Below are 56,766 nucleotides of genomic sequence, written 5' to 3'. Positions count from 1 at the left end.
GTTAAAGCTCGCCATACCGTCCGCCAGCAGACGCACCGACTGCAGGAAGTTGTGGATGACCATCGGGCGATAGACGTTAAGCTCAAAGTTGCCGGAAGCACCGCCGATATTCACTGCCACGTCGTTGCCCATCACCTGGCAGCAGACCATGGTCAGAGCTTCGCACTGGGTTGGGTTAACCTTGCCCGGCATAATCGATGACCCTGGCTCGTTTTCCGGGATGGCGATTTCACCAATGCCGCAGCGGGGGCCGGAGGCCAGCCAGCGGACATCGTTAGCGATTTTCATCAGCGAGGCCGCCAGGCCTTTCAGCGCGCCGTGGGCATGGACCAGGGCATCCACAGTGGCCAGCGCTTCGAATTTGTTCGGCGCGGTGACAAATGGCTGTCCGCTGAGCGAAGCCAGCTCGGCCGCCACCCGTACGGCATATTCCGGATGGGTATTCAGCCCGGTTCCTACCGCCGTCCCGCCCAGCGCCAGCTCGGCAAGATGCGGCTGACTGGCTTCAATGTGCTTCAGGCTATGGTCCAGCATCGCCACCCAGCCGGAGATCTCCTGGCCTAAGGTGAGCGGCGTGGCGTCCTGCAGATGGGTGCGGCCGATCTTGACGATATCCCTGAAGGCCACCGCTTTTTCATTGAGCGTCGCCCGCAGCGCCTGCAGCGACGGGATCACTTTTTCCCGCAGGGCAATCAGCGCCGCGACGTGCATGGCGGTGGGGAATACATCATTTGAGCTCTGGCTCTTATTCACATCGTCATTGGGATGAATTTTTCGCGCCATCCCCCGTTCTCCGCCGAGCAGTTCACTGGCGCGGTTGGCCAGCACCTCGTTCATATTCATATTGCTTTGGGTGCCGGAGCCGGTCTGCCAGATAGCCAGGGGGAACTCCTGCGCGTGCTTTCCGGCCAGCACTTCGTCAGCGGCGGCGACGATCGCCCCGGCTTTCTCCGCCGTCAACAGTCCGAGATCCTGGTTAACCTTCGCCGCCGCCCGCTTGGTCAGCGCCAGGGCGTATATCAGCTCCCCGGGCATTTTTTCGGTCGAGATGCGGAAATGCTCCAGCGAGCGCTGGGTCTGGGCGCCCCAGAGTTTATCGGCCGGGACCTCGATGGCGCCCATCGAGTCTTTTTCACTGCGATGCGTTGTCATTACTTTCTCCTTGGATGAAAAGTGCGTCATAGCGACAAAGCTCACCTGCTTAAAAGACTAAGTATTGGCCAGATTGATAAGTTGTTTTGGTGGTTCGTGCCGCGAAGCGACATAAAAAAAGCCGCCCCGAGGGGCGGCCCAGACCGCTGACAAAATGCAATCGTCGGGCTTGCCCGGCGGCGCTGCGCTTGCGCGGGCCTACAGAGAACTGCATAACTTATTGATATTGCTGTTTTTCGTAGGCCGGGTAAGGCGAAAGCCGCCGCCCGGCAGAAAGGCGCTCACCCTAACGAAAACAGGTTTGTCATCGACCAGCGCCGCCCCGAAGGGCGGCGTGGGTTACTTCACGCAGCGGGCGCACTGCGAGGTCTGGATCTGCTGGAAGAAGTCATTGCCTTTATCATCAACGAGGATAAAGGCCGGGAAATCCTCCACTTCAATTTTCCAGATAGCCTCCATACCCAGCTCCGGATAGGCCACGCACTCGAGGCTCTTGATGCTCTGCTGGGCCAGCACTGCCGCCGGGCCGCCGATGCTGCCGAGGTAGAAGCCGCCGTGTTTGTGGCAGGCGTCGGTGACCTGCTGGCTGCGGTTGCCTTTCGCCAGCATGATCTTGCTCGCCCCATGGGACTGCAGCAGATCAACGTAAGAGTCCATGCGGCCTGCGGTGGTCGGCCCCAGAGAGCCGGAGGCGTAACCATCCGGCGTCTTGGCCGGACCTGCGTAGTAGATCGGGTGATCTTTGACGTACTGCGGCAGCGCCTCGCCGTTGTCGATAAGCTCCTTCAGCTTAGCGTGGGCGATATCGCGGGCGACGATGATAGTCCCGCTCAGCGACAGGCGGGTGGACACCGGATACTGCGACAGCTGAGCCAGGATCTCGCTCATCGGCTGGTTAAGATTTACCTTCACCGCTTCGCCTTCCCCGGCCTGGCGCAGATGCTCAGGGATATATTTCCCCGGGTTGCTCTCCAGCTTCTCGATCCAGATGCCGTCGCGGTTAATCTTGGCTTTGATGTTGCGGTCGGCGGAACAGGAAACCCCCATCCCTACCGGGCAGGAAGCGCCGTGACGCGGCAGACGGATCACGCGGATATCGTGGGCAAAGTATTTGCCGCCGAACTGCGCGCCGAGACCAAGGTTCTGCGCCTCCAGCAGCAGCTCCTGCTCCAGCTGCACGTCGCGGAACGCCTGGCCGTGCTCGTTACCTTCGGTCGGCAGGCCATCGTAGTATTTGGTGGACGCCAGCTTCACGGTCTTCAGCGTCGCTTCCGCCGAGGTACCGCCGATCACGAAGGCGATATGGTACGGTGGACAGGCGGCAGTACCGAGGGTGCGCATCTTCTCGACGAGGTAATTTTTCAGCTTCGCCGGGGTGATCAGCGCTTTGGTTTCCTGGTACAGGTAGGTTTTGTTCGCCGAGCCGCCGCCCTTGGCGATGCAGAGGAATTTGTACTCATCGCCATCGGTAGCATAGAGATCGATCTGTGCCGGCAGGTTGGTGCCAGTGTTAACCTCTTTATACATATCCAGCGGCGCGTTCTGCGAGTAGCGCAGGTTGTCCTGGATATAGGTGTTGTACACCCCCTGCGCCAGGGCGGCTTCATCGCCGCCGCCGGTCCACACGCGCTGGCCTTTTTTACCCATGATGATCGCGGTGCCGGTGTCCTGGCAGGTAGGCAGAATACCTTTGGCGGCGATATCCGAGTTGCGCAGGAACTGCAGCGCGACGTATTTATCGTTTTCGCTGGCTTCCGGATCGTTAAGGATATCCGCCACCTGCTGCTGATGAGCAGGGCGAAGCATAAAGGAGGCGTCGTGGAAAGCATGCTGCGCCAGAAGGGTCAGCGCCTGAGGGTCAACTTTTAGCACTTCCTGGCCGGCGAATTCGGCGACGGAGACGTAATCACTGCTGAGGAGATAATACTCGGTGTCATCCTTTTTGAGCGGAAAAGGATCCTGGTAAACAAACGGTTTATTCGACATTGTACTCTCACTTACTGCTTTGGCTGATTATGTTTCAGGCAGGGACTCCATGTGCCTGTAGAAAAGCGAGTCGAACAATCTTACACAATTTTTTAACAAAAACTGAGACAAGGACGACTTTTTCTTTCAGCAGTTGCTTCTCCACCGTTTGCTGGTTTAATAGGGCGATAAAATTTACTTTGTTTGAAACAGGGATTGAGAATGCAAAAGCTGATTAACGCCGTGCAGAACTATGCATGGGGAAGCCACACCGCCTTAACTGAACTGTATGGCATCGCCAACCCGGACAATCTGCCGATGGCAGAGCTGTGGATGGGGGCGCATCCGAAGAGCAGCTCGCAGATCCTGGCGGCCGACGGCCAGCCGCGTTCACTGCGCGAGGTGATTGACGCGGATAAAGCCGCTCTGCTCGGCGACAAGGTTGCCGCCCGCTTTGGTGAACTGCCGTTCCTGTTTAAGGTACTGTGCGCCGCTCAGCCGCTCTCAATTCAGGTGCATCCCAACAAGCAGGCCTCGGAAGAAGGTTTCGCCCGCGAGAACGCCGCCGGTATCCCGCTCTCCGCCGCCGAGCGTAACTACAAAGATCCGAACCACAAACCGGAGCTGGTTTTTGCCCTGACGCCGTTCCTGGCGATGAATGCATTTCGCGAGTTCAGCGAGATTGTCACCCTGCTGCAGCCGGTGGCTAGCGCGCATCCGGCAATCGGCGCCTTCCTGCAGCAGCCGGACGCGACTCACCTGAGCCAGCTGTTTGCCAGCCTGCTAAATATGCAGGGTGAGGAAAAGGCCAAGGCGCTGCAGGTGCTGCGCGACGTACTGGCCCGCGAACAAGGCGAACCGTGGCAGACTATCCGCCTGATCGCGGAATTCTATCCGGACGACAGCGGCCTCTTCTCCCCGCTGCTGCTGAACGTGGTGAAGCTGAACCCAGGCGAAGCGATGTTCCTGTTTGCTGAAACGCCGCACGCCTATCTGCAGGGGGTGGCGCTGGAGGTGATGGCCAACTCGGATAACGTACTGCGCGCCGGCCTGACGCCGAAATACATTGATATTCCTGAGCTGGTTGCTAACGTCAAGTTCGAGGCTAAACCGGCGGGTGAGCTGTTGACCCAGCCGCAGCGTCACGGCGCGGAACTCGACTTCCCGATCCCGGTGGAAGATTTTGCCTTCTCCCTGCATGACCTCTCCGCCGAGGCCAGCGATCTGGCCCAGGCAAGCGCGGCGATCGTGTTCTGCGTCGACGGTGAAGCCGTACTGCGCAAAGGCGACCAGAGCCTGACCCTCAAGCCGGGCGAGTCGGCATTCGTGGCCGCCAGTGAATCGCCGGTGCAGATCAGCGGCCGCGGCCGCGTGGCGCGCGTTTTCAATAAGCTCCAGTAAGCGACTGACCCTTAAGGTCGCGCTTACTGTTGGTGATAACTCAGCCAGGCGGTCTCTCCGCCTGGCTTCATTTATGGATAAATGCTATGAAAAAATCGCTGGTCGCAGCAGGAGTCATCGTGGCGCTGGGCGTGGTATGGACAGGCGGCGCCTGGTTCACTGGTAAACAGCTGGAAGGCCGGATCGCCGATATGGTGCAGCAGGCAAACGCCCAGCTGCGCAGCAGCGCGCCGGAGTCAGGTCTGGAGCTGAGCTATCAGGACTACCAGCGCGGGCTGTTCAGCAGCCATCTGCAGCTGGTGGTGAAGCCGATCGCTGGTCAGGCTAACGGCTGGCTGGCCGCCGGGCAGAGCGTGGTGCTTGACGAAGTGGTCGATCATGGCCCCTTCCCGCTGGCCTCGTTAAAAGCCTTTAATCTGGCGCCGGCAATGGCTTCCGTCCACACCACGCTGGTGAAAAACGACGCCAGCCAGGCGCTGTTCGAGATAGCCAAAGGCGACACCCCCTTTACCGTCGATACGCGCATTGCCTACAGCGGCGACAGCCAGTCGGCTATCGTCCTTAACGCCCTCGACTACGCTAAAGGCGATGAGAAAGTCACCTTCAGCGGCGGTCAGTTCCAGCTCGACGCCGACCGCGACGGCAAAAACATCAGCCTGAAGGGCCAGGCCGGCAGCGGGCAGATCGATGCGCTCAACGAATATAATCAGAAGGTACAGCTGCGCTTCGTCAACCTGACCACCGACGGCGCCACCGAGCTGGCTAGCTTCAACGAACGTATCGGCCAGCAAAAAATGACCCTCGATAAACTGGCCATCAGCGTCGAAGGCAAAGAGCTGGCGCTGATCGACGGCATGGCGCTGGACGGCGGCTCGACGCTGACCCAGGACGGCAAAGGCGTGAACAGCCAGGTGAACTACACCGTCAACAGCCTCAAGCTGCAGGGGCAGGATATGGGCAGCGGCAAACTCACGCTGAAAGTGGATAACGTCGACGGTCAGGCGTGGCACCAGTTCAGTCAGCAGTACAGCGCGCAGTCTCAGGCGCTGCTGGCGAAACCGGAGCTGGCGCAGAATCCGGAGCTGTATCAGCAGGCCCTCACCGAAACGCTGTTCAATGCGCTGCCGATCCTGCTCAAAGGCAACCCGTCGGTGACCATCTCTCCGCTGAGCTGGCGCAATGCCAAAGGCGAAAGCACCCTCAACCTCTCGGTTCTGCTGAAAGATCCGGCCCAGGTGACCGCTCCGCCGCAGACCCTGGCGGACAGCCTGGATCGCGTGGTGCAGTCCCTGGACGGCAAAGTGGTGATCCCGGTGGATATGGCGACGGAGTTTATGACTAAGATCGCCGGTCTGGAAGGCTATCAGCCGGCCGATGCCGCCAAGCTTGCCGATCAGCAGGTCAAAGGCCTGGCGGCGATGGGCCAGATGTTCCGCATTACCACCATGGAAGATAACGCCATCAGCAGCAGTCTGCAGTACGCGAACGGCCAGGTGACGCTGAACGGACAGAAAATGCCGCTGCAAGATTTTGCCGCGATGTTTGGTCTGGAAGCGCCTTCGCTGCCGGACAGCGCGCCGCAGGAAGGCCAGCCGCAGCAGGATGACGCCGCTCCTCAGCAGGACGACGCCCCCCCGCAGCCGTAACTTATCGGTACAGGAGACGGCCAGCGCGCGCCGTCTCCCTCATTTTCGCGTCACCAGCCGCGGGGGCATAATCTGGTTTCGCGTCTCGCCAGTCCCCTCTTCCAGCCGCCGCAGCATCGAATCCGCCAGGCTTTTCCCCATCTCCCGCGCCGGGGTGGTCACCCAGGTGAGGGGCAGGTCGTCGAGGGCGGCCTCCGGCACGTCGGCAAACGCCGCCAGCGCCACCCGCTGCTCAAAGTAGCTCTCGACGCCATCTTCCCCGCTCTGTCTTCCAGCCCGTAACAGACCGAACCACGCGCCGGTGGCTACCACGTTGTTGTAGCACAGCACCGCGGTAATGGTCGGATTCTGGCGCAGCAGGCCGGTCATCGCCTCCGCCGCCTGCTTCTGGCTGGACTCGCACTCCAGCACCCATTCGCTGTGAAACGGCAGGCCGTATTTCAGCAAGGTGGCGCAATAGCCGCCGACCCGCTCGGCGCGCGTCAGCGAAGCACTCTGCCCGCCGAGCCAGGCGATCCGCTGATGGCCGCGGCGGATAAGATGCTCCGTCACCAGCTGCGCCGCCTGCATGTTGTCCGGGCGGATCAGGTCGACATCGTCAAGATAGCTGGCGCGGGAAGCAAACACCAGCGGCACCCCCGCCTCCGCCGCACGCTCGCGCAGCTCGCTCCCGCGGTCGATCGCCCCGGCGATAATCACCCCGTCCACCCCCTGCGCCGCCAGCGTATCAAACCGCTGGGCCATCTTCTCGCCGCTGCGGCCTCCCTGGGTGAGAAATACCATTTTCCCCTGCCTCTCCAGGGCATCGGTGAGGCCGGCGGTTAATTCAGCATAAAACGGTTTTGACAGGTCGCTGACGATAAGGCCAATCACCCCGCTCTGCCCACCGCGCAGCGAGGCCGCCTGACGATTGCGCACAAATCCCAGCTGTTCGATAGCCTGATTAACCCGCTCGCCGGTGGCGCTGGAGATGCGCCCTTTGCCGCTCAGTACCAGTGAAACGGTACTCACGGAGACGCCGGCAGCCAGCGCCACATCATTGATGGTGATCTTTTTTGCGATTGCCATAACCTGCTGGCTGACTCCCTTGCCTGTCGATAAATCGTTTTATCATTGTGCGATCTTTATAAACCTTATTATCGCTTGAATATGTGATTTTTATCGCACTAAAAAGTGGTAAAACGTTTTATCTTGCCGTGGCGTTAGTTCTCCCGACCACTTATGAATCAGGAACCGTGCTATGACGGCGAAAACAGCACCAAAAATCACCTTATGGGAATTTTTCCAGCAGCTGGGAAAAACCTTCATGCTGCCCGTAGCGTTGCTCTCGTTTTGCGGGATCATGCTGGGGATCGGCAGCTCGCTAAGCAGTCACGATGTTTTGACTCTGCTGCCGTGGCTGGATATGCCGCTGCTGCAGGCCATCTTTATCTGGATGAGCAAGGTCGGCTCCTTTGCCTTCAGCTTCCTGCCGGTCATGTTTTGTATCGCCATCCCGCTGGGTCTGGCGCGAGAGAACAAAGGCGTCGCCGCCTTCGCCGGCTTCGTTGGCTACGCGGTCATGAACCTGGCGGTCAACTTCTGGCTGACCGCGAAGGGTATTCTGCCCACCACCGACGCCGCGATCCTGAAGGCCAACAATATCCAGAACATTATCGGCATTCCGTCAATCGATACCGGGATCCTCGGGGCGGTGATCGCCGGAATTATCGTCTGGCTGCTGCATGAACGCTTCCATAACATTCGCCTGCCGGACGCCCTGGCCTTCTTCGGCGGCACCCGCTTCGTGCCGATCGTCACCACCGTGGTGCTGGGGCTGGTTGGGCTGGCGATCCCGCTGGTGTGGCCAGTCTTCGCTATGGGGATCAACGCCCTCGGGAAGATGATCAACAGCGCCGGGGATTTTGGGCCGATGATCTTTGGCACCGGCGAGCGACTGCTGCTACCGTTTGGCCTGCACCATATTCTGGTGGCGCTGATCCGCTTTACCGAAGCCGGCGGCACCCTCGACGTCTGCGGCCACAGCGTCAGCGGCGCGCTGACCATCTTTCAGGCGCAGCTGAGCTGTCCGACGACCCACGGGTTCGCCGAAAGCGCCACCCGTTTCCTGTCGCAGGGTAAAATGCCGGCATTCCTCGGCGGCCTGCCGGGAGCCGCGCTGGCGATGTACCACTGCGCCCGTCCGGAAAACCGACATAAAATTAAAGGCCTGCTGATCTCCGGGGTCATCGCCTGCGTGGTCGGCGGCACCACCGAGCCGCTGGAGTTCTTGTTCTTGTTTGTCGCGCCGGTCCTGTATGTCATCCACGCGCTGCTGACCGGTCTCGGCTTTACCATCATGGCGGTGCTCGGGGTAACCATCGGCAACACCGACGGCAATATCATCGACTTCGTGGTGTTTGGCATTCTGCATGGCCTGGCGACCAAGTGGTATCTGGTGCCGGTAGTGGCGGCTATCTGGTTCGCGGTCTACTATGCCATCTTCCGCTTCGCCATCACCCGCTTCAATCTGAAAACGCCGGGCCGCGACGTCGACACTGCCGCCAGCGTGGAGAAAGCCGTCGCCGGTACCATCGGCAAATCCGGGTATAACGTACCGGCGATTCTGGCGGCGCTCGGCGGCGCAGAGAACATTGTTTCGCTGGATAACTGCATTACCCGTCTGCGCCTGTCGGTGCACGATATGAGCAAAGTGGACGCCGCCGCGCTGAAAGCCCATCGCGCCATCGGGGTGGTACAGCTCAACCAGCATAATTTGCAGGTGGTTATTGGCCCGCAGGTACAGTCGGTAAAAGATGAGATGGCCACGCTGATGAATACCGTGCAGGCCTGATCCCACTAGTCCCCCTCCGCTACGGAGGGGGCGCTCGCTAAGGAAGCTCCAATGTTTGATTTTGCCACCCCTATCGATCGCCACGGCACCTGGTGCACGCAATGGGACTATGTCGCCGACCGGTTTGGCGCCGCCGATCTGCTGCCGTTCACTATTTCCGATATGGATTTCGCCACCGCGCCCTGTATTCTCGACGCCGTCAGCCAGCGGCTGGCCCACGGGGTGTTCGGCTACAGCCGCTGGCGCAACGAGGCGTTTCTCGGGGCGATTGCCCACTGGTACGCCAGCCGCTTTAACAGCGACATCGATCCGCAATCTGTGGTCTACGGACCGTCGGTTATCTACATGGTGGCGGAAACCATCCGCCAGTGGTCGAAAGAAGGCGACGGCGTCGTGGTCCACACCCCTGCCTACGATGCGTTCTATAACACCATCACCGCTAACCGGCGGCGGATTGCCCCGGTGCCATTGATCCTGAAGGATAATCGGTGGCGCTGCGATATGGACCGCCTGGAGGCGGCGCTGGCGGAGCCAAAGAATACCCTGCTGCTGCTGTGCAGCCCGCACAACCCAACGGGGAAAGTCTGGCGTCGCGAGGAGCTGGAGACCATGGCGGCCCTGTGTCAAAAACATGGCGTCAGGGTGATTAGCGACGAAATTCATATGGACATGACCTGGAGCGAACACCGCCATATCCCGTGGAGCGAGGTCGCTCAGGGACCATGGGCGCTGTTCACCTCCGGTTCGAAGAGCTTCAATATTCCGGCCTTTACCGGGGCCTACGGCTTTATCCCCGAAGAGAACGAGCGCGACAGCTACCTGCAGGCGCTAAAGGGTCGCGACGGGCTCTCTTCCCCTTCCGTGCCGGCGCTGGTCGCCCATATCGCCGCCTACCGCGACGGGGCTCCCTGGCTCGATGCCCTGCGCGACTACCTGCAGGCGAATATGCGCTATGTCGCCGACACGCTCAACAACGCCTTCCCCGCGCTCTGCTGGCAGCCGCCGGAGGCCACCTACCTGGCATGGATCGACCTGCGCCCGCTCAACGTTGACGATCGCGCGCTACAGCAGGCGCTGATCGCCGAACAGAAGGTGGCGATTATGCCGGGTTATACCTATGGTCCTGAGGGCAACGGCTTTCTGCGACTCAACGTCGGCTGCCCACGCGAGAAGCTGGAACGCGGTGTCGAAGGACTGATTGCCGCCCTGCGCAGCCTCAGCTGATTCGACGCGCAATCTACAGGTCATCGCGCCGGCGAAACGCCAGGTAACCGGCGCCGAGGGTAAAGACAGCGACAATCACCACCAGCAGGATAAACCCGTGGTGGTTGCTTGCCAGCGGGATCCCACCGACGTTCATGCCGAAGAAACCGGCGACGATGTTAATCGGCAGCGCGAGGACGGTGATCACCGTCAGGGTATAGAGGGTGCGATTGCTCTGCTCCAGCTGGCGGGCGCCAATCTCCTCCTGCAGCAGACTGATGCGCTCGATCAGGCCCGACAGATCGTTAAGCACCACGCTAAACTCTTCGGTGAACTGACGAAACGCCTGCACCACCGCGCGATCCATCCACGCCGGCGGCCGGTTAAGCAGCCGGAACATCGCCGCCGGCTCCGGCGCCAGCAGCCGCTGGAAGCGTAAAAGCATCCGCCGTAGCCGCGCCAGATCGGCCCGGTTGCGCTGCACGTGATTGCTCAGAAGACGCTCTTCAATAAGGTCAACATGGCGGCTGGCCTGGCGGACGACCTGCTCCAGCACCTCCTCCTGCTCCTCCAGCAGAAAGGCCAGCAGCTCAGTAGACGTGTTCACCCTGAGCGTCTGCAAGCGCGGCAGCATCCATTCGATAAACCGCAACGGTTTGAAGCGCGCCGTCACCACCAGCCTGGGGCTACAGTAGAGCCACAGCGTGGCGGTTTCCGCGCTGGTATCCTGCGGACGAAACAGCACATCGTTAAGCACAGCGAACAGATTTTCCCCCTGTCGCTCAATGCGGGTGGTGTGCGAGCCGCTGCGGATCTCCTCGAAGAAAAAATCGGCCACCGGAAAGTGGCTGGTTAACCATTTCTCGGCGGTGGCATGATTAAGATTCAGGTGTAACCAGATAAACGCCTTGTCATCGGCGAGCGCCTGATAGCGGGCGCAGACCTCGCCAGAGGCGATCGGCTGCGGGGGGCGCTGTTCATGAAACAAATAGCCATGCACCAGGCCGGAAACTTCACTATCAAAATCGGGCTTTAACATCTTCGCGGTGACGTCTTGACTCATGGCTCCCTCAGGACAGGCACTGGCACCGTTGATGCCCGAATAGTGCCATCTTTCGCTATTTTCCGCGGGCTGGCAAGGTTAATAATCTGGTCATAAAACAGTAACCTGGCTGACATATGACGGCCAGTATCACGCTTCATCCCCTCGCCGCGCAGGCGATGCGATGGAGGCGAACGGAAGGTCTTCTTGCCTTTATGCTCAGGTGGTTATTAAAATAAATTTGATTATCCTCAAAACTTTTTTAGGCAGAAAGCGGTATTAATTTGCGCGCTTAATCATTGCTTTCACCCAGGTTTATTGAGGAGGAGACCATGAAAACCTATGACCGTAATCGTAACGCTATTGCTACCGGCAGCATGGTAATGATCGCCGGTAACGGGACGACGGGCGTGATTAAAGCTATCCATGGCGAGGGGAAAACCGCTGAGCAGCTGCGCCGGGCGGACTGCGTTGAAATCGACGGCTGCGAGGGCCGCTTCTGCCCGTTGGATCTGATCCGTCTCGGCTTCCATTAATTCCTGCCGCCAGGTCGTTAGTATCAGGCCACCTGTGGTGGCCTGCTCTTTTCCCGGGAAATAAAGCGTCTAGCGAAAGCTCCACTGAACACTCATCACAAAGATCGCCGGCACAATAATGCCGCCTTCCACACCGAAATAATCGGTGAAATTATATTGCAGGCCATGATAGAGGTAGGGCGAAAAACCGATGCCGGTGATTTTTTTGGCGGTGCGGTAGGTGCCGGAATCCCCACAGTGGCTGAAGGCATCAAAGAAAAATTCCCCGGTATAGGCATACACCCCTTTCAGTACCCAGCCGGTATCGTTTTTCAGCCAGTCGCGGCGCACGCCGAGGGTCAGGCAACGATCGTCAAAGCTGTTTTTCATCGTTCCGACCAGCACGCTGTATTTTGAATCCTGAGAAAACTTGCGCTCCACCGAGAAAAAGTTGTTATTGAAATGTTCGTTATATTGTCCGTGGTTACCCGTCATATGATAGACATAGGAACCGGTATTCATCGAATAGAGGTTTAATTCCCCGGCCTGCGCCGACGGCATGGCAACCATTAGTAGCGCTGATAACAAAATCCATAATTTATTTACCATTCAGTAACCTATGCCATACCCGTAAAAAGAACCCGGCATGCTAGCACCGCTTAGCTAAACCAAAGGGCAATCAGATAAACCGACGCTCTTCGCGGCGGGAAAATATGACGCTATCTGCACTATAGCAGTCGCCCTCTCGCCTGGTGAGCGCCTGCGGTTATACTGGAGAAACATTCCCCTGATCGTTAAGGACCGCTGTGTTAGCCACTCTCCTCGTTGCGCTGGTCGCTATTATTCATCTCGCCATCCTGGTGCTGGAGATGTTTCTCTGGGAAGCCCCCGCCGGGCGCCGGGCCTTTAACCTCAGCGCCGATTTCGCCCGGCAGACCCGGGTGCTGGCGGCCAACCAGGGCTTGTATAACGGCTTTCTGGCCGCCGGCCTGGCATGGGGGCTGTGGCTGGGGGCGCCGGGGGTGCAGGTGGTTATCTTTTTCCTGGCCTGCGTGCTGGCCGCCGGGATTTTCGGCGCGCTGACCGCCAGCCGCAAAATTCTCTATATTCAGGCGCTGCCCGCGCTGCTGGCGCTGGTTGCCGTGCTGACGCAAGCGTAGGGCCTTGATCCAAAACAGAGAAAGCAGGCGCTAAGGCGGGTACTATTTGCCCCCTTTGGTCGGTCATCGACCGTTAATACCTTCTGAGTTCAGAGGCATTTTTATGACATGGCAATCCTTCAAACAGGCCTGGCTTATCCGGTTCTGGTCTCCTGTCCCGGCGGTCATTGCCGCGGGCATTCTCTCTACCTACTATTTTGGCATCACCGGCACCTTCTGGGCGGTGACCGGCGAATTCACCCGCTGGGGTGGTCAGCTGCTGCAGTTGCTGGGCGTCCACAGCGAACAGTGGGGCTATTACCAGCTGATACATCTCGAAGGGTCGCCGCTGACCCGCATCGATGGCAGGATGATCATCGGCATGTTCGGCGGCTGCCTGGCCGCCGCGCTGTGGGCGAATAACGTCAAACTGCGCCTGCCACGCAGCCGGATCCGCATTGCGCAGGCCGTGGCGGGCGGCATCATCGCCGGGTTCGGCGCACGGCTGGCGATGGGCTGCAACCTGGCGGCCTTCTTCACCGGCATTCCGCAGTTCTCCCTGCACGCCTGGCTGTTTGCCATCGCCACCGCCATCGGCTCCTGGTTTGGCGCCCGCTTCACGCTGCTGCCCCTTTTTCGCATCCCGGTAAAAATACAAAAGGTGTCCACCGCCTCGCCGTTAACCCAAAAACCGCAGCAGGCGCGCCGCCGTTTCCGCCTGGGGATGGTGGTCTTTTTCGCCATGATCGGCTGGGGCCTGCTTACCGCCGCAGACCACCCGGCGCTGGGCCTGGCGATGCTGTTCGGTATTGGCTTTGGTCTGCTTATCGAGCGCGCGCAGATCTGCTTTACCTCCGCCTTTCGCGATATGTGGATCACCGGCCGGACGGTGATGGCGAAGGCGATTATCTTCGGCATGGCGGCGAGCGCCATCGGTATCTTCAGCTATGTGCAATTGGGGATGGCGCCGAAAATTATGTGGGCCGGTCCTAATGCGGCGATTGGCGGGCTACTATTTGGCTTTGGCATCGTGCTGGCCGGCGGCTGTGAGACCGGCTGGATGTACCGGGCGGTGGAGGGCCAGGTTCACTACTGGTGGGTTGGGCTGGGCAACGTCATCGGCTCAACGCTGCTCGCCTGGTGCTGGGACGATATCGCCGCCCCCCTCGCCACCCACTGGCAGAAAGTCAACCTGCTGAACGCCTTCGGTCCCTTTGGCGGACTACTGGCCACCTATCTGCTGCTGCTGATCGCCCTGCTGCTGGTGATCGCCTGGGAGAGACATTTTTTCCGCCGCCAGGCGGCGGTCCGGACCGTGAAGGAGAGCGCATGAAAAACATCATCCCTGATTATCGCCTGGATATGGTCGGCGAACCCTGCCCGTATCCGGCGGTCGCTACCCTGGAGGCAATGCCTTCCCTGCAAAAAGGCGAGATCCTCGAAGTGGTCAGCGACTGTCCGCAGTCGATCAATAACATTCCGCTTGATGCAAGGAACCACGGCTACGCGGTGCTGGATATTCAACAGGATGGCCCAACCATTCGCTATTTGATTCAGAAGTAGCGCCGTTTTCCCGCCGGCGGCCTTCCCCGCCGGCGCTTGTCTCCTCGTTCCCGCCTCGCCGTTCGCTTACGCATCGCTGACCAGGTAGCCAAACGATTGCAATAGATTGTAACACTTGAAACCGTGTTCCAGTTACGCAATAACCATTAATATAACGCGCCTATATTATTAAAATGCGAATAAGTTATTTAGTGAATGGTTTCTGCCGCTATCGGCCAAAGCCGCACACAGCGACACGATAAGGATCGAAATGGAACTGCTGGTCAGGCTGGGTCATTTTTTTGAGCAAGCGCGTTCTGACGCCGACTATGCCACCTTCGCCAATGAACTGCGTCGGCATCAGGTCTCCTACTACATCTATTTTGTTTCCACCGGCAATATGAATTTCGTAATGGCAAACGACGAGGTGGTCTCGGTAAAAAGCGCCCGCGGGCTGCTGCGCGTTCGCGCTGAGGCCAGCCATTGTCTGACCAGGGCCGCCGTTATCCGCCACTTTGCCCGGGCCATTAACTTTGAACAGTACTGCCGGGATCTCGCCAGCGCCGGGGTGTTTAAGTGGATCGTCGATCTGGAAGAGGAGACCCGGCACTACTGGTCGAAGGATAATACGCTGTTATATAAAGAGTGCCTGATGCCCCCCTGAACCGGTCTCAGGGGGAGGCGGCGAGGGTCAGCCTTTAATCGCGGGTCTGCACCCAAAAGGCGTGGATCAGGCCAGGAATATAGCCCAGCAGGGTCAAAATGATATTGAGAATAAACGCCCAGCCGAAGCCTTTTCCCAGCAGCACACCCAGCGGCGGCAGAATGATAGTGAAAACGATTCTCCAGAATCCCATAACCTCTCCCTTCGTCTAACGTCAATTTTTTACTAAGCTATTCAATAGTTAAGCATAGACGCTTTTCGTCGTTTCGCCAGCAGGCAGCCCCCTCATCTCTGGTAACAAAAATCATTCCCTGCCGTCACGGGCAAAAAAGACCGGGAAAACATTCACTTTTCCCCTCTCCGGCCCGCAGGCCCTGGCATAGCGCACAGATTGTCAGTTGACCAATCAGGGGGACAGGGCTAAGCCTGGAGGAGTTTCATCACATCGAGTCGTTTTACCAACCGGAGAATATCCATGAGTAAACTTGGGATTAATGGATTTGGTCGTATCGGACGTCTGGTGTTACGTCGTTTATTAGAAGTCGACAGCAGCCTGGAAGTGGTGGCTATCAACGACCTCACTTCGCCAAAGGTGCTGGCCTACCTGTTGAAGCATGATTCAAACTACGGCCCCTTCCCGTGGAGCGTCGACTTTACCGAAGATGCGCTGATCGTCAACGGCAAAACCATTACGGTGTATGCCGAAAAAGAGGCGCAGCATATTCCATGGCAGGCGGCAGGCGCCGAGGTGATTGTGGAGTGTACCGGGTTCTACACCTCGGCCGAGAAATCGCAAGCCCATCTCCAGGCCGGCGCGCGCAAAGTGCTGATTTCCGCCCCCGCCGGCGAGATGAAAACCATCGTCTACAACGTCAACGATGACACCCTGACCCCGGATGACACCATCATCTCCGTGGCCTCCTGCACCACCAACTGCCTGGCGCCGATGGCCAAAGTTCTGCAGGATGCCTTCGGCATCACCGTAGGCACCATGACCACCATCCACGCCTATACCGGCACCCAGTCGCTGGTGGACGGGCCGCGCGGAAAAGATCTGCGCGCCTCCAGGGCGGCGGCGGAAAACGTTATCCCGCACACTACCGGCGCGGCAAAAGCCATTGGCCTGGTGATCCCTGCCCTGAGCGGTAAGCTGAAAGGCCATGCCCAGCGCGTACCGACCAAAACCGGCTCAGTGACGGAGCTGGTATCGGTGCTGGAGAAAAAGGTGACTGCGGATGAGGTCAATCAGGCGATGAGGCAGGCGGCTGAGGGCAATGAATCCTTTGGTTACACCGAAGAGGAGATCGTCTCTTCCGATATCATCGGCAGCCATTTCGGTTCGATCTACGATGCAACCCAGCTGGAGATTGTGGAGGCCGGCGGCGTACAGCTGGTGAAAACCGTCGCCTGGTACGATAACGAATACGGCTTTGTCACCCAACTGATCCGCGTGCTGGAGAAATTTGCCCGCTAAGTGAACGGCGGACAGCCTGCGCTGTCCGCCGGTTCTGTGTGGAGTGCCTCAGGCCTGCAGATAGACCACCTGGGTCTGCAGGTACTCATTCAGGCCGTGGCGGCCATCTGCGCCGCCGATCCCCGACTTACGCCAGCCGGCGTGGAACCCCTGCATCGCCTCAAAGTTCTCACGGTTGATATAGGTTTCGCCAAACTTCAGTCCCTTAATCGCTTTCATCGCCACGTTCAGATCGCGGGTATAGATTGAGGAGGTCAGGCCATAGTCGCTGTCATTGGCCATCGCCAGCGCCTCATCAAGGGTCGAAAACGCCACCACCGGCAGCACCGGCCCGAAGGTTTCCTCGTGGATAATGTCCATCTCCTGACGCACATCCAGCAGCAGGGTCGGCGGATAAAAATAGCCTTTGCCCTCCAGCGGCTGGCCGCCCAGCGCCACCCGCGCCCCCTGCGCCACCGCCTTCGCCACTTTGCCCGCCACCTGGTCCCGCGCCGCCGCGTTGATCAGCGGCCCCATCGCGATGTCATCCCGCGTCGCCGGGTCGCCAAACTGCACGGCCTTCATCGCCTCGCCGAGGCGGTTGACGAAGCGGTCGTAAATGCCCTGCTGAACATAGACCCGCTCGACGAAGTTACACACCTGCCCGGTGTTAATCACCCGCGAGTCCACCACCGCTTTCACCGCCAGCTCCAGATCCGCATCGTCCATCACAATGGCAGGCGCTTTGCCGCCGAGCTCGAGGCACACTTTGGTGATATTTTTCGCCGCAGCGGCCATAATTTTCTCTCCCGCCGCCACGCTACCGGTCATGCTAACCATCGCCACCTTCGGATTGCCGGCCAGCTCCTGACCAACGGTTTCTCCGCGGCCAAGCACCAGGTTAAAGACCCCTTTCGGCAACCCAACCTGATGGACGATCTCGGCAAAGGCGATGGCATTATTGGGCGTAAATTCGCTGGGCTTAATGACGATGGTATTCCCGGTGATCAGGGCCGGCGCCAGCTTGCGGGCGATAAGAAAGAACGGGAAGTTCCACGGCAGGATCCCGGTGGTCACCCCCAGCGCGCGTTTAAAGACGAGGATATTCTCTCCCGGGCGATCGCTCTGCACGATCTCGCCTTCGTAACGGCGCGCCCATTCGGCCATATAGTCGAGATAGTCAGCGGTGAATGCGACTTCCACCGCCGCCAGCTGCTGGATCTTGCCGCCTTCAGCCACGATCAGCCCGGCAATCTCTTCAGCACGCTGGCGGATACCCGCGGCAATCTTGCGCAGCCAGCCCGCGCGCTCAATCGCCGGCAGTGCTTCCCAGGCGGGCTGGGCGCGCTCAGCCGCGTCAATCGCCAGCCGCGCCTCTTCGGCAGTCCCGTCCGGGATCCGCGACAGCAGCGCTTCGGTCGCCGGGTTAAGCACGTCGATCCAGCCGTCGCCGCGACCGGAAACGAACTGGCCATCAATATACATCGGGTGTTGAACGGGTGCTGTCATGGCTGCTCCTGTAGTGCGTTTGTATTTAACAAGTGATTTTTTTGTTAAATATCGGGCGGATAAGCCGTGGCTTCGCAGCACGTTGGCGCTGTTCTGTGAGCTGATTCATAAAACCGGGCCAAAAATGCCCGCTTGAGGTTACATTCCAATAACACAAATTGCCCGTTTGCGATAAATCTGCCGCAAACGGGCAGTTTTCAGCCGAGGGTGCGGGCCTGCAGCGCCCCGGCAAGCTGGGCGTCCTCCCGCAGCTGTCGCCAGGCATCGATGATCTCCGGCGGGAAGGTGACGTGGCTGATGAAGTCTTTCCCCCGCGGACCGTATCCTTCAGGCGTATCCTGCAGGCGCGGCAGCTCGCCCAGCAGCAGCGCCAGGTAGCGGGCGACCGGCCACAGCCCCGCCCCGCCGCCCGCGAACCCCAGTTGACCATCGGTCTGCTCCAGCACCGGCGAGCAGCCGGGAAAGCTCAGCCACTGTGGCGGCGTCGTCACCCCCTGCCAGACGCGGGCGAAGGTGGCCATGGTTCGCCGCTGCATGGTGGGGTCCTGAATGACGATCCCGCGACGATGAGGGATCCCCCCGTTCTCCAGCGTGGTCCGGGTAAAACGGGCGTTCTCGCCGCAGTTGGTCGACTGGTCCTCCACCACCAGCCGCGAATGGGGGATGTGCCAGTAGTCATGAGCAATGTCGGCCAGAATATGCGCTTCCGGGCGGCCATCCACCGGCAACGTACGGTAACGGGGATCCTGGCGCACCGCCTCGTAGAGATAGCCCGTAGAATGTCCCACGCCGCCGCTGATCAGCAGCGGGACCGCCTGCGCCGCCGCCAGACGGCAGGCGGCGTCGATGGTTGGGATCACGGCGTTGCCGGCCAGCACTACCACGTCCACCTGCGGCAGCGCGGGCAGCGTCGCCAGATCGTCCTGCGCCAGCCAGGCGCCGACCTGGTTAGCCGCCGCCAGCGTCGCTGCCGACAGCGGAGGAAATTGTTCTGCCATTCTGTCTCCTTAATCCTCTCTCAGCCGAGCGGAGAGAATGCTTTCGCTATCATAAACGCCGCCTGCCGGAAGGCATAGCGGCGTCGATTTGTAACCATTTTGAAATAACAAGAAACATCTAAAAACAGGCGGGTTGCACCTGAACAACTCACTATGAAAATAACAAAAAACAGCAAAATCAGGTGGAAAATAAAAAATAGCGTCGCGGTTATACCAGTTCAAAGCGCGCCATAACGCCCAGTTTGCCAGCCATAAACTTGCCAATTGTAACCTTCAACCCTAAGTTGCTTAACAATTACACAACCTTTTCACATCAGGTTGCACCCTGCTCGTACAGAGTGACACCTGACCTATCTACCGTGGCGGGAGAACGTTTCGTAATGAGCAATCCACAAGACAACACTGCATCCATTCTGCAGAAAAACAAGAAGGTACTGATCGCGAGCCTGACAGGCAGCGCCATCGAATGGTTCGATTATTTTCTCTATGGCACCGCCGCCGCGCTGGTGTTCAACAAAATCTTCTTTCCGATGGTCGACCCGGTTATCGGCCTGATCCTCTCCTGGCTCTCCTTCTCGCTGACGTTTTTTATCCGCCCCATCGGCGGCGTGATTTTCGCCCATATCGGCGATCGCATCGGCCGCAAGAAGACGCTGGTGCTGACCCTGTCGCTGATGGGCAGCGCCACGGTGGCGATCGGCCTGCTGCCCACCTACGAGATGGTGGGCCTCTGGGCGCCGGCCCTGCTGATTATCCTGCGCATTATTCAGGGCATGGGTATCGGCGGCGAATGGGGCGGCGCGCTGCTGCTGGCCTATGAATACGCGCCGGAAAAGCGGAAAGGCTTTTTCGGCAGCATTCCCCAGGCCGGGGTGACCATCGGCATGTTGATGGCGACATTTATCGTCTCGCTGATGACGCTGTTCGATGAGGCGCAGTTTCTCGCCTGGGGCTGGCGCATACCGTTCCTGCTCATCTCCGTCCTCGTTTTTCTCGGCCTGTGGATCCGCAAAGATATCGACGAAACGCCCGCCTTTAAGCAGGTGAAAAAATCCGGCCAGGTGGCGAAGGCCCCGCTGCGCGATACGCTCAAGCACCACTGGCGGGAAGTGCTGATCGCCGCCGGCCTGAAAGTGGTGGAGACCGCCCCCTTCTATATCTTCTCCACCTTTGTGGTCAGCTACGCCACCACCACCCTGAGCTATCAGAAGTCGCAGGCGCTGGAATCCGTGACCCTGGGCGCGCTGGTGGCCACCGTGATGATCCCGCTGATGGGGCTGCTGTCAGACAAGGTGGGTCGGCAAAAGATGTACACCCTGAGCGTGGTGCTGCTGGGGCTGTTTATCGTCCCGTGGTTCCTGCTGCTCGACACCGGCACCGGCTGGGGCATCATGCTGGCGACGATCGTTGCCTTCGGCATCCTGTGGGCGCCGGTAACCGCGGTGCTCGGCACCCTGTGCTCTGAGATTTTCAGCGCCAATGTGCGCTATACCGGGATCACCCTCGGCTACCAGCTGGGCGCCGCGCTGGCCGGGGGAACCGCGCCGCTTATCGCCACCGGTCTGCTGGCAAAATATGACGGTGACTGGCGGCCGGTGGCCATTTATCTGGGCGTTACGGTGGCGATTTCGCTCCTGGCGATATTCTGCGCCAGCCGGATGAAGTCCGCGCTGGGCACGGCCCCCTCCCGGGCGGAAAGCGCCTGACCGCAGCCCGCCAGGGCTACTACGGAGTCGACTATCCCGCCCGGCGGCGCTGCGCGTGCGCGGGCCTGGGGGGATCGCGCCGCGGGGGAAACCGCTTATCCCAGGTCCGGTAAGCATGTAGGCCCGGTAAGGCGCCAGCCGCCACCGGGCACAAACAGGCGTCAAGTCTTCCCCCCTGCTTAGCCGGCCGCCAGGGCCGGCGGGTGTCAGGCGCTCTGGTTGTCCAGCTGAAGCTGCCCCTCGCGCCGCTGCTTCAGCTTCCAGAAGCCCCACAGCGCGATAAACCACAGCGGAGAAGCCAACAGCGCCAGCAGCGTGTCCGGGTCAAAGATCATGATGAAGATAGCGAACGCGAAGAACAGCAGGCTCACCCAGCTCATCACTACCCCGGCGGGCATCTTAAAGATCGACCCGGCGTGCAGGTCCGGACGCTGACGGCGGTAAACCAGATAGGCCACGAGGATCATCCCCCAGCTGAACACCACCATAATCGCCGCCAGGGTCGAGACGATGGTGAACAGGGTCATCACGTTCGGCACCAGAAACAGCAACAGCGTGCCGATCAGCATGCAGAAGCAGGAGAACAGCAGGCTGCGCACCGGAATGCGGGTACTGCGCGACAGGATACGAAACTGCCAGTGCGCATGCTTCTCCACCGACAGGCCGTACAGCATGCGGGTGCTGGAGAAGACCCCGCTGTTGGCCGAGGACATCGCCGAGGTCAGCGCCACAAAGTTAATCACCGCCGCGGCGGCAGGCAGCCCGGCCTTGGCGAACAGCGTCACGAAGGGGCTGGTCTCCGCCGACACCCCCGGCCACGAGGCGACAGCGATGATCACCACCATCGACAGCAGATAGAAGATGATAATCCGCAGCGGCAGAGCATTGATCGCCTTGGGCAAAATGCGCTGCGGATCGCGGGTCTCCGCCGTCATGGTGCCCAGCAGCTCAATGCCGGTAAAGGAGAAGATCGCTATCTGGAAGCCGGCGAAAAAGCCGGTGATGCCGTGGGGCATAAAGGCCGTCGGGTCGGTGAGATGGCTGAGGGAGGCCGTCACGCCGTCCGGGGAGGTCCAGCCGGTGGCAATCATCCAGCCGCCGGTGCCGATCAGGGCGATAATGGTGATCACCTTGATCAGGGCGAACCAGAACTCCGCCTCGCCAAACATTTTCACCGACAGCAGGTTAAGCAGGAACAGGATCGCCAGCATGCTGAGGGCCGGCATCCACGCCGAGAGTTCCGGGAACCAGTACTGCATATAGCTCCCGCAGACCACCACGTCGGCGATACAGGTCACCACCCAGCTTAGCCAGTAGGTCCAGCCGAGGTAAAAGCTGGCCTGCGGCCCGAGATACTCGCCGACAAAGTCGGCAAACGAGCGGTAGTCATGGCGGGTGAGCAGCAGCTCGCCCATCGCCCGCATCACCATATAGGTAAAGAACCCGACCAGCACATAGATAACCAGGATCGAGGTGCCGGCGACGGCGATGTTGCGCCCCGCCCCCATAAACAGCCCGGTGCCGATGGCGCCGCCGAGGGCAATCATCTGGATATGGCGGGCGCTGAGCCCGCGCTTAAGCTGTGACGCGCCTTCACCTCCGGCGGCAGGTGACGCCTGATGTTGATGTTCAGTCATGGTGTTTCCTCAGGCTGGTTGCGGGAGACGAAGGGCAGCGGCGCGGAGCAACAGCCCGGCGCGCTGGCCGGTGGCGACCCCGGCGTTGGGAAAGAGGATATAGGGGGCCCGGGCCTGCACCACCCAACGTTTCTCTGCCTGGCGGGCGATCTCATACCCTGCCGGGAGCGCGGTGAAGTTTTCAACGTCTGCCGCGAGATTAAGCGTAAATTCCCCCTCGCGCTTGATGATGCTCTCCTCGACCAGGAAGTAGTCCACCGGCGCTTTGTCGCGCGGCGGCAGCGGCGCGTCAGCGATCCAGGCCCGGATCGCCGCGTCGGCGGCGGCGAACAGGCTGAGATCGTTGGCGCCGAACGGCATCACTTTCCCCAGCTCCAGGGTGGCGCTTTGCGCGGCGAACTTTTCGCAGGTGAAATGGGTGAAGGTGCCGCCCGCTTCGGTATGGCGCACGACGGCGTCCATCCCGCTGGCCTGCAGCAGCTGATAGAAATCGGGCGAAAAATCCCCGGCGTGGGCCGGGAGCAGCGCAAACTGGCGATACAGCGATCCGCGAATGGCGGTGTGCATATCGAGATGACCACGGTTGACCGGCCCCGCCGCATCGGCGGCGCGATAAAAAGCCTGCACCGCCTGCTCCAGCGCAAAAGCCCGCCGCGACTCATTTCCCGGGGTGACCGCCAGATGGCGGCCGCCGAACAGGCGATTCAGGTCGTTATGCAGATAGCGGCGCGCGGCGCGGATCGCCGGCAGATTACCAAAGACGATCAGCAGCGCCTGCGTGAGCGGCTGCCGCCCCTGGCTCAGATCGTGGGTTAGCTGCAGCAGCAGTTCAATCGGCGCGGTCTCATTGCCATGCACGCCGGCGGAGAGGATCGTCGCCCGGCGCCACGGCGCCGTCGGCAGCAGCTGTAAAATGCCCTCGCCCAGCCAGCGGGCCTCGATGCCCGCCGGAAAGGTCCACGCCTGCAGGCGGCAGTGCAGTAAATCGTTAACCAGGTGCTCCATCTGCCGCTCCTTAACGCTGAAAATCATAGACCGCGCCGAGGCGCAGGATCTGCGTCAGCTCATCCAGCGCCTGATAAACCTCGCGCAGCAGCTGCGGGTCCGCCAGATCGCGGGCATGCAGCCGGTCGCGATAGTGTTTTTCCACCCATGCCGTCAGCTGCTGATAACGTTCGTCGTTCATCAGGCTATGGGCGTTGACCGCCTGGCGCTCCGCCTCGTTGAGCACCACTCGCAGCCGCAGACAGGCCGGGCCGCCGCCGTTGCGCATGCTTTCCCGCAGGTCAAAGACCGCCACTTCATCGATCGGCGATGCGCTATCGGCGGCGAGATCGCTGAGATAGCGCCAGACGTTTTCCCGCTGGCGGCACTCCTCCGGCACCACGATCAGCATCTTGCCGTCTGGTTTGCTCAGCAGCTGGCTGTTGAACAGGTATGAGGCCACGGCGTCGTCGAGCGAAACCCGCTCGTCCGGCACTTCCACGCTGGTGAACGGGATATCCAGACTGTCGCTTTTAGCCCGCAGCGTGGCCAGCACTGTAGCCTGATCGACAAACGCCTGCTGATGGTGGAACAGCACATGGCGATTGCTGACCGCGATGACGTCGTTATGAAACACGCCGCGATCGATAGCCTGCGGCGCCTGCTGGGCAAACACCGTGTAGCGCGGATCCAGCTGATGCAGGCGGGCCACCGCTTCGCTGGCCTCGAGGGTCTGCCGCGCCGGATACTTCACCGGGGCGATACCGCCGCTGGCGCGTCGACCATAGACGAAAAACTGCACCCCCTGCCGGTCATATTCCCGGCAGAAGCGGTTATGGTTGGCCGCCCCTTCATCGCCGAGGTCGCCATGCTGCGGCAGCGCCGCATGGTGGGCAAAGTAGCGCGGATCGGCGAACGTGGCGCCAAGGATCGCCGAGGTGGTGGGCGCCTCCTGCATACGGTGCAGCTTATTGTTCAGGTTGGCGACGGTGAAATGGACTTTGCCATCGGCGCTGTCCGCCGACGGTGAGACGGTCGCCGCGTTGGCGGTCCACATCGACGAGGCGGAGCTGAAGGCGGAGAGCAGCTGCGGCGCCGCGTGGGCCGCCTGCCGGATAACCTGCTCATCGCTGCCCTGGAAACCCACTTCGCGCAGCAGACGCAGATTCGGCCGCGGCTGCGGCGGCAGAATGCCCTGTACGAAGCCGCGGTCGGCCAGGGCTTTCATTTTATACAGCCCCTGCAGCGCCGCCTTTTTAGGGTTAGAGAGACCATCGCGGTTATTTTGCGAGGCTTCATTGCCGACGGAGAGTCCGGCGTAGTGGTGCGTCGGGCCGACCAGGCCATCAAAGTTTGCTTCAAAACCAGACATATGTCCTCACAGGATCCGTTATCAGAATGGCAGGCCCGGCGATACCGTCGCCGGAAGCGTCAGCGTATCGCTGACCAGAGAGGCCATCGGCCAGGCACAGTAATCGGCGGCATACCACGCTGCCGCGCGATGGTTGCCGGAGGCGCCCACCCCGCCAAACGGCGCTTTACTCGATGCGCCGGTCAGCGGCTTGTTCCAGTTGACGATCCCGGCTCGCGCCTCGTCCGCCAGCTGATCAAACTGCGCCGCATCACTGGAGATCAGCCCGACGGCCAGGCCATAGCGGGTCTGATTGGCGAGGCGAATCGCCTCCGGGAAGCCGTCGTAACGGATAATCGTCAGCAGCGGGCCAAAGTACTCTTCATCCGGCACCTCAATACCGGTGACGTCGACGATCCCCGGGGTCAGCACCGTGGAGCGCGGGTCAGGCTGGCGCATGCGCAGCAGCACCTTGCCGCCGAGCCCCTCCAGTTTTTGCTGCGCCGCCAGCATGTTCTGCGCAGCGTCGAGAGAGATCACCCCGCCCATAAACGGCGCCGGCTGATCATCCCACTTGCCGGCGCGGATCTGCGCGCTGGCCTCTACCAGCCGCTGCAGCAGCGCATCCCCCTGCTCGCCGCGCGGCACGATCAGCCGGCGCGCGCAGGTGCAGCGCTGCCCGGCAGAGATAAACGCCGACTGGATAATCACATGCAGCGCCGCATCGATATCGGCCACGTCGGCGACGATCAGTGCGTTGTTGCCGCCCATCTCGAGGGCCAGCATCTTCTCCGGCTGGCCGCCGAAGTAGCGATGGAAGTGGAAACCGGCCGCCGCGCTGCCGGTGAACAGCACGCCGTCGATATCACGATTTTCCAGCAGCGCCTGGCCGGTGGCTTTTCCGCCCTGCAGCAGGTTGATCGCCCCGTCGGGGATGCCCGCCTGCTGCCACAGCTGGACGGTCATTTCAGCGGTAGCCGGCGTCAGCTCGCTGGGTTTAAACACAATGGTGTTCCCGGCGATCAGCGCCGGAATGATATGTCCGTTGGGCAGGTGGCCCGGGAAGTTGTAGGGGCCAAAGACCGCCATCACGCCGTGCGGTTTGTGGCGCAGCAGCGCTTTACCGTCCGGCAGCGTCGACTCATGAAAGCCCGTCCGCTGGTGATAGGCTTCGATGGAGATCGCGGCCTTGCCGATCATCGCCTGCACTTCGGTGCGGGTCTCCCACAGCGGCTTGCTGGTCTCGCGGGAAATCAGGGTCGCCAGCGCCTCTTTATGCGTCTCCAGCAGCGCGGCAAAACGCTGTACGACGTCAATACGCTCGGCCAGCGGCCGGTGCGACCAGGGATAAAACGCCGCGCGCGCCGCGGCGCAGGCCGCCTGGACGTCGTCAGCCCCCGCGCTGGCCGCCTGCCACAGCAGCGACTGATCCTCCGGGGCCAGTTTGCTCATCGTTGCGCCGCTGCCTGGCAGCCACTGCCCGGCTATAAACTGTGCTTTTACCGCCATGATCTGTTGTCCTCTGGATTCAGGGTTACCGTATAAACGCGGTCGGTTTCACTGACCTGCAGCGCGTCCAGCGCGGCGCTGTCAAGCGAGACCTGCTCTTCGTGGGCCACCAGCAGCGCCCGAAAGTTGTCGAATTGACCGTTGGCGACGAGGGTTGGCGCCGGCAGGTCGCCCATCAGCTGCCGGACAGGCAGGCGCTGGCTGTCGCGCACGGCGCGGATCTGATCGGTGTCCGCCTCCAGCACCGGACCGGCATCGAAAATATCCACCGAGCCGCGCCAGCTGAAACCCTCTTTCTCGAGGATCGCCCGCGCCGGGGCGGTATTGGGATGCACCTGACCGATGACCCCGCGGGCCGCTTCCGGCAGCAGTGAGATATAGATCGGGTACGCCGGCATCAGTTCGGCAATAAAGGTTTTCATGCCGGTGCCGGTCAGCCGGTCGGCATCGGCGAACGGGATGTCGAAGAAATGATGGCCCAGCGCATCCCAGAACGGCGACTGTCCCTGCTCATCGCTGCAGCCGCGCAGTTCGGCAAACAGGTGCGGGGAGAACCACTCGCGAAAGGCGGCGATAAATAAAAAGCGCGCCTTGGAGAGCAGCAGACCATTGCGGTTGCGCTGATACGCCGGGTCGAGAAACAGCGTACACAGTTCGCTGTGCCCGGTGTGGTCATAGCTGAGATTAAGCAGCTCCTGGGGCTTATAGACTCCCAGCGCTTTCGAGGCGCGTACCGTTTTCTGAATGCGAAAATTGTAAAACGGCTCGTCCAGGCCCACTGCGACCTCAATGGCGCTCACCCCCACCACCCGCGCCAGCGCGGTGTCCTCCAGCACAAACAGGAAACCCTGCTGGCTGCGCGGCAGTTCGCCGGCGAAGGTCTCGATACTGCGCCGGATCCGGGCCGCCAGGCGCCCGACGTCATGCGGTAAAGAGGTCATGCCGACCCCCGCCCGCGCGGCGAGGCGGACGATGTCGTCGAGATCGTTTTCCCGTACGGGACGAAATAGCATCACAGGCCGTCCTCCCGGTTAGCGGGTTAAGCGGGCAACGGCGCGATCAAGGCGCACGAAGGCTTCCGCAATATCCGCCAGCGGGATATTGAGCGCCGGCGCGAAGCGCAGCACGTCCGGGCCGGCAATCAGGGCGATCAGCCCCTCTTCCGCCGCCAGGTTGGTCAACGTTTTGGCCTTGCCGCGCAGCGGCCCCGCCAGCTCAGCGCCGATCAGCAGACCGGTGCCGCGCACGGCGCTGAACGCATCGTAACGGGCAGAGATCGCATTCAACTGGTCAACGATCAGCGCATGGCGCTCGCCAACGCCCGCCAGCAGCGGCGCATCGAGATGGGCCAGCACGGCGTTAGCGACGGTTGCCGCCAGCGGGTTGCCGCCGAAGGTGGTGCCATGGGTGCCTGGCTGGAAGACCTGCGCCCAGGCCTCTTTCGCCAGCATCGCGCCGATCGGGAAGCCGCCCCCCAGCCCTTTGGCGCTGGTGAGAATGTCCGGGACGACGTTGTAATGCTGGTAGGCGTAGAGATGGCCGGTACGCCCGGCGCCGGTCTGCACCTCATCGAATATCAGGGTGGCATGATGGCGATCGCAGAGGGTACGCAGCGCCTGCAGGAACGCCGGGTCCGCCGGGATCACCCCGCCTTCGCCGATAATCGGCTCGACGATCACCGCGCAGGTGCGCGAGGAGATCGCCGCGGTGACCGCCTCGATATCGTTATAGGGCAGATGGGTAATGCCCTGCGGCAGCGGAGCATAATCGCTGGAATATTTCGGCTGGCCGCCAACGGAGACGGTGAACAGCGTGCGGCCGTGGAAGGCGTGGTTGAAGGCGATGATTTCGCTTTTTTCACCGCCAAACTTATCGTGGGCATATTTCCGCGCCAGCTTAAGGGCCGCCTCGTTGGCTTCGGCGCCGGAGTTGCAGAAAAACACCTTGTCGGCAAAGGTCGACTGCACGAGGGTTTTTGCCAGCTGCAGCACCGGCTCGTTGGTATAGCCATTGCCGATATGCCACAGTTTCGCCAGTTGATCCTGCAGGGCCTGAGCCAGCGCCGGGTGAGCATGGCCCAGGGCGTTCACTGCGATGCCGCCCGCCATATCGATATACTCTTTCCCCTGCTGGTCCCAGACGCGGGAGCCCGCCGCTCTGACCGGAATAAACGGCGCGGGGGCAAAACAGGGAACCAGGTAAGCGTCAAAATCTTCGCGAGTCATACTGCCTGACATAATTTATCTCCGGAACGTAAGACGACGGAAAACGCTCCCGTCGCGTTGGACAATCGACATAACCCTGCCCCTCGGCTTATTTTGGGCACGAGCGCACCCGCTGCGATGGTAAAAATATTCACCACAGAAAAATAAAGCCCTATTCTTTTTACGGGTAATTGTTAATTCATGGTTAATGCCATGTTGTTGTGTGGGCTAATGCTGGCCTGTGAACAACAAGATTGTCAATACGGGCAAAAGCAATTTATTCACTTTTTGAAGATCATCAAGATAATGAAAAACATAGAAAAAATATTTTCTTATGCACTTAAGTGAATAAAAAGTGAATTAAAATGCACAGCTTGCGGGTGGTTGACATGCGTAGTTATTCACTTAAAAAATAAAAAATCTAACAAAAATTTAAAAATCGGAATTGCCGTCAAATACCGCTTTATAAAATTGGTGATACCATTCATTGCACAGAGTTTACTGCTGTAGCTATTCCACGGTTTACACGACATAAATAACACTGAGAAACAGGACTCTTATGGAAAAGTTATCTTACGCATCTGAAAGTAGTACATCTCCATGGACCACCTACCTGCGCCAGATCGACCGCGTCGCGCCTTATCTCGGCGATCTTGCCTACTGGGTGGAAACCCTGCGCCATCCGAAGCGCGCGCTGATCGTCGACATTCCTGTGCAAATGGACGACGGCACCATCCGCCACTTCGAGGGCTATCGCGTTCAGCACAATCTGTCGCGCGGACCGGGTAAAGGTGGTGTTCGCTACCATCCGGATGTCGATCTTAACGAAGTCATGGCACTTTCTGCCTGGATGACCATTAAGTGCGCCGCGGTCAATATTCCTTACGGCGGGGCCAAAGGCGGCATCCGCGTCGACCCCTTCTCCTTGTCGGAAGGTGAACTGGAGCGTCTGACCCGCCGCTACACCAGCGAAATCGGCATTATTATCGGGCCGCAGAAAGATATTCCGGCGCCGGACGTCGGCACCAATGGCAAAGTGATGGCATGGATGATGGACACCTACTCCATGAACCATGGCACCACCATCACCGGCGTGGTCACCGGCAAACCGATCCACCTCGGCGGCTCCCTCGGTCGTGAAAAAGCCACCGGACGCGGCGTGTTTGTCACCGGCCGGGAAGTTGCCCGTCGCGCCGGTATCGAAATTGAAGGCGCCAAAGTGGCGCTGCAGGGCTTTGGTAACGTCGGTAGCGAAGCGGCCCGCCTGTTCGCCGGCGTCGGCGCTCGTATCGTGGTTATTCAGGATCATACCGCGACCCTGTATAACGAAGGCGGAATCGATATGGCCGCCCTCACCGCCTGGCAGGCGGAGAAAAAGCAGATTGCCGGTTTCCCGGGCGCCCAGGAGATCGATAAAGACGCCTTCTGGACCACTCCGATGGACATCCTGATCCCGGCGGCGCTGGAAGGGCAAATCACCCGCGAGCGCGCGGAGAAGCTGACCTGCAAACTGGTGCTGGAAGGGGCCAACGGCCCAACCTATCCGGAAGCAGACGACGTGCTGGCCGAGCGCGGCGTGATCGTGGTGCCGGACGTTATCTGCAACGCCGGCGGGGTGACCGTCAGCTACTTTGAGTGGGTACAGGACATGGCCAGCTTCTTCTGGAGCGAAGAGGAGATCAACGCCAAAATGGACCGCATTATGACCGACGCTATCGTGCACGTCTGGGATAAAGCCGCCGAGAAAGAGTGTACGCTGCGCACCGCCGCCTATATCGTGGCCTGCGAGCGCATCCTGATGGCGCGTAAAGACCGCGGCATCTACCCGGGCTGATCCCCATCAGCAACCGCATCAGGGGTGGCCTTGCGCCGCCCCTTTTTTCTTTGCCGCGCCGTTAACCGCCGAGGATGTGCGCTATCTGACGAGGAGTTGTTCGGTAAAGGTGACAACGTCACGCAAGTAATAACCATCCGCTGCCCGCAGGGGATTATTTTTCGATTAAATCAAAGTCGCCCTGGGTATAGCGTAAGCCAGTGACGTTGTCGGCAGTGAAAATATGTTCGATGGTGAGGATGTCCTCCGGCGCGAGGGTAATATTCGCGGCGCCGGCATTGTCGCGCAGGTGAGCAATTTTCCTCGCCCCCGGGATAGGCACGATATCCTCGCCTTTGCTCATCACCCAGGCAAGGGCAATCTGCGCAAGGGTCGCGTCATAGCGGGTGGCCACCTGCTGAAGGCGCTCAAGCAGCAGCTGGTTTTTGCGCATGGTTTCGGCCTGGAAGCGCGGCAGATGGCGGCGGAAATCATCCGCTGCCAAAACGCCGGGATCGGTAATTGTCCCCGTCAGGAAGCCGCGGCCAAGCGGGCTGTATGGCACAAAGCCGACCCCCAGCTCGCGGCAGGTGTGGAGAATACCGCCCTCCGGCTCGCGGCTCCATAGCGAATATTCCGTCTGCACGGCAGCGATCGGATGTACCTTGCAGGCCCGGCGCAGCGTCTGAGCAGATACTTCCGACAGACCGATATGGCGAATTTTACCCTCTTTAACCAGATCGGCCATAGTGCCCACCACCTCTTCCACCGGTACCGCGGGATCGACGCGGTGCTGATAGAGCAGATCGATGGTCTCGACATTCAGTCGCTTCAGCGACCCTTCCACTGATTCGCGAATATGTGCCGGACGGCTGTCAACGCCGGCCATCCGCTCCAGACCCTGGCCGGTCGGCAAAATACGAAATCCAAATTTGGTGGCAATCTGCACCTTATCGCGAAAACCTTTAATCGCTTTTCCGACCAGAACTTCATTATCGAAAGGACCATATACTTCGGCGGTATCCAGGAAGGTCACGCCCATGTCCATGGCGGCATGGATCGTATTTATCGCCTGCGACGTTTCAGCCCCGCCATAGGCAAAACTCATCCCCATACATCCGAGACCTAATGCGGAAACCTGAAACTTCTCTTTTCCAAGATAACGTGTTTTCATCTTATTTTCCTTAATTGCTGAATGGCATTAAATATATACTTCCCTTTCATATTGATAACAATTAATCTATTCCGAACGCGGTGTTAGCTGGAAATTAACAATGAAAACCTTGCCCGATCTGCAACAAATAGAAATATTAATACTCATAGTGAAACATGGCAGTTTTCGTCAGGCCGCTAAAGCGTTAAACCTTTCCCCACCGGCCCTTACCGTCGCTATTAATCATCTGGAAGAAAAGTTAGGCGTGCGCCTGCTAAATCGTTCAACGCGCAGTTTGTCATTAACCGCAGTGGGTGAGGAATTTCTTAATAATATAACGCCGGTGGTCAATGATTATCGCCGGGTGGTGGACAGTCTGAATTATCACCGTCTGACTCCGGAAGGCGTGGTGAAAGTTAATTTAACGCGCATTGTTATTGACCTGTTTTTTCAAGACTATTTTATCGCCTTTAAAAACGCCTGTCCCAATGTGACGCTCGAACTGTATGCCACCGATCGGAAAGTCAATATTATCGAGTCCGGTTTTGACGCCGGCATTCGCTATTCGCAGGATGTGCCCAAAGAGATGATTGCCATCCCCTTTGGCGAGAAACTATCGCTGATCCCGGTGGCCAGCCCGGACTATATACGCGAAGCCGGAGAGCCCGATACCCCGCAGTCATTAGTTAATTTCCGCTGCATTAACCGCTGTTTTCCTGGTGGTGAGAAGTACCGCTGGGAGTTTATTGGCCCCAGCGGCGAGCTTAGCGAGGTCGCGGTTAAAGGCGATCTGGTCGTCGATGCCGATAGCGCAATGATCCAGGCCGCGGAGAGCGGATTAGGCATCGCCTTTGTCTATCAGTCGCTGGTGACGCAGCAGCTGAGCGCGGGCAGCCTGGTCCATTTGTTACCCGGCTACCGCTATCCTGCCGACCATTTCTGCGTCTACTACCCAAGCCGGAAACATATTCCCGCCCCCCTGCGGGCCTTTATCGCCTGGGTGATGGCGCAGAATAAAAATATCCTCGGTCAGCAGACCGCACGACACGGATCGCGGCCGGAAGATTAACTACAATTAACGTACATACCGTTAACCAATTTCTATCCTTCATCTTGAACTCCGGCGGTTATCCGGCATAAAATCGTTAGAGCTCTAACGATATTGACAGACGACCTATGGACAATCGACAGCTTACCTTCTCCCATCTTTTATACCTCACCGCGCACCACTGGCGGCTGGCGGTCAATCGTCGGCTGAAAAATCTCGGTCTCAGCCAGGCCAGCTGGGTGGCGGTAGCGTCCATCGCCCGCCACCAGCAGCCGCTGTCGCAAAGCGAACTGGCGCAGGAGCTGGGGGTGGAGAGCCCGACCATTGTGCCGTTGATCCATCGTCTGGTCGCCCTCGGACTGGTTGAGCGCATCACCACCGCCAGCGACAAACGTAAGCGACTGCTGGTGGTCACCGACAAAGGGAAGGCCCTCTATGAACAGGTCAAAACGGTGGCTGACGATCTGCGCGAAGAGATCCTGACGGCGATTACCCCACAGGAGCAGGAGCAAACCCAGCGGGTGCTGGAAAAGCTGTTGCGCGAAGTGGAGAAGAAATAATGCCCCGTCGCCAGGATAACCCCTACGCCCCGCATGACTGGGCGCCGCATGAAAAACCGGCTCTGCTCGGTTCGCCGTCGACGCCGCTGCACAGTCCGGCGAAACGCCTTGCCTACGGCGTGGTCGGTCTGCTGGTATGTCTCACCGGCGCGCTGGGCAACGCAGTGGTCACCGCCAACCTGCAGCTGCTGCAGGGTACCTTCGCCGCCTGGTCGACAGAAATCGCCTGGCTGCCGGCGGTATACGTGATGACCAACGTCTCCATCAACCTGCTGCTGGTGAAATTCCGCCAGCAGTTTGGCCTGCGCGCTTTCACCGAAGGCTTTTTGGTGCTCTATGTGCTGGTCACCTTTTTCCACCTCTTCGTCAACGATCTCAGCTCAGCGATGATGGTTCGCGCCGCCCACGGCATGGTGGCCGCGGCGCTCAGCTCGCTGGGGATTTACTACCAGGTACAGGCCTGGCCTGCGCGCCATCGCCTGAAAGGGCTGACTATCGGCATCACCGGCTCGTCGCTAGCCATTCCCCTGGCGCGCCTCTTTTCCACCGAACTGCTGCAGACCGATGAATGGCGCGGTCTCTACTTCTTTGAGCTGGGCCTGGCGCTGGTGTCGCTGGCCTGCGTCATCGCGCTAAAACTGCCGCCAAGCGATCGTAAAAAAGTGTTCGAAAAAAAGGATTTCATTACCTTCTTTCTGCTGGCGCCCGGCATGGCGCTGGTGTGCGCCGTGCTGTCGCTGGGGCGGCTCGAGTGGTGGTTTGAAGCGCCGTGGATCGGCTGGGCGCTGGCGGCGGCGGTAATACTGATCGTCGCTGCGATTACCTTCGAGCATAACCGCAGCAACCCCCTGCTCAATACCAAATGGCTCTCCAGCGGCAGCATCGTGCGTCTGGGCCTGATTATGCTGTTGATCCGCATCGTGCTGGCGGAGCAGAACACCGGGGTCATCGGCTGGCTGCAGTACGTTGGCCTGCAAAACGAACAGATGACTAACCTCGCGTGGTCGATTTTCGCCGGTATTCTGTGCGGGATCATTGCCAGCTGTCTGACGCTCAACCCGCAGAAGCTCTACTGGCCGACCGCCACCGCGCTGGCGCTGATCATGATAGCCTCGCTGCTCGACAGCCAGTCCAACGCCCTCACCCGTCCGGAACAATTAATGTTCAGCCAGTTTTTACTCGGCTTCGGCAGCGCCTTCTTTCTGGCCCCGGCGATGCTCGCCGGGATTGGCGGCGTGTTTGCCGACCCGCGCAACCTGGTCAGCTTCTCGGTGCTGTTCGGCATGAGCCAGAACATTGGCGGGCTGCTCGGCTCGGCGATCCTCGGCACCTTCCAGACCTGGCGTGAGAAATTCCACTCCAGCCAGCTGGCGGACCAGATAACCACCCTGAACCCGCTGATCGTCGAGCGGCTGCAGCAGTACAGCCAGATGTATCAGAGCCAGATTGGCGACAGTACGCTACTCAACGTTCAGGCCACCACCCTGCTGCAAAACGCCGCGACGCTGCAGGCCAATATTCTCGCCTGGAATGATACCTATCTGCTGACGGCGGCGATCTCCGCCGGGACACTAGTGTGGGTTTTCTGGCGCTTAATTCGCTTACGACTGACTGCCCGTATCGCGTTGCAACGCGCTACCGGCAGCAAATAATTATCATCATTTCATCTCTGGAGTCGTTATGAGTCAGCAGGATGCGGCCAAACAACAGGCCAACACCCGGAATAATATTCGCGTGGTTTCCATTTTTACCGCCGCGGCGATAGGCCTCGTCGGCGTGCTGGTGATCCTCTACGCCTGGCAACTGCCGCCGTTCACTCGTCATAGCCAGTTTACCGACAACGCCTATGTGCGCGGGCAGACCACCTTTATTAGCCCGCAAGGTCAACGGCTATATCACCGCCGTCAACGTCAAAGATTTCGCGATTGTCCAGCCGGGCGAGGTGCTGTTCCAGATAGACGATCGCATCTATAAACAGCGGGTGCATCAGGCCCAGGCTACCCTGGCGATGAAAGAGGCCGCGCTGCGCAATAACCTGCAACAGCGCAAAAGCGCCGAGGCGACGATCGCCAAGAATGAAGCCGCGCTGCAAAACGCCCGCGCGCAGAATCTGAAAATCCAGGCCGATTTAAAACGCATCCAGCAGTTAACCGCCGACGGTTCGCTGTCGATCCGCGAACGTGATTCGGCGCGGGCCAGCGCGGCGCAAGGGGCGGCGGATATTGAGCAGGCGAAAGCGGCGCTGGAGATGTCGCGCCAGGACCGTGAATCGACCATCGTCAATCGCGATTCGCTGGAGGCCGACGTGGCCAGCGCCAAAGCGGCGCTTGAGCTGGCGCAGATCGACCTGCAGAATACCCAGATTATCGCCCCCACCGGCGGCCAGCTGGGGCAGATCTCGGTGCGTCTTGGCGCCTATGTCAGCGCCGGGACCCATCTGACCTCGCTGGTTCCGCCGCAGCACTGGGTGATTGCCAACCTCAAAGAGACCCAGCTGGCCGAAGTACGCGTTGGCCAGCCGGTCACCTTCACCGTAGACGCGCTCAACGGCGAGACCTTCCACGGCAAGGTGCAGAGTATCTCCCCGGCGACCGGGGTGGAGTTCAGCGCCATCTCTCCGGACAACGCCACCGGCAATTTCGTCAAGATCGCCCAGCGCATCCCGGTGCGTATTACGGTCAACGACGGGCAAAACAATAGCGAACGCCTGCGGCCGGGGATGTCGGTGCAGGTGACTATTGATACCCGTGCGGAGAAACAACCATGATCCGCCCGGTCGCCCTTGCTATCGTTCTGGCGCTGGTCGGCTGTCAATCCGCCGATGTGCAACGCGCGCAGCCGACCCTGACCATTCCTGCCGCCTGGCGGGCCGACGTTGGCCCGGCCAGCCCGGTGGAGGGCGTATGGTGGCGCAATTTTCATGACAGTACCCTCAATCAGTATGTCGACCAGGCGCTGCGCTATAACAGCGATGTGCTGATCGCCCGCGAGCGGGTGAATGAGTATCAGGCGCGCGCTTACGCCGCCGACAGCAGCCTGTTTCCGTCACTGGACGCCAGCCTCACCGGCACCCGCGCCCGGACGCAGTCCGCCGCCACCGGCCTGCCGATCCACAGCACACTGTATAAGGGCGGCCTGACCGCCAGCTATGATGTCGATATCTGGGGAGCGAACCGCAGCGCGGCCAACGCCGCCGGCGCCAGCCTTGAGGCGCAGAAAGCCGCCGCCGCCGCCGCCAATTTGAGCGTCGCCAGCTCGGTGGCCGTTGGCTACGTCACGCTGCTGTCGCTGGATGAGCAGCTGCGGGTGACCCAGCAGACGCTAACATCAAGGGAAGACGCGTGGCGCCTGGCCAAACGTCAGTTTGAAACCGGGTATACTTCACGCCTTGAGCTGATGCAGGCGGATTCGGAGCTGCGGTCAACGCGGGCGCAGATCCCGCCGCTACAGCACCAGATTGCGCAGCAGGAAAATGCGCTCAGCGTGCTGCTCGGCGATAACCCTGGCGCGGTAAAACGCGGCGAGTTCTCCCAGCTTACCCCGCTGCGTCTGCCGTCGCAGCTGCCGTCCACCTTGCTCAACCGCCGTCCGGACATCGCTCAGGCCGAGCGCCAGCTGGTGGCCGCCGACGCCACGCTGGCCTCGTCGCAGGCGCAGCTGCTGCCCTCTATTAACCTGACCGCTACCGGCAGCCTGCAGGACCGGACGCTGCCGGATCTGCTGGACAACCCGCTGCGGCTGTGGAGTCTTGGCGGCAGTATTCTGGCGCCGCTGCTAAACCGCCAGGCGTTAAATGCCCAGGTGGACGTCTCCATGGCCCAGCGCAACCAGGCGCTCTATAGCTATGAGAAAACGGTGCGCAGCGCGTTCAAAGAGGTTAATGACAGCCTGGACGCCATCAGTCGCTATGGCGAACAGTTAACCGAGCTTCAGGAACAAGAGACCGTTGCCCAGGAAACCTTACGTATTGCACAAAACCGCTACCGTAACGGCTACTCTTCTTATCTGGATGTGCTTGATGCCCAGCGAACGCTGTTCTCCACCCAGCTTAGCGTGGTGCAGGTGAAGAACAACCTGCTGCTGGCGCAGATCGATCTGTACCGGGCGCTGGGAGGCGGCTGGTCTGACTCATCAGGGAGCTAAATGGGGAAGCGTCATATGCAACAACAGTGGTCGGCAGTAGACAATTATTTGATTAAGGCCTTAATTCCCAGCGATCCTGTGCTCGATCGGGTACTGGAAAACAACCATCGTGCCGGGCTCCCGGCACACGATGTCGCCGCCAATCAGGGTCAGTTTCTCGCCCTGCTGGTACGGCTAACCCAGGCTAAGCGGATACTGGAGATCGGCACCCTCGGCGGCTATAGCACCATCTGGATGGCGCGCGAGCTTCCTGCTGACGGCCAACTCCTCACCCTGGAGGCCGACGCGCATCATGCCCAGGTGGCGCGGGAGAATCTGCAGCTGGCGGGCGTTGACCAGCGGGTCACGCTACGGGAGGGACCCGCGCTACAGTCCCTGGAGGCGCTTGGCGCATGTCCCGCTTTCGACCTGATCTTCATCGATGCCGATAAGCCGAATAATCCCCATTATCTGCGCTGGGCGCTACGTTATTCCCGCCCAGGAACCCTAATTATTGGCGATAACGTGGTACGCGACGGCGAAGTGGTCAACCCACAGAGCGCCGACGAGCGCGTTCAGGGCGTGCGTCAGTTCATTGAGATGATGGGCGCCGAGCCGCGGTTGACGGCAACGGCGCTGCAAACCGTGGGCACTAAAGGCTGGGACGGCTTTACTCTGGCGTGGGTAAACGCTTAAGCGTGGACGCCTGACCAGTAGCCCCGGTAAGCGCAGCGCCACCGGGGACAACCAGCCAGGCTATGGAGTAATTTGCTCCATCGCCTGCAACACTCGCTTGTCCGAGATAGGATACGGGGTGCCCAGCTGCTGGGCGAAGAAGCTGACCCGCAGCTCCTCGATCATCCAGCGGATCTCCCGGACATCGTCGTCCTCACGGCGGTTCGGCGGTAGCTTATTCAGCCACTGCTGCCACGCCTGCTGCACGCTCTCCACCTTAAGCATCTGCGCCCGATCGCGGTGCGGATCGATAGCCATCTTCTCCAGACGCTTTTCAATCGCCTGCAGATAGCGCAGCGTATCGCCAAGACGGCGGAAACCGTTGCCGGTGACAAAGCCGCGATACACCAGACCCGCCATCTGCGCTTTGATATCCGACAGCCCCAGCGCCATGGTCATATCCACCCGGCCTTTCAGCCGTTTGTTGATATTGAACACCGCGGTGAGGATCTGCTCGACCTGTTTAGCGATCTCCACCACCGTGTCGTTGAGCTCGGCTCGCACTTTATCGTGCAGCTGACTAAAGCCCTCTTCCGTCCACACCGGACCGCCCGCCTCGTCGATAAGCTTATCAACGCCGCAGGAGATGCAATCGTCAATCAGATCCAGCACTTTGCCGTACGGGTTAAAGTAGAGCCCAAGCTTGGCTTTATTCGGTAGTTTCTCGTGCAGATACTTAATCGGCGACGGGATGTTGAGCAGCAGCAGGCGACGCAGACCGCGCCACATGGCCTGCTGCTGTTCCTGTGGATTATCAAACAGCTTGATGGCCACGCTGTCGCGCTCGTCCACCAGCGCCGGCCAGGCTTTCACCTTATAGTTACCGCGCTTCTGTTCGTAACTTTCCGCCAGGGTGCCAAAGCTCCAGATATGCAGCCCGCTCTGCTCAATACCGTCATCAGCGACCGCCGACAGCGTCTCCTGCACTTTGCCCTTCAGGGCGTCTTTCAACGCCTGCAGCGAGCGCCCTTCCTGCAGCTTCTTGTTTTTATCATCCACCACCCGGAAGGTGATTTTCAGGTGATCGGGCACCTGATCCCACTGCCAGGCTTCGCGGTCGATGGTCACGCCGGTCATCTTACGCAGCTCGCGCTCCAGCGAATCGAGCAGCGGCAGCTCAAGCGGCGTCGCCCGGCCAAGAAACGCTTCCGCATAGTTGGGAGCCGGGACGAAATTGCGCCGTACCGGCTTCGGCAGCGATTTTATCAGCGCGATAATCAGCTCGCGACGCAGACCAGGGATCTGCCATTCAAACCCGGCCTCCTCTACCTGGTTGAGCAGCGGCAGCGGAATATGCACCGTTACGCCATCGGCATCGGCGCCAGGTTCAAACTGATAGCTAAGACGCAGCTTGAGGTTGCCCTGATGCCAGAAATTCGGGTAGTCCAGTTTACTGACCTGCTCTGCCCCCTCTTTAATCAGCATGCTCTTTTCAAAATTGAGCAAGTCTGGCGTTTCGCGGCTGGCCTGCTTCCACCACTTATCAAAGTGGCGAGCGGAGATGACATCGTGGCTAATGCGCTGGTCGTAAAACTCGAACAGCGTCTCGTCATCAACCAGGATGTCGCGACGGCGCGACTTATGCTCCAGCTCTTCGATTTCCGCGCGCAGCTTCAGGTTATCGCGGAAGAAGGCGTGACGCGTCTGCCAGTCGCCCTCCACCAGCGCATGGCGGATAAACAGTTCGCGGCACAGCGCCGGGTCGATCTGGCTGTAGTTGACCTTACGCGCGGCGACGATCGGCAGGCCGTAGACGGTGACCTTCTCCGTCGCCATCACCGCGCCCTGCGCCCGCTCCCAGTGCGGCTCACTGTATGAGCGCTTGATCAGGTGCTGCGCTACCGGCTCCACCCACTCCGGCTCAATGCGGGCGGCAATACGCCCCCACAGCCGGCTGGTCTCCACCAGCTCGGCCACCATCGTCCACTTCGGCGGCTTTTTAAACAGGCCGGAACCCGGGAAAATAGAGAACCGCGCATTACGGGCGCCGGTATACTCCTGTTTATCGGCATCCTTCATGCCGATGTGCGACAGCAGACCGGTCAGCAACGCAGTATGGATCTCGCGATATTCCGCCGGCTCACTGTTGATCGGCAGGCCAAGCTCTTTCACCACCTGGCGCAGCTGGGTGTAGATGTCCTGCCACTCGCGCACACGCAGATAGTTAAGAAAATCGACCCGGCACTGGCGGCGGAACTGATTCGACGACAGCGCCTTCTGCTGCTCGCCGAGGTAGTTCCACAGATTGACGAAGGCGAGGAAATCGGACTCTTTATCGTGGAAGCGGCGGTGTTTTTCGTCAGAGGCCTGCTGTTTGTCCATCGGCCGCTCGCGCGGGTCCTGGATCGACAGCGCGGAGGTGATGATCATCGCTTCCCGCACGCAGCCGTGCTTCTGCGCCTCCAGCACCATGCGCGCCAGACGCGGATCCACCGGTAGCTGGCTGAGCTGGCGGCCCAGCGGGGTTAGTTTATAAGCCGTTGCCTGCGCATCGGTGGTGATGGCGCCCAGCTCTTCCAGCAGGCGTACGCCGTCCTGGATATTGCGCTTATCCGGCGCTTCGACAAACGGGAAGGCGGCGATATCGCCTAAGCCCAGGGCGGTCATCTGCAGGATGACCGACGCCAGGTTGGTGCGCAGAATCTCCGGGTCGGTAAATTCCGGGCGCGACAGGAAATCGTCTTCTGAATAAAGACGAATACAGATCCCTTCCGAAACGCGGCCGCAGCGGCCCTTACGCTGGTTGGCGGACGCCTGGGAAACCGGCTCGATCGGCAGGCGCTGCACCTTGGTGCGGTAGCTGTAACGGCTGATACGCGCAGTACCGGGATCGATAACGTATTTAATGCCCGGCACGGTCAGCGAGGTTTCCGCCACGTTGGTCGCCAGCACGATGCGTCGTCCGCTGTGCGGCTGGAAGACGCGGTTCTGCTCGCTGTTGGACAGGCGGGCGTACAGCGGCAGCACTTCGGTATGGCGCAGATCCAGCTTATTCAGCGCATCGGCGGTATCGCGAATTTCCCGCTCACCGCTCATAAAGATCAGAATATCGCCGGGTCCTTCGCGCCCCAGTTCGTCAACCGCATCAAAGATCGCCTGTAACTGATCGCGCTCGGTATCGTCCGCCTCTTCCACTATCGGCCGATAGCGCACTTCCACCGGGTAAGTCCGCCCGGAGACTTCGATAATCGGCGCATTATTGAAATGCTTTGAGAAACGTTCCGGGTCGATGGTCGCCGAGGTAATGATGATTTTCAGGTCCGGGCGGCGCGGCAGGAGCTCTTTCAGATAGCCGAGCAGAAAGTCAATATTCAGACTGCGCTCGTGCGCCTCATCGATAATGATGGTGTCGTACTGCATCAACAGACGATCCTGCTGGATCTCCGCCAGCAGGATACCGTCGGTCATTAGCTTAACCATGGTGTTTTCGCTGACGTGGTCGCTGAAGCGGACTTTATAGCCGATGCAGCCGCCCGGCTCGCTCTGCAGCTCTTCGGCAATACGATTGGCGACGGTCCGCGCCGCCAGGCGACGCGGCTGGGTATGGCCGATGAGTCCTTTTAGCCCGCGCCCCAGCTCCATGCAGATTTTGGGCAACTGGGTGGTTTTACCCGAACCGGTCTCCCCGGCGACGATCACCACCTGGTGGTCGCGCACCGCCTCGAGAATCTCTTGTTTTTTCTGGCTAACCGGCAGGTTTTCCGGATAGGTGATGGCCGGACGCGCCGCTTCGCGCAGCAGGACTTTACCGGCTGCCTGGCTTATCTCCAGCGCCATCTCCTGCAGAATGGCCTGTTGCGATTCAGGATTTTTAACCTTCTTCACGCCGTGCAGACGGCGGGCAAAGCGCGTTTTGTCGCGCAGCATCAGGCCGTCGAGCTGTTGATAAAGCTGGGGGAAGGTGATTTTTTGTTGTTCTGTCATAGCGTTATCGGGCAGAGCTCTGCCGGGAAAATCTCTTTTGAAGTATTGCCTTAGAGTACCACATCTGTGTCATTCGTGCCTTGTTCAAAAAATCTGAACATAGGATTCGATATATTGCGCTATCTCTGTGGCGCGATTGTGAATACAGTGTCAACAAGCACCAGGGCATTGACCCGTCAATCACATTAAAAAAAGGAAACACCCATGAGCAAAGTATTAGTTCTGAAATCCAGTATTCTGGCAGGGTACTCACAATCTGGTCAGCTTTCCGACTATTTTGTTGAACAATGGCAGGAAAAACACCCTGGCGATGAGATCACCGTGCGAGACCTGGCCGCCAATCCGATCCCGGTTCTGGATGGCGAACTGGTTGGCGCCCTGCGTCCGAGCGACGCGCCGCTGACTCCGCGTCAGCAGGAAGCGCTGGCCCTTTCCGACGAGCTGATCGCCGAACTGAAAGGCAACGATGTGATTGTTATCGCTGCGCCGATGTACAACTTCAACATCCCGACGCAGCTGAAAAACTATTTCGACCTGGTGGCTCGCGCCGGCGTCACCTTCCGCTACACCGAGAAAGGGCCGGAAGGTCTGGTAACCGGTAAACGCGCGGTCGTCGTTACCAGCCGCGGCGGTATCCATAAAGATACTCCGACCGACCTGGTCACCCCATACCTGTCCACCTTCCTCGGCTTCATCGGCATCACCGACGTGAACTTTGTGTTCGCCGAAGGTATCGCTTACGGCCCGGAAGTCGCGGCCAAAGCGCAGTCTGACGCGAAAGCGGCCATCGACAGCGTGGTTGCAGCCTAATATTTCACTCCTCTCGCTTCCTGCGGGAGGAGAGTTTTACTTTTTCTCGTAGCGTAAATACCCCACCACGCCTCCGCCGCCATCCTTTGGATGATTCACGCCGTCGTTGACCTCCACGCAAGGGAAATCGAAAGGCGAAACGCCGTCAATGCAGGCCACATTCACCCCATACTGCTCTGGGTTTGATCGCCGTTGATGAAAGGTGTAGATCCCGCATACCGAGCAGAAAAAGTGCACGGCTTCCCCTGTATTAAAACGATACTCTGTGAGCTTATCCCCTCCGCGTACCACCTCTATTCCTGAACGCGGCGAAGAGACCGCGACCGCCCCACGCATGCGACAATATGAGCAGTTACAGCGCCGAACGGTGTTGAAGCCGTCGCTGAGTTCCACGGTAAACGCCACCGCACCGCAGTGACAGTGAGCGGATAATTTCTCTGCCATAATTTTACCCCTCAGGTTGCGGCTTTTGGCCGCAGGTTTTCATCAAACGCCAGCCGCTTACGCCCTGCTTCGACTTCCCGTAATGGCTCCACCTGGTGCAGCGTCTGCTTACAGCGTTCCACCAGCGCCTGGTATTCACGGGTACCTTGTTTTTTCCACGCCAGCTCCTGTTCGCTCAGGGTGCGAATCGCTTTTGCCGGGCTGCCGATAATCAGATGGTTGGCGGGCATCTCGGCGTTGGCTTTGACAAAGGCCGAAGCGCCGACAATGCTGTTTTCGCCAATGACCGCCCCATCGATAATCACCGCGCTCATGCCCACCAGCGCGTTGCGGCCAATCACGCAGCCGTGCAGAATAGCGCCGTGGCCGATATGGCCCTCCTCTTCCACCACCGTATCCTGGCCGGGGAAGCCATGCATCACGCAGTTATCCTGAATATTGGCGCCGTCTTTGACCACGATGCGCCCGAAGTCGCCGCGCAGGCTGGCGTTGGGCCCAACATAGACCCCTTTGCCGAGGATCACGTCGCCAATCAACACCGCGGTCGGGTGAACGTAACTCTCCTCCGGCACCACCGGCGTCAGTCCATCAATCTGATATATCGGCATGCAACCTCCTTATGCGCCCGGCAAACCGCCAAAGCGCTGATAATAGAGCGGACCCGGCACCGGGAGCTCGCCCACCGAGCTCTCACCTTTCTCGCTGACGAACGCCAGCGCGCCGGGACTCACGCGTTGATAAATATTGATACACAGCTGGCGGGCGGTTTGCCCTGCCCAATGCGCCGGCAGGAGCTCTTCCGGCAGCAGCGGGTCTTTGAGCACCACCCGGCGATAGAAATGGATAAGGAGCAGTTGGATCTGGAAACAGCGATCCGGCGTCAACTCTGACGGGTCGCAATCGCGCAGCAGCGGCAGTAGAGGTCGGAACAAGGCGATAAACGCCTCGTACATCTCATTTTGTTCGGTGAGATGCCAGCACTCCTCCACCCGGCTGCGCAGGGCCGCTCTGGAGAGCGCCAGCGGCGAATGGGCTTCAAAACAGATGACATTTTCAGCGACGCCCGCTTCGTGGAGCAGAGACTGGACGTCCGCCAGCTTTTGCGACGGCGAGGCCAGCAGGCTCGGCGCCAGCGCGCCAAACCCCTGCCACAGCAGCTGCTTTTTAACGTCGGCGAGCACATTTTTCTCCAGGCCTTCCGAAAGCAGCAGCAGCCAGGTACCGTCCCATTCCGGGGCACTGGCGCGATAAATTTTATGCTCCGCGCGCCGGGTCAGGCGCAACCCTTTATCACTCAGGCGATAGAAGCTGCGCCGGCCGATGCGGACAACATCAAGCCACTCTTCTTTATTGAGGCGAAACAGCGCGGTGCGTACGAAGCGCTCGCCGAAGCCTAATCCTTCCAGCAGCGCCGCGACGCTGCCCAGCCACACTTCCCCACCGCGTTGTAATAAAGCGTCGCCATACAGCGAGGCAATTAATGACGTGCCGCTGATCGGCATCGCCGTCACCGCTTGTTGAATAAAGGCGTCGAGTTTACTCATCTGATTCATTCTGTTGTTATATTTTTCCTTTATGAATCATAGCACAGGAAACTCCCCGGCTGACGGCGCAAACGCTTCAGCCGGGTGCCTGCCGCGCAGCCACGCAGCCGGAGAGAGGATTAACCGCTAACCACCGCTTTTCGCAGGTCGAATACCCGACAGGCTTTCCCTTCCGAGCGCGGAATGCTGCCGCAGTTGACGATAGTAATATCGGTGGAGATCCCGACCATCGACTTAATGCGGTGACGCAACTGATGGCAAATCTGGCAGCGTTGTTCATGACTCAGCGCCAGCCCGCTCTCTTTCAGCTCAACGCGCACCGCCAGCGAATCCAGATGACCGCGGCGATTGACCTCTAACTGGTAGTGCGGCGCCAGATGTTCAAACTTGAGGATCTCCTCTTCCAGTTGCGAGGGGAAGACGTTAACCCCGCGGATAATCAGCATATCGTCGCTGCGTCCGCTGATGCGATCCATGCGGCGCATGGTCCGCGCGGTTCCCGGCAGCAGGCGCGTCAGATCGCGGGTACGATAGCGAATCGCCGGCAGCGCTTCTTTGGTCAGGGTGGTAAACAGCAGCTCACCATGCTCGCCATCTTCCAGCGGCGTACCGTCGTCCGGGTTGACGATTTCCGGGAAGAAGTGGTCTTCCCAGATAGTCGGGCCGTCAACGGTTTCCAGACACTCCATCGCTACGCCCGGTCCCATGACTTCCGACAAACCGTAAATATCCAGGGCGGTGATCCCCAGCCGGCTCTCGATTTCCGCGCGCATCGCCAGCGTCCACGGCTCAGCGCCAAAGACGCCGACCCGCAATGAACAGCCGCGGGCATCGCCGCCCATCTGGCGCTCCAGCTCTTCAATCAGATTCAGACAGTAGGACGGCGTCACCATGATCATATCCGGCTGGAAATCGCGGATCAGCTGCGCCTGTTTTTCGGTCTGTCCGCCGGACATCGGGATCACCGTCGCGCCCAAACGTTCCGCGCCGTAGTGCGCGCCAAGGCCGCCGGTAAACAGGCCGTAGCCGTAGGCGACGTGAATCTTATCTTTTGCTGAGCCACCGGCCGCGCGCAGCGAACGGGCGACAATATTGGCCCAGTTATCAATATCGTTTTGCGTATATCCCACCACCGTCGGTTTGCCGGTGGTGCCGGAAGAGGCGTGAATGCGCACCACCTGCTCCATCGGCACCGCGAAGGTATCGAAGGGATAGTTGTCGCGCAGATCCTGTTTGGTGGTGCAGGGGAATTTTTGCAGATCGTTTAATTCCCGAAAGTCGTCAGGGTGCACGCCGGCGGCGTCGAATTTGCGGCGATACATCGGCACATTTTCGTACGCATGCTTGAGCGTCCATTTCAGGCGCTGGGTTTGCAGGGCCTGCAGTTCGTCACGCGATGCGGTTTCAATCGGATCTAATTTTGTAGTAGTTATCATTGTAGGGTACTCGCAGGTAAATTAGCTCACACTCGCTCGAGGATCATGGCAATGCCCTGACCCACGCCAATACACATAGTACACAGCGCATAGCGCCCGCCCCGGCGTTGCAGCTCAAGGCTGGCGCTCAGCGCTAACCGCGCGCCGCTCATGCCCAGCGGATGGCCTAACGCGATGGCGCCGCCGTTGGGATTTACGTGCGCCGCATCGTCCGGCACGCCGAGCTGTCTGAGCACCCCCAGCGCCTGGGCGGCGAAGGCCTCATTCAGCTCAATCAGATCCATATCGTTAATATTGAGTCCCGCCCGCTCCAGCACTTTACGCACCGCCGGTACCGGCCCCAGTCCCATCAGGCGCGGTTCGACACCCGCCGTCGCCATCGCCACGATACGCGCCCGCGGCGTGAGCCCCTGGATAGCGGCCTGCTGTTCGCTGGCGATGATCAGCGCCGCGGCGCCATCGTTGACGCCGGAAGCATTGCCCGCAGTAATGACGCCGCCCTGGCGGAACGGCGCTTTCAGTTTCGCCAGCTGCTCAAGCGTCGTTTCCGGGCGCGGATGCTCGTCCTCGCGCACGTCGCTAACCGCCCCTTTCCGGCCGACAATCTGCACCGGCACAATCTCCTGCGCCAGAATGCCGTCGCGCTGGGCCTGCGCCGCGCGCTGCTGGCTGCGCCAGGCGAAAGCGTCCTGATCGGCCCGGCTGATATTTAACAATTCAGCTACATTCTCGGCCGTTTCCGGCATGCTGTCAGTTCCGAAGTGTTGCGCCATGAGCGGGTTCACAAAACGCCAGCCAATCGTGGTATCAAAGAGTTCCGCCTGACGCTGGTACGGCGCGCTGGCTTTTCCCATCACGAAAGGCGCACGCGACATCGATTCCACGCCGCCGGCAATCAGCAGATCGGCATCGCCGGCTTTGATCGCCCTGGCGGCAAAGCCGATGGCATCCAGACCCGATCCGCACAGGCGGTTAATCGTGGTGCCCGGCACGGTATGCGGGTAACCGGCCAACAACGTCGCCATGTGCGCCACGTTGCGGTTATCTTCCCCGGCCTGATTCGCACAGCCGAAAATCACATCATCAATTGCTGCCGGGTCGAGCCCGGGATTACGACTCAGGAGCTCACGCAGCGGGATTGCCGCCAGGTCGTCGGCGCGCACACTGGCCAGCGCGCCGCCGTAGCGGCCAATCGGCGTACGGATCCCGTCACAAATAAAGGCGTCGCGCATTACACGTCTCCCGTGATTGTGCCGCCGATGCGGTGCGATTTGCCGCGGAACAGGGCCACAATCTTTTGCTGTTGATTAACAATTTCGATGTCGTAGACGCCGGTCAGCTTGCCCTGCTGTTTGACTCTGGCGGTGGCGACCAGCCGGTCGCCGGCAAACGCCGGACGAAGAAAATCAATGCTTGCCGCCGAGGCCACCGCCGCCAGCCCCTGGCTGTTACAGGCGTAGGCGAAAGCGGTATCGGCAAGCGTAAATAGCTGACCACCGTGACAGGTTTGATGGCCGTTAAGCATGTCCGCCGAGACGGTCATACTCATCTGCGCAAAACCGTCGTCCATTTCGATAAGTTCGATCCCCATCTTTCTGGCGCAGGTATCTTTTTCGTACATCACGCGCGCGTTGCGCCACGGATCATTGCTCATGGTGCTTCTCCATCAGCGCCTTCTGGCGCAGCAGGGAACTGGGGCGATAGCGCTCCTCGCCATAATGGTGTTGCAGGTTCTCCAGCAGTTGCAGCACCCGCCGCCAGCCAAGGCGTTCTCCCCATGCCAGCGGGCCATGCGGATAGTTCACGCCAAGGCGCATCGCGGTATCGACATCCTGCGGGCTGGCGACGCCTTTTTGCACCGCATCCAGCGCTTCGTTAATCAGCATCGCCACCGTGCGCCACACCAGCAGGCCGGGATAATCGGCAATACGCAGCACTTTCTTGCCCTGCTGTTGGAAGTAATGCACGGCCTTATCAGTGGCCGCAGGCGTGTTGGTTGCCGCTGCGGCCAGCACCACCGTATCGCTGGCGCACAGGTCATACACCACCACCGGGCGGTGATGCTTAATACTCAGCGCCAGGGCGGTCTCGCCTTCAGTCTCCAGCAGCAAGACATCGTCTAATTCAGTGACGTTGTCACTTCTGACGGTAACGGATTCAGCACCTATCATTACCGGCGGCAGTGCCGCGTCCGGCTGCGTCTCCGCGGGCCAGCGATAGACGCCGTGACCGCTCTTTTTACCCAGCCTCCCGGCCAGCGCCAGCTCTTGCTGGAGGAGCGATGGCAGGTAGCGGCGGTCCTGCCAGAAGGCGTTAAACACCGAACAGGTCACGGCGAAGTTGACGTCCTGGCCAATCAGGTCAGTCAGCGCCAACGGTCCCATCGGAAAACCGCCGCCGTCACGCAAAGCGGCATCGATAACCTCCGGGGCGGCAACCTGTTCTTCCAGCGCGCGCCAGGCCTCAGCGTAGAACGGACGCGCTACGCGGTTAACGATAAATCCCGGCGTTGAGCGGCAGCGTACCGGCTGTTTCCCCCAGCCGCTTACGCACTGGCACAGCTGCTCCACCACTTCTGTGGAGGTCGCAAGACCACTCACCACCTCGACCAGCTTCATCACCGGCGCCGGATTAAAAAAGTGCAGTCCGGCCACCCGCTCCGGGTTTTTGACCCCGGCGGCGATAGCGGTAATCGAAATAGACGAGGTATTACTGGTCAACAGCGTTGACGGCGCGCAGATCGCCGCCAGCTGCGCGAATAGAGCCGTTTTGACCTCCAACCGTTCAGAGGCCGCTTCGATCACTAAATCTGCATCGGCAAGTGCGGCTAAATCGTGGGCCGGATGCAGGCGCGCCAGCAGCGCGTCGGCCTGCTCTGACGCCAGTTTGCCCCGCGCAACGCGTGACGCCAGACGCCCGGCGATACCCTCTATCGCCAGGTCTACAGCCTTAGGGTTAATATCAAAAATACGCACCGGATGCCCGGCGGCGGCAGCCACTTCGGCGATGCCGGCCCCCATGGTGCCGCTGCCGATCACCGCCACGTTGACTAAGGATGTCGTCATCATCTATTTCCCGCTGAACTGTGGTGGCCGTTTGGCCAGAAACGCGCTGACCCCTTCGCGGTAATCATCGCTGCGCCCGGCCAGACGCTGATAATCGCGCTCCAGGTCCAGCTGCGCGTCGAGACTGTTGGTTTCAGAAGCCAGCAGCGCCTTTTTAATCAGCCCAAGACCAAACGTCGGTTGCGCCGCAAGATGGCGCGCCAGTTGCAGACTGGTATCCGCCAGTTCTGAATCGTCCACCAGTTGCCAGATAATCCCCCACTGCGCGGCCTGTTCCGCGCTGAGGCTGTCGCCCAGCAGCGCCAGCCCCATCGCGCGCGCACGGCCGGCCACCCGCGGCAGGAACCAGCTGCCGCCGCAGTCCGGCACCAGGCCGAGCTTGCTGAACGCCATCACAAATTTGGCCGAACGCGCGGCCAGCACGATATCGCAGCCCAGCGCCAGGGTAGCGCCCGCGCCGGCGGCCACGCCGTTAACCGCGCAGATGACCGGTTTCGGCAGCGCCGCCAGACGGCGCACTAACGGGTTGTAAAAGCGTTCTACCGACATGCCAAGATCCGGCGGCGGGCCGCTGGGGTCGACATTGCGGTCGTTCAAATCCTGGCCGGCGCAAAAACCGCGGCCGGCGCCGGTTATCAGCAGGCAGCGCACGCCATCATCGCGCTCGGCCTGCTTCAGACATTCCGCCAGCTGGTGATGCATCAGGTCGTTAAAACTGTTAAGGCGGTCCGGGCGATTGAGGGTAATGGTCATGACGCCCTGTTCCACTGCGCTGAGAATGAAAGCTTCCACGATTAGCGTCCTTTAAATTCCGGGGTACGTTTTTGTAAGAAGGCGTCGATGCCTTCGCGGCGGTCCTCGGTGGCGCTCAGCAGGCTAAACAGCTGGCGCTCCTGTTGCAGACCGGCCTGCAGGCTGACTTCCTGCGCCAGGCGCAGCGACTGTTTTGCCGCCCGTAGCGCCAGCGGCGAATGGCGGGCAATGGTGGTTGCCAGCTGCAGGGCATACTCATCGGTTAACGCCGCCGGATGGATATCACTGACCAGCCCGGCCTGCTGCGCCTGGCGGGCGTCAATACTCTCGCCGCTCAGCACCATCCGGCTGGCCAGCGCCTTGCCAACGCTGCGGATCAGCCGCTGGGTGCCGCCCGCGCCCGGCATTATGCCGAGGGTAATTTCCGGCAGGCCAAAGCGGGCATTGTCCCCGGCGACAATCAGGTCGCACAGCAGGGCCAGCTCGCAGCCGGCGCCGAGCGCGTAGCCGTTGACCGAGGCGATGAGCGGCTTAGTAAAAGCATCGATTCGCGCCCATAACCGTGGGCGAATATCATCCAGGGTGGCAGGAAGATCTTTTTCCGCCATTTCATTGAGGTCAGCCCCGGCGGCGAAAAAACGCGCGTTACCGCGAATAACGCAGACGCCGACGCTGTCATCAACTGCCGCCGCCTCCAGCGCCTCGGCAATCTGGGTTAATAAGGCATTGTTCAGCGCGTTGCGGGCCTGCGGGCGGTTCAGCGTCAACTGAAGCACCCGGCCATGACGGTGGATCAGCAGGTCACTCATGCCATCCCCCGCGCGTCAAAGTCGACCACCACATCGCCGCTTGTCGGCAGCGACTGGCAGCTCAGCACGTAGCCCGCCGCCAGCTCATCCGCTTCCAGGCTGTAATTGGCGGCCATCGCCACTTCACCGCGCAGCACTTTGCATTTACAGGTGGCGCATACCCCGCCCTTACAGGCGAACGGCAGATCGGCGCCCTGACGCAATGCGGCATCCAGGATGCTGTCGTCTTCGGCGCTGAGGGCGATAAGCCGATCGCGCCCGTCCTGGCGGATGGTCACCGTGCGCCCTTCCGCCTGCACTCCAGCGGCCCGCTTCACATTGCCGCCTGGTGTATTAAAGCGTTCGAGATGAATCGATTTCTCCGCTACGCCAAGTTCACGTAACGTCGCTTCCGCCTCGTCCATCATCGCCGCCGGCCCGCAGATAAAGGCCTCGTCGAAACGGCTGAAATCCAGCAGATGATCAGCGAGCTGGCGCAGTTTGTCGCCGTCAATGCGCCCCTGTAGCAGATCGCTGTCCATCGACTCCTGGCTAAACAGGTGGATCACCTGCAGGCGCTGCGGATAGCGGTCTTTTAAATCGGCCAGCGCCTGGCGGAACATCATGCTATGGCTGCTGCGGTTGCCGTAGATCAGCGTAAAGCGGCTTTGCGGCTCGGTCGCCAGCGTCGCGCTAATGATCGCCATCATCGGCGTGATCCCGGAGCCGGCGGCAATCGCCAGATATTCTCCCTGCCGTTCGGCCTGCGGTTGATAACCGAAATGCCCCTGCGGCACCATCACCTCCAGCTCCATACCCTGCTGGATATCGTGCTGGGCGTAGCGCGAGAAGCGTCCGCCGTCGATGGCTTTGACCGCGACGCTAATTTCGCCTGGCGTGCGGCTGTGACAAATGGAGTAACAGCGGCGCAGTTCTTCGCCGCCCAGACGGGCTTTTAGCGTCAGATGCTGGCCCGGGCGAAAACAGTATTCCGCCTGCAGGGCTTGCGGGATCGCAAAAGCGATGGTCACCGCATCGCGGGTTTCCGGCTCGACTCTCGCCACCTTAAGCGAATAGAACGTCGTCATGGCAACCTCAAATACATTTAAAGTAATCAAAAGGTTCCCGGCAGCTGTCGCAGCGATAGAGCGCTTTGCAGGCCGTGGAACCGAATTCGCTAATCAGCGAGGTATGGGCGCTGCCGCAGCGCGGACAGCTCACCTCAGCGGGCATATCCGCATGGCAGGCGTGCCCCTGGGGCGGGCTGATGCCGTACTGGCGCAGGCGCTCGCGGGCATCCTGACTCATCCAGTCGGTGGTCCACGGCGGATCCAGCTGCAGGACGATATGTACCGGCTGAAAGCCATGCTCGCTCATGACCGTGCGGATCTCCCCCAGCAGATGCTCCGTCGCCGGACAGCCCGAATAGGTCGGGGTAAAGCCAATCACCCAGCCGTCGCCATGGCGCGCGACGCTGCGCACCATACCAAGGTCGGTGATGGTGAGTACTGGCACTTCCGGATCCGGGATCGCGCTTAATAATCCCCAGATGGTGCGAACCTCTGCAGGAGCGATATCGGCAAGACATTGCATAGTCACCTCACTTACCACTGCAGTCCGGGATGCGAACGCTGCAGATACTGCATCTCCGCCAGCAGCGGGCCGAGATGTTCACTGTGCAGCCCCTGTTTGCCGCCGCTGCGGAAGGCCGCTTCCTGCGGGATCTGTAAGCCGGAGTCGAGAAGCGCCGTGTGTACCGCGCTTGGCCATTCGGCCTGCAGTTCACGCGGATCAACCGCAATGCCCTGCTCAACCAGGCTGAGCTCCACTTCATCAGCCAGGAACAGTTCGCCGGTGAAGCGCCACAGATTGTCGACCGCCTGCTGCATTTTGCGATTTGATAATTCGGTGCCGTTACCCAGACGCTCCAGCCAGCCGCGGCTAAAGCGCTGGTGGTAACGCACCTCTTTCAGCCCTTTAGCGGCAATGGCCGCCAGCTGCGCGTCGCGGCTGTTCACCAGCCGGCTGAACAGGGCGACATGCCAGACGTCGATAAAGAACTGGCGGGCGATAGTGTCGGCAAAATTGCCGTTTGGCTGCTCCACCAGCAGCAGGTTGCTGAACCGGCGCTCATCGCGGCCAAAAGCCAGCGTATCTTCGTCGCCGCAGCCGTTAAGCTCGGCGGCATAGCTTAAAAAATTGCGGGCCTGGCCGAGCAGGTCGAGGCCGATGTTGGCCAGCGCAAGATCGATCTCGAGCTCGGGAGCATGTCCGCACCAGGCGCCTAAACGCTGGGCCAGAACCAGACCATTGTCGCCAAGCCGCAGGGCGTAGGTGGCTACGGGGTTAGGGTTATTCATCGCCGCCTCACATATGTTCCATGCCGTCCGGCACGGTATAGAAAGTCGGATGACGGTAGACTTTGCTTTCCGCCGGGTCGAAGAATTCGCCGCGATCTTCCGGCTGCGAAGCAACGATTTCGCTGGCCTTCACCACCCAAATTGAGCAGCCTTCGCTGCGGCGGGTGTAGGCATCGCGGGCATTCTCCAGCGCCATTTGATCATCGGCGGCGTGCAGACTGCCGACGTGACGATGGGATAACCCCTGTTTGCTGCGAACGAACACTTCATATAACGGCCAGTAAACTTTGCTCATGTTGTCTCTCCTCATGCCGCGCTGCGGGCCTGCTGTTTTTGCGCATGGGCCAGCGCGGCTTCGCGCACCCATTCGCCCTCTTCCCAGGCCTTACGCTTGGCGGCCAACCGCTCGTGATTGCAAATGCCACGGCCGCTAATCACCTCGTTAAATTCCTGCCAGTCGATTTCGCCGAAGCGGTAGTGGCCGCTGGCTTCATCAAACTGCAAATCCGGGTCCGGGACGGTCATACCGAGGATCTCTACCTGCGGCACGGTATTGTCGACGAAGCGCTGACGTAGCTCGTCGTTGGAGTGCAGTTTGATTTTCCACGCCATGCTGCGGGCGCTGTTCGGCGAGTTGTCATCGTTAGGGCCAAACATCATCAGCGCCGGCCACCAGAAGCGGTTAATGGCGTCCTGCAGCATCTGCCGCTGCGCGTCATTGCCCTGCGCCAGCGCCATGCAGGCTTCAAAACCCTGACGCTGGTGAAAGCTCTCTTCTTTGCAGATTTTGACCATCGCCCGGGCATAGGGGCCGTAGGAGGTCCGGCACAGCGCCACCTGGTTGACGATGGCCGCGCCATCGACCAGCCAGCCGATCACGCCGATATCCGCCCAGCTGAGGGTCGGGTAGTTAAAAATGGAGGAGTATTTCATCTGCCCGTCGAGCATCTTCTGATACAGGTCTTCCCGGGCGCAGCCAAGGGTTTCCGCGGCGCTATAGAGATACAGCCCGTGTCCAGCCTCATCCTGTACCTTAGCCAACAGGATCGCTTTGCGGCGCAGCGTCGGCGCGCGGGTGATCCAGTTGCCTTCCGGCAGCATGCCGACGATCTCCGAGTGCGCGTGCTGGCCTATCTGCCGAATCAAGGTCTTACGGTAGGCATCCGGCATCCAGTCCTGCGGTTCGATGGCCGTTTCCTGCGCGATGCGCTGGTCAAAGCGTTGTTCTTCTGTCACGTCATCACCTTTATGATTCCGATATTCACAACAAAAACATTTATGTGAATCACTTTGTTTATTGAAGGTTACATATTGGTTAAATAAAACCACAAATTTTGTTTGCTCTTTTTGTGATAATCTCCGCAAAACCTTTTGTAAACCACAATAAATACAGTAAGTTAAGCATTATGCGTAACCCCGTCGCGATCACAATGTTAATAATTTATTAAATATAGGCTTGCATTTTATGATTCATAAAAGAACTATTTATAGATATCACACGTAACATATTTGGAGATTTGCGATGCAGCAGTTAGCCAGCTACTTATCCGGCGCCTGGCAGACCGGCCGGGGCCGCGCCCGTACTATCCATCACGCCATCACCGGCGCGGCGCTTTGGGAGGTGACCAGTGAAGGCCTGGATATGGCGCAGGCGCGCCGCTTCGCGATTGAGCGCGGTGGTAAAGCCCTGCAGGCGATGACCTTTATTGAACGCAGCGCGATGCTGAAAGCGGTGGCGAAACACCTGCTGGAGCAGAAAGACCAGTTCTACGCCATCTCCGCGCAAACCGGCGCCACTCGCGCCGACAGTTGGGTGGATATTGAAGGCGGTATCGGTACCCTTTTCACCTATGCCGGGCTCGGTAGTCGAGAATTACCGGACGATATCCTGTGGCCGGAAGACGAGCTCATCCCGCTCTCCAAACAGGGCGGTTTTGCCGCGCGTCATGTGCTGACATCAAAATCAGGCGTCGCCGTCCATATCAACGCCTTCAACTTCCCCTGCTGGGGAATGCTGGAAAAACTGGCGCCCACGTGGCTTGCCGGTATGCCGGCGATCATTAAACAGGCCACCGCTACCGCCCAGCTCACCCAGGCAATGGTGAAAGCGATTGTCGACAGCGGCCTGGTGCCGGAGGGCGCCATCAGCCTGATTTGCGGCGGCGCGGGCGATCTGCTCGACCACCTCGATAGCCAGGACGTGGTGACCTTTACCGGGTCAGCCGCCACCGGCCAGCAGCTACGGGCGCACCCTAACCTGGTAGCCAAATCCATTCCCTTTACCATGGAAGCAGATTCACTCAACTGCTGCGTGTTAGGCGAAGACGTCACTCCGGAGCAACCGGAATTCGCGCTGTTTATTCGGGAAGTGGTCCGCGAGATGACGGCGAAAGCCGGGCAAAAATGTACCGCTATCCGCAGAATCATTGTGCCACTGGCTCAGATTAATGCGGTTAGCGATGCACTGATCTCCCGCCTGCATAAAGTAACCGTCGGTGACCCTGCGCAGGAGGGCGTTAAGATGGGGGCCCTGGTTAATAGCGAACAGCGTCAGGACGTACAGGAGAGCGTCAATAAGCTGATAGCCGCTGGCTGCGAAGTACTGCTCGGTGGAGAGGCGGATCTCAGCGCGGCCGGCGCATTTTTCCCGCCGACCCTGTTGTACTGCTCACAGCCGGATGAAACGCCGGCGGTTCACGCCATTGAAGCTTTTGGTCCGGTGGCGACGCTGATGCCGTATCGTGACCGCCAGCATGCGCTGACGCTGGCGCGCGCCGGCGGCGGCAGTCTGGCGGGGACGCTGGTCACCGCCAGCGGCGAGCTGGCGCGCGAGTTTATCCTCGGCGCCGCCCGCGCCCATGGCCGTATTCAGATACTGAACGAGGCGTCCTCGGTCGAGTCAACCGGCCACGGCTCGCCGCTGCCGCAGCTGGTGCACGGCGGCCCCGGCCGCGCTGGCGGCGGAGAAGAGCTTGGCGGGCTGCGTTCGGTGAAACACTATATGCAGCGTACCGCGGTCCAGGGCAGCCCAACGATGCTGGCGACCATCGGTCAACAGTGGGTGCGCGGCGCCCAGGTGAACGAAGACCGTATTCACCCGTTCCGCAAATATTTCGAAGAGATTCAGCCTGGCGACAGCTTATTAACCCCGCGCCGAACCCTGACCGAAGCGGATATCGTTAACTTCGCCTGCCTGAGCGGCGATCATTTCTACGCGCACATGGACAAAATCGCCGCCGCCGAGTCGATTTTTGGCGAGCGGGTGGTCCACGGCTATTTCCTGATCTCCGCCGCGGCCGGGCTGTTCGTCGATGCCGGCGTCGGGCCGGTTATCGCCAACTACGGGATGGAAAACCTGCGCTTTATTGAGCCGGTCAAACCGGGCGACACCATTCAGGTTCGCCTCACCTGTAAGCGGAAAACGGTCAAACGTCAGCGCAGCGCCGATGAGAAAGCCACCGGCGTGGTGGAATGGGCGGTGGAGATTTTCAACCAGCACCAGCAGGCGGTGGCGCTGTATTCCATTCTGACCCTGGTGGCGCGTCAACAGGGAGATTTCCCGGCGTGATAGCGAAAAATAGACCGCTGGCGCTCTGTTGGCCGACCCTTTAGCCATTGATACAGCAATCGGTTTGCAACGGTTTCGCCCCGGGAAGTCCTTTATGTTATCCGTGGCTTCAGCGCACATTGCGCTCCCGGTTAATCGTCTGCGTTATGCCTGGCATAGCGCAGGGAGCGCACAGGGGGCGGCCAGTCGC

50 protein-coding genes and 2 pseudogenes (1 of these 52 running past the window's edge) are annotated in these 56,766 nt (G+C 60.0%); 22 read left to right on the top strand and 30 right to left on the bottom strand.

What is annotated here, in order from left to right:
* Both fumC and fumA read right to left on the bottom strand, forming a co-directional pair.
* Positions 1-1,152: the 5' portion of a class II fumarate hydratase gene (gene fumC / locus HMPREF3140_RS14420; RefSeq protein ID WP_002903315.1), read on the bottom strand. It extends 249 nt beyond the left edge of the window; the window shows 1,152 of its 1,401 coding nt (coding positions 1-1,152); its start codon is at positions 1,150-1,152; its stop codon lies off the left edge, out of view.
* Between the two features lie 339 nt (positions 1,153-1,491).
* Positions 1,492-3,138 (bottom strand): class I fumarate hydratase FumA, encoded by a 1,647-nt coding sequence (gene fumA / locus HMPREF3140_RS14415; RefSeq protein WP_002903313.1) that lies wholly within the window; start codon positions 3,136-3,138, stop codon positions 1,492-1,494.
* 201 nt (positions 3,139-3,339) lie between these two features.
* Between fumA and manA the strand changes: the two genes are divergently transcribed.
* Both manA and HMPREF3140_RS14405 read left to right on the top strand, forming a co-directional pair.
* Positions 3,340-4,518, top strand: a complete 1,179-nt coding sequence (gene manA, locus HMPREF3140_RS14410; protein ID WP_004176341.1) for a mannose-6-phosphate isomerase — start codon at positions 3,340-3,342, stop codon at positions 4,516-4,518.
* 86 nt (positions 4,519-4,604) lie between these two features.
* Positions 4,605-6,164, top strand: coding sequence for a YdgA family protein (locus HMPREF3140_RS14405; protein ID WP_021314121.1), 1,560 nt, complete (start codon positions 4,605-4,607; stop codon positions 6,162-6,164).
* Positions 6,165-6,203: 39 nt separating this feature from the next.
* Here HMPREF3140_RS14405 and HMPREF3140_RS14400 read toward each other — a convergent pair whose 3' ends face one another.
* Complete coding sequence (locus HMPREF3140_RS14400; protein ID WP_004148253.1) at positions 6,204-7,232, bottom strand: Mal regulon transcriptional regulator MalI; 1,029 nt, start codon at positions 7,230-7,232, stop codon at positions 6,204-6,206.
* Between the two features lie 172 nt (positions 7,233-7,404).
* On the opposite strand from HMPREF3140_RS14400, the gene malX reads away from it, so the two are divergent.
* Together malX and HMPREF3140_RS14390 are read left to right on the top strand one after the other, a co-directional pair.
* On the top strand, positions 7,405-8,997 hold the full coding sequence (gene malX, locus HMPREF3140_RS14395; RefSeq protein WP_032411437.1) for a maltose/glucose-specific PTS transporter subunit IIBC: 1,593 nt from the start codon (positions 7,405-7,407) through the stop codon (positions 8,995-8,997).
* A gap of 51 nt (positions 8,998-9,048) precedes the next feature.
* Positions 9,049-10,221, top strand: coding sequence for a MalY/PatB family protein (locus HMPREF3140_RS14390; protein ID WP_025368164.1), 1,173 nt, complete (start codon positions 9,049-9,051; stop codon positions 10,219-10,221).
* Positions 10,222-10,234: 13 nt separating this feature from the next.
* Here the strand turns inward: HMPREF3140_RS14390 and HMPREF3140_RS14385 are convergent, their stop codons facing one another.
* A complete protein-coding gene (locus HMPREF3140_RS14385; RefSeq protein ID WP_004179669.1) occupies positions 10,235-11,263 on the bottom strand; it encodes a CorA family divalent cation transporter in 1,029 nt (342 codons plus the stop codon).
* A gap of 311 nt (positions 11,264-11,574) precedes the next feature.
* On the opposite strand from HMPREF3140_RS14385, the gene ydfZ reads away from it, so the two are divergent.
* A complete protein-coding gene (ydfZ, locus tag HMPREF3140_RS14380; RefSeq protein ID WP_004151566.1) occupies positions 11,575-11,778 on the top strand; it encodes a putative selenium delivery protein YdfZ in 204 nt (67 codons plus the stop codon).
* Positions 11,779-11,847: 69 nt separating this feature from the next.
* On the opposite strand, the gene HMPREF3140_RS14375 is transcribed toward ydfZ, so the two are convergent.
* The gene (locus HMPREF3140_RS14375; protein ID WP_004179667.1) at positions 11,848-12,327 is read right to left on the bottom strand and encodes a hypothetical protein; all 480 of its coding nucleotides are present in this window, start codon (positions 12,325-12,327) and stop codon (positions 11,848-11,850) included.
* 236 nt (positions 12,328-12,563) lie between these two features.
* Between HMPREF3140_RS14375 and HMPREF3140_RS14370 the strand changes: the two genes are divergently transcribed.
* From HMPREF3140_RS14370 to HMPREF3140_RS14355, 4 genes are all read left to right on the top strand, one after another.
* A complete protein-coding gene (locus tag HMPREF3140_RS14370; protein ID WP_002903236.1) occupies positions 12,564-12,917 on the top strand; it encodes a DUF1304 domain-containing protein in 354 nt (117 codons plus the stop codon).
* A gap of 103 nt (positions 12,918-13,020) precedes the next feature.
* Positions 13,021-14,229, top strand: a complete 1,209-nt coding sequence (yedE, locus tag HMPREF3140_RS14365; RefSeq protein ID WP_004183873.1) for a selenium metabolism membrane protein YedE/FdhT — start codon at positions 13,021-13,023, stop codon at positions 14,227-14,229.
* Positions 14,226-14,459: a sulfurtransferase-like selenium metabolism protein YedF gene (yedF, locus tag HMPREF3140_RS14360; protein ID WP_032411435.1), complete on the top strand. Its 234-nt coding sequence runs from the start codon at positions 14,226-14,228 to the stop codon at positions 14,457-14,459. Before yedE ends, yedF begins: the two co-directional genes overlap by 4 nt.
* Positions 14,460-14,709: 250 nt before the next feature.
* The gene (locus HMPREF3140_RS14355) at positions 14,710-15,102 is read left to right on the top strand and encodes a DUF1398 domain-containing protein (RefSeq protein WP_004224558.1); all 393 of its coding nucleotides are present in this window, start codon (positions 14,710-14,712) and stop codon (positions 15,100-15,102) included.
* 34 nt (positions 15,103-15,136) lie between these two features.
* Here HMPREF3140_RS14355 and HMPREF3140_RS14350 read toward each other — a convergent pair whose 3' ends face one another.
* Positions 15,137-15,295 carry a YqaE/Pmp3 family membrane protein gene (locus HMPREF3140_RS14350; RefSeq protein ID WP_002903230.1) on the bottom strand — a complete coding sequence of 53 codons (159 nt, stop codon included), beginning with the start codon at positions 15,293-15,295 and terminating at the stop codon, positions 15,137-15,139.
* A 282-nt stretch (positions 15,296-15,577) separates the two neighbouring features.
* Between HMPREF3140_RS14350 and gap the strand changes: the two genes are divergently transcribed.
* Entirely contained in the window at positions 15,578-16,576 is a 999-nt protein-coding gene (gene gap / locus HMPREF3140_RS14345) for a type I glyceraldehyde-3-phosphate dehydrogenase (RefSeq protein ID WP_002903227.1), read from the top strand.
* Between the two features lie 48 nt (positions 16,577-16,624).
* On the opposite strand, the gene aldA is transcribed toward gap, so the two are convergent.
* Positions 16,625-18,064, bottom strand: coding sequence for an aldehyde dehydrogenase (gene aldA, locus HMPREF3140_RS14340; protein WP_032411434.1), 1,440 nt, complete (start codon positions 18,062-18,064; stop codon positions 16,625-16,627).
* On the opposite strand from aldA, the gene HMPREF3140_RS28830 reads away from it, so the two are divergent.
* Positions 18,063-18,200 carry a hypothetical protein gene (locus tag HMPREF3140_RS28830; RefSeq protein WP_020803977.1) on the top strand — a complete coding sequence of 46 codons (138 nt, stop codon included), beginning with the start codon at positions 18,063-18,065 and terminating at the stop codon, positions 18,198-18,200. The genes aldA and HMPREF3140_RS28830 overlap by 2 nt on opposite strands.
* 61 nt (positions 18,201-18,261) lie before the next feature.
* Here HMPREF3140_RS28830 and HMPREF3140_RS14330 read toward each other — a convergent pair whose 3' ends face one another.
* On the bottom strand, positions 18,262-19,062 hold the full coding sequence (locus HMPREF3140_RS14330; RefSeq protein WP_070553018.1) for a YdcF family protein: 801 nt from the start codon (positions 19,060-19,062) through the stop codon (positions 18,262-18,264).
* Positions 19,063-19,442: 380 nt separating this feature from the next.
* Here HMPREF3140_RS14330 and HMPREF3140_RS14325 point away from each other — a divergent pair, with 380 nt between their 5' ends.
* Complete coding sequence (locus HMPREF3140_RS14325) at positions 19,443-20,768, top strand: MFS transporter (RefSeq protein WP_032411430.1); 1,326 nt, start codon at positions 19,443-19,445, stop codon at positions 20,766-20,768.
* Positions 20,769-20,974: 206 nt separating this feature from the next.
* Here HMPREF3140_RS14325 and HMPREF3140_RS14320 read toward each other — a convergent pair whose 3' ends face one another.
* The 6 genes from HMPREF3140_RS14320 to HMPREF3140_RS14295 are packed head-to-tail and all read right to left on the bottom strand — an operon-like array spanning position 20,975 to position 28,486.
* Entirely contained in the window at positions 20,975-22,405 is a 1,431-nt protein-coding gene (locus HMPREF3140_RS14320; RefSeq protein ID WP_002903059.1) for an amino acid permease, read from the bottom strand.
* A gap of 9 nt (positions 22,406-22,414) precedes the next feature.
* A complete protein-coding gene (astE, locus tag HMPREF3140_RS14315) occupies positions 22,415-23,410 on the bottom strand; it encodes a succinylglutamate desuccinylase (RefSeq protein ID WP_032410294.1) in 996 nt (331 codons plus the stop codon).
* Between the two features lie 10 nt (positions 23,411-23,420).
* Positions 23,421-24,761: an N-succinylarginine dihydrolase gene (astB, locus tag HMPREF3140_RS14310; RefSeq protein WP_004148240.1), complete on the bottom strand. Its 1,341-nt coding sequence runs from the start codon at positions 24,759-24,761 to the stop codon at positions 23,421-23,423.
* Positions 24,762-24,782: 21 nt separating this feature from the next.
* Positions 24,783-26,249 carry a succinylglutamate-semialdehyde dehydrogenase gene (astD, locus tag HMPREF3140_RS14305; RefSeq protein WP_004210329.1) on the bottom strand — a complete coding sequence of 489 codons (1,467 nt, stop codon included), beginning with the start codon at positions 26,247-26,249 and terminating at the stop codon, positions 24,783-24,785.
* Entirely contained in the window at positions 26,240-27,262 is a 1,023-nt protein-coding gene (gene astA, locus HMPREF3140_RS14300) for an arginine N-succinyltransferase (protein ID WP_004140076.1), read from the bottom strand. The genes astD and astA overlap by 10 nt, the downstream gene beginning before the upstream one ends.
* 18 nt (positions 27,263-27,280) lie before the next feature.
* A complete protein-coding gene (locus HMPREF3140_RS14295; protein ID WP_004176366.1) occupies positions 27,281-28,486 on the bottom strand; it encodes an aspartate aminotransferase family protein in 1,206 nt (401 codons plus the stop codon).
* Between the two features lie 168 nt (positions 28,487-28,654).
* On the opposite strand from HMPREF3140_RS14295, the gene HMPREF3140_RS28825 reads away from it, so the two are divergent.
* Positions 28,655-28,801, top strand: a complete 147-nt coding sequence (locus HMPREF3140_RS28825) for a hypothetical protein (RefSeq protein WP_004224524.1) — start codon at positions 28,655-28,657, stop codon at positions 28,799-28,801.
* A 211-nt stretch (positions 28,802-29,012) separates the two neighbouring features.
* On the top strand, positions 29,013-30,287 hold the full coding sequence (locus HMPREF3140_RS14285) for a Glu/Leu/Phe/Val family dehydrogenase (protein WP_004151574.1): 1,275 nt from the start codon (positions 29,013-29,015) through the stop codon (positions 30,285-30,287).
* A 154-nt stretch (positions 30,288-30,441) separates the two neighbouring features.
* Here the strand turns inward: HMPREF3140_RS14285 and HMPREF3140_RS14280 are convergent, their stop codons facing one another.
* The gene (locus HMPREF3140_RS14280) at positions 30,442-31,440 is read right to left on the bottom strand and encodes an aldo/keto reductase (protein ID WP_004210325.1); all 999 of its coding nucleotides are present in this window, start codon (positions 31,438-31,440) and stop codon (positions 30,442-30,444) included.
* Between the two features lie 100 nt (positions 31,441-31,540).
* Between HMPREF3140_RS14280 and HMPREF3140_RS14275 the strand changes: the two genes are divergently transcribed.
* The 6 genes and pseudogenes from HMPREF3140_RS14275 (at position 31,541) to HMPREF3140_RS14250 (ending at position 37,845) form a co-directional block, all read left to right on the top strand.
* Complete coding sequence (locus HMPREF3140_RS14275) at positions 31,541-32,488, top strand: LysR family transcriptional regulator (RefSeq protein WP_070553017.1); 948 nt, start codon at positions 31,541-31,543, stop codon at positions 32,486-32,488.
* Positions 32,489-32,595: 107 nt separating this feature from the next.
* The gene (locus HMPREF3140_RS14270; protein WP_002902969.1) at positions 32,596-33,027 is read left to right on the top strand and encodes a MarR family winged helix-turn-helix transcriptional regulator; all 432 of its coding nucleotides are present in this window, start codon (positions 32,596-32,598) and stop codon (positions 33,025-33,027) included.
* Positions 33,027-34,679, top strand: a pseudogene (locus HMPREF3140_RS14265) (MFS transporter). Before HMPREF3140_RS14270 ends, HMPREF3140_RS14265 begins: the two are co-directional and overlap by 1 nt.
* Before the next feature lie 28 nt (positions 34,680-34,707).
* Positions 34,708-35,794 (top strand): annotated as a pseudogene (locus tag HMPREF3140_RS14260) (HlyD family secretion protein).
* Positions 35,791-37,170: an efflux transporter outer membrane subunit gene (locus HMPREF3140_RS14255; RefSeq protein ID WP_032411428.1), complete on the top strand. Its 1,380-nt coding sequence runs from the start codon at positions 35,791-35,793 to the stop codon at positions 37,168-37,170. Before HMPREF3140_RS14260 ends, HMPREF3140_RS14255 begins: the two are co-directional and overlap by 4 nt.
* Positions 37,171-37,845 carry an O-methyltransferase gene (locus HMPREF3140_RS14250; RefSeq protein WP_077253730.1) on the top strand — a complete coding sequence of 225 codons (675 nt, stop codon included), beginning with the start codon at positions 37,171-37,173 and terminating at the stop codon, positions 37,843-37,845.
* 60 nt (positions 37,846-37,905) lie between these two features.
* On the opposite strand, the gene hrpA is transcribed toward HMPREF3140_RS14250, so the two are convergent.
* Positions 37,906-41,808 (bottom strand): ATP-dependent RNA helicase HrpA, encoded by a 3,903-nt coding sequence (hrpA, locus tag HMPREF3140_RS14245; RefSeq protein WP_032411427.1) that lies wholly within the window; start codon positions 41,806-41,808, stop codon positions 37,906-37,908.
* Positions 41,809-42,012: 204 nt separating this feature from the next.
* On the opposite strand from hrpA, the gene azoR reads away from it, so the two are divergent.
* On the top strand, positions 42,013-42,618 hold the full coding sequence (gene azoR, locus HMPREF3140_RS14240; RefSeq protein ID WP_002902889.1) for an FMN-dependent NADH-azoreductase: 606 nt from the start codon (positions 42,013-42,015) through the stop codon (positions 42,616-42,618).
* Between the two features lie 36 nt (positions 42,619-42,654).
* Here azoR and HMPREF3140_RS14235 read toward each other — a convergent pair whose 3' ends face one another.
* The 14 genes from HMPREF3140_RS14235 to paaA all read right to left on the bottom strand — a co-directional run bounded on the left by HMPREF3140_RS14235 (position 42,655) and on the right by paaA (position 54,244).
* Positions 42,655-43,065, bottom strand: a complete 411-nt coding sequence (locus tag HMPREF3140_RS14235) for a GFA family protein (RefSeq protein WP_024622993.1) — start codon at positions 43,063-43,065, stop codon at positions 42,655-42,657.
* A gap of 8 nt (positions 43,066-43,073) precedes the next feature.
* A complete protein-coding gene (gene paaY, locus HMPREF3140_RS14230; protein ID WP_002902883.1) occupies positions 43,074-43,670 on the bottom strand; it encodes a phenylacetic acid degradation protein PaaY in 597 nt (198 codons plus the stop codon).
* Positions 43,671-43,679: 9 nt separating this feature from the next.
* Positions 43,680-44,606, bottom strand: a complete 927-nt coding sequence (gene paaX / locus HMPREF3140_RS14225) for a phenylacetic acid degradation operon negative regulatory protein PaaX (protein ID WP_004194367.1) — start codon at positions 44,604-44,606, stop codon at positions 43,680-43,682.
* 119 nt (positions 44,607-44,725) lie between these two features.
* A complete protein-coding gene (gene paaK / locus HMPREF3140_RS14220; protein WP_032411425.1) occupies positions 44,726-46,042 on the bottom strand; it encodes a phenylacetate--CoA ligase PaaK in 1,317 nt (438 codons plus the stop codon).
* A 26-nt stretch (positions 46,043-46,068) separates the two neighbouring features.
* Positions 46,069-47,274, bottom strand: a complete 1,206-nt coding sequence (pcaF, locus tag HMPREF3140_RS14215) for a 3-oxoadipyl-CoA thiolase (RefSeq protein WP_014907683.1) — start codon at positions 47,272-47,274, stop codon at positions 46,069-46,071.
* Entirely contained in the window at positions 47,274-47,696 is a 423-nt protein-coding gene (gene paaI, locus HMPREF3140_RS14210; protein ID WP_002902876.1) for a hydroxyphenylacetyl-CoA thioesterase PaaI, read from the bottom strand. The genes pcaF and paaI overlap by 1 nt, the downstream gene beginning before the upstream one ends.
* Entirely contained in the window at positions 47,686-49,110 is a 1,425-nt protein-coding gene (gene paaH / locus HMPREF3140_RS14205) for a 3-hydroxyacyl-CoA dehydrogenase PaaH (RefSeq protein WP_165454725.1), read from the bottom strand. Before paaH ends, paaI begins: the two co-directional genes overlap by 11 nt.
* A complete protein-coding gene (gene paaG, locus HMPREF3140_RS14200) occupies positions 49,111-49,899 on the bottom strand; it encodes a 2-(1,2-epoxy-1,2-dihydrophenyl)acetyl-CoA isomerase PaaG (RefSeq protein WP_004140117.1) in 789 nt (262 codons plus the stop codon). It abuts the gene before it with no gap.
* Between the two features lie 2 nt (positions 49,900-49,901).
* Complete coding sequence (gene paaF / locus HMPREF3140_RS14195; protein WP_004176372.1) at positions 49,902-50,669, bottom strand: 2,3-dehydroadipyl-CoA hydratase PaaF; 768 nt, start codon at positions 50,667-50,669, stop codon at positions 49,902-49,904.
* Entirely contained in the window at positions 50,666-51,736 is a 1,071-nt protein-coding gene (gene paaE, locus HMPREF3140_RS14190) for a 1,2-phenylacetyl-CoA epoxidase subunit PaaE (RefSeq protein ID WP_032411424.1), read from the bottom strand. The genes paaF and paaE overlap by 4 nt, the downstream gene beginning before the upstream one ends.
* A 7-nt stretch (positions 51,737-51,743) precedes the next feature.
* Positions 51,744-52,241: a 1,2-phenylacetyl-CoA epoxidase subunit PaaD gene (gene paaD, locus HMPREF3140_RS14185; RefSeq protein ID WP_004212295.1), complete on the bottom strand. Its 498-nt coding sequence runs from the start codon at positions 52,239-52,241 to the stop codon at positions 51,744-51,746.
* An 11-nt stretch (positions 52,242-52,252) separates the two neighbouring features.
* Positions 52,253-53,008 carry a 1,2-phenylacetyl-CoA epoxidase subunit PaaC gene (gene paaC, locus HMPREF3140_RS14180; protein WP_070553016.1) on the bottom strand — a complete coding sequence of 252 codons (756 nt, stop codon included), beginning with the start codon at positions 53,006-53,008 and terminating at the stop codon, positions 52,253-52,255.
* A 7-nt stretch (positions 53,009-53,015) separates the two neighbouring features.
* Positions 53,016-53,303, bottom strand: coding sequence for a 1,2-phenylacetyl-CoA epoxidase subunit PaaB (paaB, locus tag HMPREF3140_RS14175; RefSeq protein WP_002902768.1), 288 nt, complete (start codon positions 53,301-53,303; stop codon positions 53,016-53,018).
* Positions 53,304-53,314: 11 nt separating this feature from the next.
* Entirely contained in the window at positions 53,315-54,244 is a 930-nt protein-coding gene (gene paaA, locus HMPREF3140_RS14170; protein WP_004176377.1) for a 1,2-phenylacetyl-CoA epoxidase subunit PaaA, read from the bottom strand.
* Positions 54,245-54,530: 286 nt separating this feature from the next.
* On the opposite strand from paaA, the gene paaZ reads away from it, so the two are divergent.
* A complete protein-coding gene (gene paaZ, locus HMPREF3140_RS14165; RefSeq protein WP_070553015.1) occupies positions 54,531-56,576 on the top strand; it encodes a phenylacetic acid degradation bifunctional protein PaaZ in 2,046 nt (681 codons plus the stop codon).
* Positions 56,577-56,766 lie beyond the last annotated feature (190 nt).

The sequence above is a fragment of the Klebsiella sp. HMSC16A12 genome (genome assembly GCF_001808265.1).
Lineage (GTDB): Bacteria > Pseudomonadota > Gammaproteobacteria > Enterobacterales > Enterobacteriaceae > Klebsiella > Klebsiella pneumoniae.
The sequence above is the reverse complement of the archived record's forward strand: the minus strand, read 5'-3'. Positions and strand labels throughout refer to the sequence as shown.

What these genes read in the sequence shown, in the direction of transcription:
- fumA (WP_002903313.1), bottom strand. Translation starts at nt 3,138, where the DNA reads ATGTCGAATAAACCGTTTGTTTACCAGGATCCTTTTCCGCTCAAAAAG.
- manA (WP_004176341.1), top strand. Translation starts at nt 3,340, where the DNA reads ATGCAAAAGCTGATTAACGCCGTGCAGAACTATGCATGGGGAAGCCAC.
- HMPREF3140_RS14405 (WP_021314121.1), top strand. Translation starts at nt 4,605, where the DNA reads ATGAAAAAATCGCTGGTCGCAGCAGGAGTCATCGTGGCGCTGGGCGTG.
- HMPREF3140_RS14400 (WP_004148253.1), bottom strand. Translation starts at nt 7,232, where the DNA reads ATGGCAATCGCAAAAAAGATCACCATCAATGATGTGGCGCTGGCTGCC.
- malX (WP_032411437.1), top strand. Translation starts at nt 7,405, where the DNA reads ATGACGGCGAAAACAGCACCAAAAATCACCTTATGGGAATTTTTCCAG.
- HMPREF3140_RS14390 (WP_025368164.1), top strand. Translation starts at nt 9,049, where the DNA reads ATGTTTGATTTTGCCACCCCTATCGATCGCCACGGCACCTGGTGCACG.
- HMPREF3140_RS14385 (WP_004179669.1), bottom strand. Translation starts at nt 11,263, where the DNA reads ATGAGTCAAGACGTCACCGCGAAGATGTTAAAGCCCGATTTTGATAGT.
- ydfZ (WP_004151566.1), top strand. Translation starts at nt 11,575, where the DNA reads ATGAAAACCTATGACCGTAATCGTAACGCTATTGCTACCGGCAGCATG.
- HMPREF3140_RS14375 (WP_004179667.1), bottom strand. Translation starts at nt 12,327, where the DNA reads ATGGTTGCCATGCCGTCGGCGCAGGCCGGGGAATTAAACCTCTATTCG.
- yedE (WP_004183873.1), top strand. Translation starts at nt 13,021, where the DNA reads ATGACATGGCAATCCTTCAAACAGGCCTGGCTTATCCGGTTCTGGTCT.
- yedF (WP_032411435.1), top strand. Translation starts at nt 14,226, where the DNA reads ATGAAAAACATCATCCCTGATTATCGCCTGGATATGGTCGGCGAACCC.
- HMPREF3140_RS14355 (WP_004224558.1), top strand. Translation starts at nt 14,710, where the DNA reads ATGGAACTGCTGGTCAGGCTGGGTCATTTTTTTGAGCAAGCGCGTTCT.
- HMPREF3140_RS14350 (WP_002903230.1), bottom strand. Translation starts at nt 15,295, where the DNA reads ATGGGATTCTGGAGAATCGTTTTCACTATCATTCTGCCGCCGCTGGGT.
- gap (WP_002903227.1), top strand. Translation starts at nt 15,578, where the DNA reads ATGAGTAAACTTGGGATTAATGGATTTGGTCGTATCGGACGTCTGGTG.
- HMPREF3140_RS28830 (WP_020803977.1), top strand. Translation starts at nt 18,063, where the DNA reads ATGGCTGCTCCTGTAGTGCGTTTGTATTTAACAAGTGATTTTTTTGTT.
- aldA (WP_032411434.1), bottom strand. Translation starts at nt 18,064, where the DNA reads ATGACAGCACCCGTTCAACACCCGATGTATATTGATGGCCAGTTCGTT.
- HMPREF3140_RS14330 (WP_070553018.1), bottom strand. Translation starts at nt 19,062, where the DNA reads ATGGCAGAACAATTTCCTCCGCTGTCGGCAGCGACGCTGGCGGCGGCT.
- HMPREF3140_RS14325 (WP_032411430.1), top strand. Translation starts at nt 19,443, where the DNA reads ATGAGCAATCCACAAGACAACACTGCATCCATTCTGCAGAAAAACAAG.
- HMPREF3140_RS14320 (WP_002903059.1), bottom strand. Translation starts at nt 22,405, where the DNA reads ATGACTGAACATCAACATCAGGCGTCACCTGCCGCCGGAGGTGAAGGC.
- astE (WP_032410294.1), bottom strand. Translation starts at nt 23,410, where the DNA reads ATGGAGCACCTGGTTAACGATTTACTGCACTGCCGCCTGCAGGCGTGG.
- astB (WP_004148240.1), bottom strand. Translation starts at nt 24,761, where the DNA reads ATGTCTGGTTTTGAAGCAAACTTTGATGGCCTGGTCGGCCCGACGCAC.
- astD (WP_004210329.1), bottom strand. Translation starts at nt 26,249, where the DNA reads ATGGCGGTAAAAGCACAGTTTATAGCCGGGCAGTGGCTGCCAGGCAGC.
- astA (WP_004140076.1), bottom strand. Translation starts at nt 27,262, where the DNA reads ATGCTATTTCGTCCCGTACGGGAAAACGATCTCGACGACATCGTCCGC.
- HMPREF3140_RS14295 (WP_004176366.1), bottom strand. Translation starts at nt 28,486, where the DNA reads ATGTCAGGCAGTATGACTCGCGAAGATTTTGACGCTTACCTGGTTCCC.
- HMPREF3140_RS28825 (WP_004224524.1), top strand. Translation starts at nt 28,655, where the DNA reads ATGGTTAATGCCATGTTGTTGTGTGGGCTAATGCTGGCCTGTGAACAA.
- HMPREF3140_RS14285 (WP_004151574.1), top strand. Translation starts at nt 29,013, where the DNA reads ATGGAAAAGTTATCTTACGCATCTGAAAGTAGTACATCTCCATGGACC.
- HMPREF3140_RS14280 (WP_004210325.1), bottom strand. Translation starts at nt 31,440, where the DNA reads ATGAAAACACGTTATCTTGGAAAAGAGAAGTTTCAGGTTTCCGCATTA.
- HMPREF3140_RS14275 (WP_070553017.1), top strand. Translation starts at nt 31,541, where the DNA reads ATGAAAACCTTGCCCGATCTGCAACAAATAGAAATATTAATACTCATA.
- HMPREF3140_RS14270 (WP_002902969.1), top strand. Translation starts at nt 32,596, where the DNA reads ATGGACAATCGACAGCTTACCTTCTCCCATCTTTTATACCTCACCGCG.
- HMPREF3140_RS14255 (WP_032411428.1), top strand. Translation starts at nt 35,791, where the DNA reads ATGATCCGCCCGGTCGCCCTTGCTATCGTTCTGGCGCTGGTCGGCTGT.
- HMPREF3140_RS14250 (WP_077253730.1), top strand. Translation starts at nt 37,171, where the DNA reads ATGGGGAAGCGTCATATGCAACAACAGTGGTCGGCAGTAGACAATTAT.
- hrpA (WP_032411427.1), bottom strand. Translation starts at nt 41,808, where the DNA reads ATGACAGAACAACAAAAAATCACCTTCCCCCAGCTTTATCAACAGCTC.
- azoR (WP_002902889.1), top strand. Translation starts at nt 42,013, where the DNA reads ATGAGCAAAGTATTAGTTCTGAAATCCAGTATTCTGGCAGGGTACTCA.
- paaY (WP_002902883.1), bottom strand. Translation starts at nt 43,670, where the DNA reads ATGCCGATATATCAGATTGATGGACTGACGCCGGTGGTGCCGGAGGAG.
- paaX (WP_004194367.1), bottom strand. Translation starts at nt 44,606, where the DNA reads ATGAGTAAACTCGACGCCTTTATTCAACAAGCGGTGACGGCGATGCCG.
- paaK (WP_032411425.1), bottom strand. Translation starts at nt 46,042, where the DNA reads ATGATAACTACTACAAAATTAGATCCGATTGAAACCGCATCGCGTGAC.
- pcaF (WP_014907683.1), bottom strand. Translation starts at nt 47,274, where the DNA reads ATGCGCGACGCCTTTATTTGTGACGGGATCCGTACGCCGATTGGCCGC.
- paaI (WP_002902876.1), bottom strand. Translation starts at nt 47,696, where the DNA reads ATGAGCAATGATCCGTGGCGCAACGCGCGCGTGATGTACGAAAAAGAT.
- paaH (WP_165454725.1), bottom strand. Translation starts at nt 49,110, where the DNA reads ATGATGACGACATCCTTAGTCAACGTGGCGGTGATCGGCAGCGGCACC.
- paaF (WP_004176372.1), bottom strand. Translation starts at nt 50,669, where the DNA reads ATGAGTGACCTGCTGATCCACCGTCATGGCCGGGTGCTTCAGTTGACG.
- paaE (WP_032411424.1), bottom strand. Translation starts at nt 51,736, where the DNA reads ATGACGACGTTCTATTCGCTTAAGGTGGCGAGAGTCGAGCCGGAAACC.
- paaD (WP_004212295.1), bottom strand. Translation starts at nt 52,241, where the DNA reads ATGCAATGTCTTGCCGATATCGCTCCTGCAGAGGTTCGCACCATCTGG.
- paaC (WP_070553016.1), bottom strand. Translation starts at nt 53,008, where the DNA reads ATGAATAACCCTAACCCCGTAGCCACCTACGCCCTGCGGCTTGGCGAC.
- paaB (WP_002902768.1), bottom strand. Translation starts at nt 53,303, where the DNA reads ATGAGCAAAGTTTACTGGCCGTTATATGAAGTGTTCGTTCGCAGCAAA.
- paaZ (WP_070553015.1), top strand. Translation starts at nt 54,531, where the DNA reads ATGCAGCAGTTAGCCAGCTACTTATCCGGCGCCTGGCAGACCGGCCGG.